We start from the raw sequence: 57,671 nt of genomic DNA, 5'->3' as shown, positions 1-57,671 counted from the left end.
TCTTCCCAGTTTGCGGGACACACTTCTCCGTGTTTTTGAACGTGCGCATACGCGTCGATCAAACGGATGAATTCTTTAACGTTACGTCCTAAAGGCATATCATTTACAGATTCATGGAATACTTTACCATCCTCATCGATCAGGTAAGTTGCACGGTAACTAACCGCTGATCCTTCTACCAAAGTACCGTATTCTGGATGCTGAACTTCTTTCATTTCTAAAATATCCAATACACTGGATAAGTTACGGTTCGTATCTGCGATGATTGGGTATTCAACTCCTTCTATACCTCCGTTATCTTTTGCAGTGTTTAACCATGCAAAGTGAACTTCTGCTGAATCACATGAAGCACCTACAATGATTGTATTTCTTTTTTCCAATTCTTGGGCAGCTTCTTGGAATGCGTGTAATTCTGTAGGACATACAAAAGTAAAGTCTTTAGGGTACCAGAATAATAAAATTTTCTTTCCCTCGGATTTTGCTTTTTCAAAAATGTTAATGGTGAAGTTGTCACCTAAATAATCAATGGCATCAACAGCGATGCTAGGGAAATTTTTACCTGTAAAACTCATAATAATATTCTTTCTTTTTTGTTATACAAAAGTACGCTTTTTTAAGACGAATAAATATTGAATTTAGTTATTAACTATTGGTTTTGTCTATAGTTAAAAAGGGATATCTATAATTGATATCTATTGGATCTGTTGTCAATGTTGATTGTTCATCGGTTCCATTTTCTTTTCGATTGAAACCTTTTGAACATGTTTTTTTATTTATGGATAGATTCAGCGCTCAAGTTCAAACTTTTTATGTTAATAATGAGATTGTATGCCGAGTTTTGAATATTTTTGTTTGCAGGACTTATCTAAAATAGTAGTTTTGCATCTCGGCCCCGTAGTTCAACGGATAGAATAGATGTTTCCTAAACATTAGATAGCAGTTCGATTCTGCTCGGGGCTACGAAAAAAGCACAGTATTCACTGTGCTTTTTTATTTTAGTTGCTATTATTTAGAATAAGAGAGTCTTTTTATTGATGTTGAGAGACCTTATTGAAACATTTCATATTTAAACTTTTCTGGAAACTTTGAAGTTAATTCATGAGCGACATTATGGTTTTGGAAATTATCATCCTTGATTAAACCTTTATCATCCACAAGGACATATCTTGGTATCCCATTGAATTTAAATAACTCACGAAGTGCTAAATATTCATCCGCAGTGACACGGTGTGAGTTTTTCATAAGATTTTTTTCGCTATATTCTTTAAAAAATTGTTCACCGGTACTTTCTATATCGGTAATAAATATAAAATCAACATGAGGGTTATCTTCAAGCTTTTTGCGCATGGCTAAACTATATTCAATTCCACTCCTGCAGGGACCGCACCATTCGGCCCAAAAATCTATAATCAAGACCTTTCCTTTATGGGGATCTATAATTTTTCTAAATACATTCGCAGCAGCAGTATTTGGAAGCTCATAACCTTTTTCTTTTATTTTCTTTTCTTGAATGAGTCTTTGAATTTCCAAGTTAAAAAAAGGATTACTAAAGGTTTGGCTAGCATAATCAATCTGATTTTGTAATTCGTCAGTTAATGGTCTCTGGAGAATTCGACCGCTTATGTCCCTCATTTTTGCAACATTAAATATTAAATTAAAAGGGTCTTCGGCAAAATTTTCTTTAGCCATTGAATCTAATGCTTCATAATAATCCATTCTATTTATAATCTTTGGATTTTTATATGGTTCCGAATATTCAAAACGATTTATAAAGGTTGAGAACTCATACAATGTCATTAATGAATAATTGTTTAAATCCATTTCCTTTAGAAAATCAAAATATGATTTTTCTAAAGGTATTTTTAATACTTCATTGGTCGAATCCATTTTAGCATATTCTTTTCTAAAGAATGTATATTCTAGCAAATAATTTATATGTTCAATATCAAGTTGATTTTTTAAGATTTTTTTGGATAGTGATGAAACGTTTTTTAAGCTCCACAAGCTGTCCATTTCTTTTTTGTTTTTATTCCAGCTCTCTATTTGAGCTAGTTTAAAATCATTGGGTTTAGTTTTGTTTCTATAATCTTCTAGTTTGTCATAATCTGTATATTTGCGAGTATATTCCATTAATTCTTCATTTATGGATTTAGTCGCACCTAAATATTGAGTTTTTTTGAAGGAGTAGGAATTGTCTCTAAAACGATCTTCTAGTAGAAAATCTTCCCAATCTAAAATCACTCCTATAGTCATACCAGGTTCGGCATAAAATGGAATATATTTATTATGGATAAGCATATAATTATTTACTGGATTGTTGACCTCTATGCTTACTTCGAATTTTCCATCATTATTAATTTTAATTGTTGATGGGAATTCTTCCCTAGTTAGTTCATTTGCATTATATATTATTCCCGAGCTAAAGCCAGCTCTTTTATCATAGCCTTTTATATATCCTACTATTTTAATACTGTCTTTATGAAAGAAATTGTCTTTATTAAAAGTGGGTGTTAATTCCTTTTTTTTGGATTTCGCAATTTCTTGATTTATCCATGCTAATACAGGTTTTGGTATCTCTTTAGATTTATTTTGTTCCTTTTTTTTCTTAAGGTTTACACCATATAAAAGTGTTTTATCTCCTTCAATATAATTTATAACGTTAACAGATTTATCTAATTTTTGAAAAACCAATACAATGGTGGTATCTCCAGAATTTGGAGTGAAGATTTTTTCATCCATTTTTTTCCCATGAATCGACTCTAACTTGTATTTCTTGCCTGAATTAACATCCTCAAGGGATAAATAACTTCCAAAAGCAGTCCATCTACCTGGTAGATATGTAATATCCAATTTTACTAAGGTGGACGTGTCATTGCTGCTAATGGAGCGTATTTTATATAATCCAGTATTCGTAAATTCCACATCTGGATAATTTGTTTCTTGAGCATTTACCAGAAATGCCACAAGGGAGAGCATAAGGCTAATTAGTGCTATTTTCATAATTTAATTATTGGTAATTAAATTTAACAAAAAAATTGCTTTGGTTTTATGTTATTTAAACAATATTGGTTTGAATATTAAAAATGAAAGTAAATTATTTGGTTATTTATCAATAGAATTTATCGTTGTTGATTTCCGAATAAATTTTTATAGATTAACATTCGTTTAATTGTTTAAAAGGTTATTATCGTGATTTTAAAATATTTTATTATTAATAGTCGCCAGCATTGAAATCAAGTTCACCAACAAGAAAGGGCCTATTTTAAAATATACGTTTGGCAAATGTGTTCATGTATGCCGAACGTATACGACAAAACTATTTTTAGAGGTGAGATTCAGGGAATCTTAGTATTGATTTATTTTTTCCATCGTTTATGTGTCCACAGCCAACCGTATGGTTCTTGGTTTATATTCTCCGTTAATAATTCAATGTATTTTTGGGTTATTTCTCCTTCAGGTATAGATTCTGCTTTGGAACATACCGGTAAGCAGACGATTTTGTAAGTTCCTTTTGATAGCTGTGTAATATGGAGGTAGATTACCGCTGTTCGACCTATCCGAGCCAACTTCTCCATACCTGAAAAAACATATGTTTTCTGATTCAATAAGGTGAATTTGTATTTCTCGTCTTGTTTACCTGGACATTGGTCTGCTAGAAAGAGATAAACTGCTGGTTGCGAATCTTTAGATAAAATATGCCGTATAACTGCCCGATCAGGAATTAACTTCATGCCAAAACGAGAGCGTATTTTAATCATAAATTTATCCATCACAAGTGAACTTAGGGGTTTGTAAACGGCGTACGTCTCATGGTGTATTTTATAGGGCATAATATTCAGCATCTCCCAATTTCCGCAATGTCCTAAACAGGCAATAACGCTTCGCCCGGAATTCACATGGTGATCTATTAAGGCTAAATTCTCAAAGATTATTTTCTTATCTAGAACTTCCGCTCTCGCGGAGACAGTTTTTATAATTTCAGCAAAATAGGCAGCAAAGCAAGCGTAGAACTTTTTTACTATAGCATGGATTTCTCCATATCGTTTATCAGGAAAAGAACGTGCAATATTCTGAATTACTACAGCTTTCCTGTACCCGATAATGTAATAGGCAAAGAAAAAAATGACAGAAGCTATCGCATAAAGAAATGCCATAGGTAACAGGCTCATCGCATAAATCATACAATAAACACTTTGATAGGCCACAGTCTGTAAGGCTTGCTTCATTTTTTTTGATTAAAATTTCATTTTTAAACCAACTGATGTGTGAGGGGCGACAGAAAAATAATAATCATTATCACCTGCAAATACTCCTTTCAATGTTCTATTGCTATAGGATGCAGGACGATATAGGTTTAAGCCAACCATGGCCGTCATCGATAATCCTTTATCGCTAAGCTTTACTTCGGGACGAAAGCCTGTGACAATATATTGATGAGAAAAGATGACATCTTTGTCGTCCTTTTTCAACAATGCAACCTGTCCATTCATTTCGAGGGCATATGATAGCTTTATCTTGTCATTGAAATCATAACCTGCAGAAACTTCTAAACCATCGATCAATTCAATATTTACGTCAAATTTACCGCTGGTTTTCCACTTTAGATATACCGCTGGAAATACCATCGGATAACCTAGAGAGCTGTTTATGGCCACGCCACCTCCAATATCCAGATTAGGATTCAAATGGCGGATAAAAACAATACCTCCGCTGGCGAGCAGGTTTCTGACACTGATTTTGGAAAAGTCAGTAGAGGGCGTGAATATCCCTATTGCTGCATTGGCCCGCATAGACCATTTATCGTTTAAGGGACGCAGATGATAAGCGCCCATTTGTAAATTCATGATTTCTGAAACCATCTCTTGATTGAAGTCTTTATTTTTCAGCGAAACGTATGCCCCGCCAAGACCTATACCCCAAACCGTTGGTCGATTGTTCTCATTCATTTTTCTGAATAACGGAATATTGACCGCTCCTTGGTATACCATCGCGGAGCCGCTACCGTCACCGATTTTTTCTTTAGGTTTCTCCCCTGGGGGTAGATAATAGTATCCAGAATTACCAAGGTACTCGGTCTTTAAAGTGATTTGTTGCGCCTTAGCTTGCAGAGATAGCAACACCAAGGTGACTGGGAATAATGATATTAACTTCATATGAATTGAATTCGTGTTTATGCGTTATATTTTGAGCAAAATAATGACGATTGAAGCAAAGAAAAAGCAATAGACTATAGACTTCAGAATCGGCAGGATGGGGTTTAGAATAAGCGGAATGAAATAGTTGATTAGCTTTTAGCGTATGCAATAAGCGGATAAAACAGGACAAAGCAATTGTGTACAGAAGTTTGGGCACCTAGCTCATAGAATGCGCATAAACCTCTGTTCACAATCTGTAAAAATGACTTGGAATGTTAGAATTTATAAGCTATTCCGATAGATACACCCTGACTTTTTAGCGAATTTCCCTTGGCTTTATCTAGGTCTGAAAGCCCAAATTGATAACCAGCATGTATTTGCCAGTTTTTAGTAAAGTCGTATCCAATGATGCCTCCAATACCATAATCAAAACGATTCATGGCATACTTGCCTGCCTGGATGTTCTTGTTATACATATTTAGGCCATCAGATTTTGTGCTGATTCCATAGCCAATATATGGCCCTGCACCTATAAAGGCTTTTGCATCATCAAACTCTATTTGAACAATTCCATAAACAGGGATTTCTAGGCCAAAAGATTTGTAATTATTGGTTGATTTTCCTGCTTCTGATTCCAATCTCGAGGTCTTATAATACAGATCAAGACCAGCTTGTAGAGCAAAATTGGTGGTTAGGTTATAGGTGACAAAACCGCCAATCGAAGCGCCGAGGCCCATTTTACTTTTGAAATCTTTCCTTTCACCGCCTAATCTATAATTGGATAGATTCGTCCCGGCCTTGAAACCAAATGATACACTTTGATCTTGTGCGGATGACTCGGTGGCGAAAATTAATGCGGTTACTGCAAAAACAAATGTTAATACGTTCTTTTTCATTTTTTAAAATTTTAATGTTGTTTTTAAATGATGAACAAAAGAACGATGAACGCAACACTTTGAAAACCGATAAACGATAGGTTTTAGAATTCATGGAATGAAATGCAGCATCCAAACAATGAAATTTTAGGTGTTGCGTCATTCTACAATTCCATCCATCCATTTCAGGAAGTCTGGAACACGTACTCGGCTAACCAGAACTTCATGTGGGCATTCAGGTAAAAAGGAAAGTTTCAGGCGACTGTTAAAGTATTTGGCAACATTTTCAATGGCTTTTACATTCCCAATGCAATTACGAGATACGCGGAAGAAAAGACGGTTATCGAGCTGATGTTCTAACTGGTCTAAGGTATAATTGATAATATAACGTCTATCGCTAAAGGTATGGAGAAAAACGACTCCATCTTCGCTATAAAAATGAGCAATATCCGTGGTGTCTATATAGTGAAAGTTTTCTCCTCTTGATATTAGAAAACGGTTCTTGGTTTTGAGTGATAATATATGTTCAAAATTCTTTGGGTGGGTTTGATGGGGATGATGATGAAATATGTTTTCAAACTTTATTATTGCCATCTCTAACTCGTTTTCATCAAAAGGCTTTAATAAGTAGTCTATACTGTTTAGCTTAAATGCCTTGATCGCGTGTTCATCGTAAGCGGTGGTAAATATAACAGGCGTACTAACTTCTATCTGATTAAAAATCTCGAAACAGTTGCCATCTGCAAGACGAATATCCATGAGAATTAAATCAACCGAAAATTCTTTTAGAAATCCGATGGTGTCAATAACTGTTTTGGTTTGCCTTTCCAATTGATAATCGGGACGCAATTTTCTCATCATGCGTTTAAGTTCTTCGTAGGCGAAACGTTCATCTTCTACTATTAGGTACTTCATGCCTGGATATAGGGGATTTTTACGAGAAAGATCTGCTGGGTGTGTTCAACGATCACTTCTTTTGCATATAATTTATACTGCTTGATAATATACTTTAGTCCGATTCCCCCTTTTTGCGCATCTTTTGAAGGTTGAATATTGTTCTCAACCGTAACATATTCGCTGTCAATTGTAATTTTTATTTCCAATTTTGCTGTTTCTGTTGCAATATTGTGTTTAAACGCATTCTCTATGAGCAATTGAAGGGTAAGCGGGATAATTTCATTACGATCATAATTCGCTATTTTGTTTACTGTGAACGTAAAAGAATCTTCAAACCTCATTTTCATTAGAAAAAGATACGAATCAAGCGCGGTCAATTCTTCTGCCAGACTCACCCGAGGCTGCCGGGTTAAGGAAAGCACATAGCGATACGTCTTTGAGAGGGCTTTTGTAAACCTATTGGCATTCTCCGGATTGATATATATCAGCGAGGATAGGACGTTCAGTGAATTAAAAAGGAAGTGTGGATTTATCTGTGACCTTAACGTTTCGTGCTGGAATAACAGAACTTTCCGCTTCGCTTTTTCGGAATCAGCGATGGCCTTTTGTTCAGACTGGAAATAATGGATTAACTCGAATACCAACAGAATCGGAATATTTGTCGACATCGCAAAAGCAAACTTGACAAGAAATGAAGGCAAACCGTGCTCGGAAATCTGGAACACCTCATAGATCAAAAAATTAAATGTCCATACCAACGCTACGCAAATCAGTGTGATACCGACAATATCTGCCACGATACGTAAAAATATATTCTTGGAATACGGTAAGTATTTGTTTAAAAGTAGTAATAAGCGATAATCCGCTATGCACATGGCAAGGATAACAACATAATGTGCTGATAACTGGATATGAAAATTAGTCCATAAATCTTCTTTCATTAATATAATACTGAAAAGCATTTGACATAAAGCATATATCAATGTTGAGAAGAAAAAGATGGCCAATCTCTTTATATTTATTTTTTTTAGTTGAACCATTAATCAAAAGTAAAATTTCCGCGTAATATTTATTCGAATTCTAAGGTTTATCTGATGAACTTCATTTTTTAAGGGATGAATTTAACAAATCGTCGCTGTTTTAATCATAAGCTCTTATGTGATCATGTTAGTGATGCTATTTATTTGCTTGCACAAGAAAGAAGAGTGAAACTACGCTATGCGTATGGGACCTTATATTTAGTTAGACTTCGCCATCAAAAACCTTGCACCGGAAAACAAGTTGACTGTATTATCTGAACGCATTTTACTTCGCAGATTTTAAGTATCTTCCTCAATTATTTTAACTTACCGTCTCCTTTATTATTTTACCGAATATGGTCAAAGACAATTACCCCCTTTTCAAAATTGTAACGCCGCCTTTAAAGGGCCTAGGACAGATTATGCTGCAAGATAATGCCTTGACAGGTCTATTTTTTCTGACCGGGATATTTTGCGGCTCTTATACAATGGGGATCGCAGCCATACTGGCTACGCTAACAGGAACCTATACGGCCAGTTTGTTGAAGTATAGGCAAGAGGAAATCAACAGCGGGCTTTATGGCTTTAGCGCGGCACTAGTCGGGGTGGCTATGATTTGTTTTTTTCATCCATCTATTGTTGTCTGGATAAGTATTATTGTTGGTTCAGCTCTGGCGACTATTTTGCAACATTTATTTATAACAAAAAAGATCCCTGCCTTTACATTTCCCTTCATTCTAGTTATCTGGCTTTTTTTAGCCATAGTGTATTATTTCCCTGCATTAATCCACCCTCAACAGGCAGTCGCTAATACGTCTGTAAATGACTATATTGCTTTATTTGCTCACGGCTTTGGGCAAGTAATTTTTCAAAATAATATCTTGGCAGGAATACTTTTTATCCTTGGCGTACTCATTCATCGCCCTATTGCTGCGATTTATGCGATGGTGAGCATTGCTTTAAGTGCTGCGGTAGCTTATTGGTTAGAAGAGCCTGTAAGCGATATTTTCATGGGTTTGTTGAGCTATAACGCGGTGCTTTGTGCCATTACTTTTGCAGGAAGAGACTTAGAGGATTTCATCTTGGGATCGGTATCTGTTGTCTGCTCGGTGCTGATCATGATCGCTATGAAGTATTTGGGCCTGCCTGCTTTGACGTTTCCTTTTGTTCTAGCTAGCTGGATTGTCCTATTGGGAAAAAATATAAGCGAGCGTGCTCTTTTGAAGCGTTAAGTGATTCGGTTATAAAACAAGTGATTTTGTCTTGTATATTTTAGTCTGAATTGATCGTATTTACTTTTTATGCATAAAGTGATCAAGGGCGTTCATCTAAAGGCCAACACTAAGGTCTAATTTTTAATTAATTTCTTATTTTTGGGAGCTAACCATCAAGTATATGAATTTACGTCTAGTCGAGGATATTGAAAAAGGCTCAAAGATGGCTTTGGTCAAAAAAAATATTATTAGTCATTACATACATAATGCGAACTCAACGATTCCTGAACTTTCTAAAGTGTTGGACTTGAGTGTGCCTACAGTGACTAAGCTGATTGCCGAAATGTGCGAGGAGGGCTTTTTGTTTGATTATGGTAAATTAGAGACCTCCGGAGGCCGTTATCCAAATTTGTATGGCCTGAACCCTGATGCTGGATATTTCTTAGGGGTTGACATTCGGCAAGATAATGTTGGTATTGGGATCATTAATGCGCGTGGCGAGACAATTAAATTGGAAATGAATATTCCCTTCCAAAAGGATAATTCCCCGGAATCCTTGGACTGGCTTTGTCAGATCATCACCGATTTTATTAAGAATCAACCTGTGGATCGATCTAAGATCCTAAATGCGAATGTAAATATCTCGGGCCGGGTGAATCCTGAATCAGGCTATAGTTATAGTTTGTTTTATTTTAGTGAGAAACCGTTATCAGAGCTAATTGCCGAAAAAATTGGTTGTCCAGTAACCTTAGACAACGATACAAGGGCGATGGCTTACGGTGAATATTTGGCGGGCAATGTGAATGGTGAAAAAAACATCCTGTTCATCAACATCAGTTGGGGTTTAGCGATCGGAATTATTATTGATGGAAAGCTTTATTTTGGAAAATCTGGGTTCTCAGGAGAGTTTGGACATGTGAGGGCTTTTGATAATGAAATTATCTGTCATTGTGGAAAAAAAGGTTGTTTGGAAACAGAGGCATCAGGTTCGGCCTTAAGTCGTCGTTTAAGTGAAGAATTGAACAAAGGCAGCAATAGTTTGCTCGCAGGAGCATATCATGAAAAAAGGGAGATTAGTCTTGACGATATACTTGATGCCCTGCAGAAAGAAGATGTGCTTTGCATCGAATTAATTGAAGAGATTGGCGCAAAACTAGGGGAAAATATAGCGGGTCTAATCAATATTTTCAATCCTGAACTTGTTGTTATTGGCGGGAGCGTTGCTATTGCGGGAGATTATTTATTGGCTCCTTTAAAATCAGCTGTCCGCAAATATTCACTGAACTTGGTGAGCAAAGATAGTCAAATCGTACTCTCGAAGCTTGGCGAAAAAGCGGGTGCAATTGGTGCATGCATGCTTGCAAGAACACGATTGTTAGACATGTAAATGATTCTGGTTTAAGAGGAAGGCATCCCAGAGAGCTGTTAAAAAGCAAGTCTCGTGGGATGCTCTAAATTTTTTAATAAAACAGCGGGATAGGTATCCTTGGTTGCTGTACCCTTACCCTCCATAAAAGCGCCATAAGTAATACTATCGCCAAAACATACAATGCACATTTTTCTTTTAATCAGATTCATTTTTTTCAGCTGCTTATAAAAGAAATCCCCAATTACTTGGTAACCTTCTTTGGTGGGATGTACTCCATCATTTACACCGTGGTTTTTGCTGTTAATCAGCAAAGAAGTTTTTGCCCGAAAATCAGTTCCATATTTTTTAAATTCCTCTCCTAATGGAATAAAGGGAAGGTATTCTCTTGCTGCGTATTCGGCGATCAAAAGATTCAAATTGTCTATTTTTTGATTCGGCTGCATGGGAAAATTCTCCGGGTTGTGTCGCTTAAATACATACTCCTGTTCAACGGGGAGAATGCTCGCAATCAAAATTTTAGTTTTCGCATTGGCTTTTCTAATGGTGTGAACAATTTCGTTGATATTCCTAAAATATGATTCGTTACTAATGAATTTCTTGGAATTAATCATGTCATTCGTTCCCACCATCAATAGTACCATGTCTGGGTTTACCGATAGCACATCACGATCCAAACGATGAAGTAAATCGGCGGAGTTGTTCCCTGGAACCCCTTTGTTGAGGACCTTGTAACTCGTGCCACAGTTGCTGAACAAAAGTGGAATAAATAGAATTAAATATTTGATCGTTTTCATCAATGTGCTTTGAGAAATTATCCCTCGGCTGGCCAATCGGTTTCTAATCCTTGGGTAACAATATGGGCTTGAAATTCTTTGAGCAGCTTCTTATCCTCACGGACCACCCTTGGTAACACTTTCTTTCTGCTAGCAAACTCGACCAACATACCTACGGCTTCTCCTATGCACCATTCTACGGGATGCAAACGGTAACATCCATTGGATAAGTGGGTCGTTCCGATGTTTTTACATGCTGGCAATAGATTGTCCATCCGGACTGGCAATAGCGAGCCCAAGGGAATCTGAAAGCGCAAAGATTGGAAATCAACGTAATTTACTCCTGCACAGCTTGGGTGTAGATCAATGTGGTACCAACCGGTTCCCACACTGTCGTAAAAATAGGCTGCCTTTTCTTTATCTTCTCCAGGTTTTGCAACGAGTGAACGATTCTCTCTTCCTACATGCTGTTCTGTTACGGTGAAAACGGCCTTAATCCGTCTTGACTCTCGTACATAAGGATATTTGGCTAAACCATCTTCGGTGCCCATGATGTCTTTTCTCAAGCGCAAGCCTTTCCAACCTTTTCCTCCATCGGGAGTTGGCGCTTGAGTTTGCAGCCAATATAAGAGCGAAAGACTAAGTTGTTTGGATTGATCTACATGTTTTGCAAAGTCCGATTCATTTGCTCCTACGAGATTTCCTAACATGTAATCGTTTTGCGGCCAGTTCACGATCGTAATATCTCCTTTGTAAAATCCTTCTGGGAAAATTTCCTTGTTTAGGATTTTCCGGTAGTTCCAAAGGTTCAGCATACCTTCTGTTGGTGTTCCGTTTGGATTAAACCCCAAGTTCTTTGGTTTTAAGGTTCTTGGGTCAGAATAATGGAGACCCAAGATTTTACCAGACCATGCGGGCTCTAAATCAGGGGTATGATTTACCCAAAAGTCATAGTCTCTTGGTTTGGGAATCGTATGATCTTCATGAGGCACATAATCAACAGCAAAACACATGGTAAAAGCTTGATTATTGATTGGGTTGCCTTGCTCTGGTGCGTGAAGCTCTCCGTGAACAGCTTTTGCCTCAGTACCGGTTATAAATTCTGTCCCGGTTAAAGGCAACAGATCGCCCAGTTCTGTTGCGTCTACAAAATAGTCCGCAAGGATATTGGAATGATTGCTATTCAAGGTGTTTTTTACCGATACACTTTTCACCTGGGTCCCTTGAACCGCAGCCTGTACAGGTTTATGATTTAACTTGACCAACAACTTCCCGTTAGACACATAAGGAGCAATCATGGCCTCCATGACCGAGACAGCGACCCTAGGCTCGTGACATAGCTTGGAAACTGAGCCACCTCCCGGATTTAAAAGCGGATCGTTCTTGGCTTGTTCATTCAATGGATAATTACGCTTATAGTAATCCCGTATTCCATTTCTGAAGTCGCGATACAACTGCGTGGCTCCGTATTTTTCGATCCACTGATGCTCATCTGGAGGAACCCCTTGGGAGGTCAATTGCCCGCCCAGCCAATCCGTTTCCTCTGTAAGGATTACCGTCAGGCCATTTCTTAAGGCAGCCATTGCTGCCGCAAAACCTCCTAGACCACCTCCTATGATGGCAACATCCGCACTTAGCTTTTCAAGTTTCTCATTCTTATCAACCTCAACTTTTGTTCTACTTGAGGCTACGCTCGTCAATGGAGTGCTCAACATCGCACCGCCTGTAATTGTCAATAATTCTATAAAATTTCTGCGTTTCATCATTTTAGTTTAAGAGATTTGAATGGTTGAAGAATTTGGCTTATATCCACGAAGACCATAGTAAAAAATATAGATATAGCATAATAAAGGCAATATGAAAGCAATCGTCCAACTGAAGTGATCGATAAGTACCCCCTGAAAGTAGGATATAATTGCCCCACCGACAATTGCACTCGAGAGCAATCCGGAGGCTTTTGTGGTGTGCTCTCCTAGTCCATGTACAGCTAGGGAAAAGATCACAGCAAACATAATGGAATTGCAAAATCCGACGGCGACCATGGTATAAGCCGCAAGAATTCCTGTACTGTTCAGCGACACAAGAATGAGCACTATAGCGAGAACCGTCACGGCAATTAATACGATATTGGCTTGTATATATTTTAATATGAGCGACCCAAATAAACGACCGACAAACATACTTCCCCAATAAATGGAGACGTATTTATTAGCATCTACTTCTTCAATTTTCAATAAGTCCGCGATGTAATTTGTTAAAAAAGTTCCTATAGCGACCTCCGCTCCCACATAGCAAAACAAGGCGATTACCCCGAATTTAAGATTGGGGAAGTTAAAGATTTTGGTCTTCAATCCGGTTTGTTGTAGGGCCGCTGTTTTAATCACCGGTAATTTTAATCTGGAGACAACAAAGGAGATCAATAATAAGGTCAGGCCAATTCCTATATAAGGACCGACCACAGCCGTGCTGGAGACTGATTGGTTTAAACTCGAAAGAATAAAAATGGAACCAAACAAGGGGGCAACTGTTGTTCCAATAGAACCTACCCCTTGAATCAGGCTTAATCGGGAAGAAGCGGTTTTGGCCGGACCAAGTATGGTTATGTATGGGTTTGCGGCCACCTGCAATAGGACAATGCCAATAGCCACAATGAATAAGGCAGCTAAGAATACGGCGTATTCATGCATCAATGAGGCTGGGTAGAATAGAAAGGCCCCAATGGCGGCAATAGCAAATCCATACACAATGCCGTTTTTGTATCCTACTTTGCTCACTATTCTGCCGGCCGGAATGGACATTAATCCATACGTAAGGAAAAAGTAAAATTGAACTAAGGAAGATTGTGAATAACTCAAATCGAACCCTTTCTTAAAAAAGGGAACCAAGGTATCGTTTAAACAGGTTATAAAACCCATCATAAAATACAACACTGCCATTGTGGACAGGGCCGGCGTATAATTTGTTTTTTTAGCCGATTCTTGCGTTTCTATTAGGGTCTGTTGAACTGAAAAATTTGCCATTGCTTATTTAGTTAACTTATTTTCGATCTGCTGAAGAGTTTTCCAACATTGATACAATCCTCTTGGAACATGGAAACATCCTTTCCATTTCCCGCCCTTTAATGTCAATAAAGGCTCTCCCTGTCGATTCAGATAGCCAAACCATTCTCCATATTCTTTATCGGAGAAATGGTTCCAGGAATATTCATGCACCTTTTCAAACCACTGCCAACAGCGCTGATCAGCGGTATGCAGATACCCTTTAAGTAAACAGATTAAGGTTTCCATATGGACCCACCATAATTTTTGATCCCATTCTAATTGCTGTGGAGGATTTCCTTTCACGTCCATGAAGTAAAAAATACCCCCATGTTTGGTATCCCATCCATATTCTAGTATGGAGAGCGCAATGTCTTTTGCTTTGCGAATCAATTCAGAATCCTTATTCCTTTGGCCAATATCCATTAAGAACCACATGGCCTCTAATCCATGTCCTGGATTGATTAATCTTCCTTCAAAACTGTCAACAAACTCTCCTTTAGATCCAACATTTTCTAAAATTAAACCAATGTCTTGTTTGTAAAAGGTGTGTAAAATGGTGTCTACCGCTGTATTAATTGTTTCTTCCACGACCTTTTTTTGCAACAAATGTTCCATCTCCAAGACCAAGTTTGATAGAATCATGGGCAATGAAAATCCTTGTAATGATCTGTTCTGAGCGATAACTTTGTTGTAGATTCCTTTGCTGTTATCTTTTCTGGATAGAATGTTACCAAAGGATTTAAGGGCAATATCGGCGTAATCTTGTTGGTTAGTTGCCTTGAATAATTGGCTAAAGGCCATTGCAGCAAAGCAATCTGAAAAAATGTTGTAGGGTTGGACCAGAGGCTTTCCTTCTCGGTTTAGTGAAAAATACCAATTGCCATCTTCGTCCATCCCATTTTTGCGCAAAAATTCTGCACCCTGGATTGAACAGTCAAGCCATTGTTGTTTTTTTTCAACCTGATTGTAAAGCATTGCAAAGCTCCATACCTGGCGGCACTGCAGCCATATAAATTTATCGGTGTCAAACACATCTCCTTTGCGGTCTAGACAGCTAAAATATCCTCCATATTCTTTATCCTGTGAATTAGTCAGCCAGAACGGAATCACCTCATCCAATAGGCTGGTTTTGTATAGATTCAAATAATCTTTTAACTTTTGTTGCTCCATATTCTTGCTAAAAAACTATTTGTTAAACATTATCTTAAGTGTTCCTGGCACATACTCATTGGCATTGCTGTCCTTGGTTAAATCCCAAAAACTCATATTCATTCCAGTGAGTGCTTGAGTGGCAACGATCCAGCTTTGCGTCCAACCTGATAGGGTTCCCCATGCACCCCAACCTGCATCGGCATTGGAGGCCCAGTATTCCCATTTATCGAATTCAAAACCTCTAAACCATGCGCCATCCAAATCCTTATACTTGTCGCTTCTGACTTGAATTCTGATCAAGAAATCGGACATTTTATCCAAAGCTACTTTGTATTTTTCATTCTTTGTTGCATGATAAGCCTCGTTCAACCCAAAGTATGCAAAGTTGGTTGTGTACAGCATATCTGCTATAGGATCTCCGTTGGTGAAAATAAGAGGGGCCTCATGTAAACCATATGCAGCATTGGATTTCGTTTTGCCGTAGCGTCCTTTATTGCCATCACCCAGCCACTCCATAATTGCGCCGCTCTCATCCTGATTGGCCAACACGCTTTGCACCATGCCATCTAACCAACCCCGATGTTCTTCTGTGTTTTCCAGGCGAACCAGCCAAGCTAAAACCAATAGCATTCTTGCTCTTTCTTGTTGGAGCCCATTCGTCCATTTCCATTTTTGGGGGTATCCTTCCATCATCATGCGGATGCCGTTTTTAGTCTTCTCCAAAAGCGGTTTATGAGCGGATTTATCATACAACCACAAATACATGGCCCAGGTCCAGGATTCAAAATGTGGTGCCTGATTTTCAATTTCACGATTCCAGTAATGTTCCCATCCTTTGCTTTGTAGATCCTCATCACCAAGACGGTCCCCTCGGAATCCTAGCTTCCCTGTCGTTCTAAAGTTGGATAGAATTCCTTCCACAATCTTTTTATCCCACTCATCAGTCTTCAATAAAGAAGCTGATCCAATCATGCCTAATAACGCTCGGGCATTGTCGTCTCCGTAATATACGTGTGGATGTGTTACCGACCATCCGATAAGTCCATAGGACGGGCTTTTAGGGTCATTGCGTTCTTCTGAACGTAAATTTGAGCCCTGAAAAACAAAATCAATGACATTCTTTGCCTTTTGATTGTATTGCTTTGTCTCCAGGTATTTTCCAGCCGCCGCCAAGGCAAAACTGGCTTCTCCTTGCACGTCTGCACGTAACCAATAACGGTATTGTTGGCTACCGTCATGGTATATTTTAGAAGCGTGCCCCTCAAGTAAGCCTAGGGTTCCATCCCCATTGGGAAGGTCCTGAGCCACCGGAGGACCAAAAGGAGTTTCTCCATTCCCTTGATAACTTTTAAACATATCATACCAGCTCGGATGTACATATAATCGGGCATGCTCGAACCAATCCACACCTAAACGGACAGCATCTTTTTTTGCCTCTGTCGGTAAAACCTCTGTTTTACTGTAGGAAGGATGAACATAGGACAACCAACCATCGAGGGAAAAATCCTTGCGACCAGACAACTCTTGAATGATATAAGTCCAAACTGTCTTCCAAGCATCATTTGGACCGTATCGTCCTGTGGCAAAATTGCTCAGCTTTGTGGTGGCGATCAGATTTTGGTCCTTTTTAAATAAGAGCGGATATTGTGTTACATCGTTAATACCATACTCCGCCTTATTCAAACCCGCAACTTTTCCTAATATGATTAACGGTTCTTTTGTTTGGGTTTGGACTAGGTAGGTGTCGTTTAATCCTAAAATGCTTAAGAGGGGAAGTGCAGGTCCAAATTGCGGACTGCTAACCACCCCACGTTCCAGTTGTCCATGGAAAACAGAATCTTCAAGGGTCATACCCTGTACATAGGAAGGGTATTCTATAAATGCTTTAATTTGTTTTTTCTTCAAGTTTTGGTAAAATTGATCACTCAATTGCAACTTGTTTGTTGGATACCCATCGGCTACACAGAGCAGTATTCCTCCTTTTTTTGTTTTAGATAATGCTTCTTTCTCACCAGATACCTGAATGAGCTTGAGATCTTTTTGTGTTTTTAGTAATTGATATAAATCATTCTGCTGAGAGCCGTAAAAAACTACTGAAATAGATTTTTTCTGACTCATAGCAGGAAGTAAACCCACGAAACACAAAATCAGTAATACGGATATATTCTTTAAATTCTTTTTCATTATGATATTTTTTACCATCCAGGATTTTGCGTTAAGGCATTATTAATGTCAATTTCTCCCTGAGGAACAGGCAGTAAGTTTAATTTATCAGACCAATGTCTGGTTTCTCTAAGATATCGTTTTGAGAGCTGGTCAGTATAGGTTGGAATACTATTCAGATCATGTTCGGCTGAGGCTTTGAAATTAGGAACCCCCGGCATGTCTGTATTCGACTTAGCAATTCCAACAACAACTCCAGGCATCGTAAGTGCTCCAATGTTCCAGCGTCGGATATCGAACCATCTAAAACCTTCTACAGCCAATTCTACTGTGCGTTCTCGACGAATAAGCTTCTTGAGTTCCAGAGTGCTTGATTTTACCTCCTGCCGAACCTCTGGTAATTTAGCACGTCTGCGTAATTTGTTGATGGACTCGATCGTCAATTCGTCAACCGTATTTGATTCGATACTTGCTTCCGCATAGGTCAATAAAATTTCCGCATAACGCATAAAAATGAAACTTACTCTAGAGGTAAATGCATTCTCATCGGTCATGGTATACTTTGACCATAGGTATCCTACCCCACTTTTTACGGGACCGAAAGCATTGCTATAATCTAAATTGGTCCGTTCCACCCATTGGTTATCAGTAAACGCTTTTGTTACTGGACTATAAATATCATAAATAAACTCTAATAAGTTCATTTTTACCGTATCTCCTGGTAAGGCAACGGTATATTTTAGTCGTAAATCCCGATTTAAACTTGGTTTTTTAGGGTCGTAGACGGCCGATTCATCAATCCTCCTGCCATCAGAGGCTTCAAAGAAATCAACTAGTTTTTGGATTGGGAAACGTCCCGATTGTCCCCCTGCTGTCCGAGAGCAATTTCCAAGCGGTAGGTTGGTACGCGATGAGGCTTCTTGGTCTGTGTAGAGGACCTCATACATAATTTCACCGCCGGCATTCGGTTTTTGTCCACTACGCGTAAATAGGTCTCCAAAGTTAGGGTTTAAGGATAAACCGGCATTGTCAATAATTTCTTTAGAGACACTTTTTGCTAAGGCATATTCTTTATTATATAGTGCTGTACGAGCTTTTAGGCCTAGGGCAACTGAGCGGCTTACGCGTCCTCTTTCTGTGGGAGTCCAATCTAATGATTGGCTTGCCTGGTCTAATTCATTGTAAATAAAGGCAATAATGTCCTCCTTTGGCGCTCGCACTTGTGTTTTAAACTCTTCTGGGGAGAGATTTTTAATGATTAAAGGAGCATCACCGAACAGGAAAGCCAAGTAGTGGTATGACCAAGCGCGTAGAACTCTGGTCTGGGCGCGGAGATTTTCATAGGCCTGTTGATCGAAATTTTCTTTATAGATTTCAGTCTCTTCCAGAATAGTATTAGCACGTTGGATTGAGGTATAGATACTTTTCCATAAAGCGGCTGGATGCGCATTATACGTGTCGTAGGTTCCTTCTCCTAATTCATTTGCTCTTAAAATGGCAATATCTGTCCAACCGTCTGTGCCGGATTGATAAGGGATCAAACCGAAGTCCCAAGTCATAGACCTATATAAGCCATTTAAAGCGGTATTGGCTAAGGATTCATTTTTAAGAAAGGTTCCTTGGGCCGGTACGTCCAGTGGTTCTGTGGTTAAGAATTTTTCACAGCTCGATAAGCAAAGGCTTAAGCAGAGTATACCCAAGGTATATATATTAGTGAATTTCATGGTTAAAAATTTAAATTTAGTCCTACAGTGAATGTTCTCATGATTGGGTAGAATTCGCCACCTGTATCTCTCTGCTCGGGATCAAACCCAGGAAAATAACGGCTAGCCGTAAATAGGTTCTGCCCACTTAGATAAAGTCTTGCGCGCGTGTTTTTTAACGCCTTAATTGTTCCTTGATCGAAGGTATAGGCAAGCTGAACATTCTTCAGACGCAAAAAAGAAGCATCTTTCATCCAAAATGATGATGTCACGTAGTTATTGGTAATGCTGTTTGCTGTTAATCGAGGGTAGGACGCCTGGGTATTTTCAGTGGTCCAATAGTCCTTTTGGTGCTCATAGATGCTTCCTTGAAAACTTGATGAATAAAAGGGTTGAGATCCTGTTCCGGATAAATAGTTATCCATTTTACCAATGCCCTGAAACAGCATATTTAGATCGAAACCTTTATAGGATGCCGTTAGGTTTAAGCTGTATTCATATCGGGGGAAATAATTGCCTAGGATCTCTCTGTCATTCGCATCGATTAAATGATCTCCATTGATGTCTTTGTATTTGATGTCTCCTGGAGCAGTATTGGCAAAATGAAATGGACTGTTGGCGATTTCTTCTGTGCTTTGGAAATAACCTTCTGCGATATATCCATAGTATGAATTGTAAGCAGAACCTTCCTTGGTAATTCTAGACCCGGAGATATATTCGCGACCTTGCAAATCAATAATTTCATTTTTTACGTCCGATAGATTTGCGGTCAACCCGTAATCAAATTCACCAATCTTATCTTTCCATCCAAGACTAAATTCCCATCCTGTGTTTCTCATCTTACCGATATTTACATACGGAGCATTTAAACCAACGTAATTTGGAATGAGATCGAGTTGTAACATATCGTGGATATCTTTTTGGAAATAATCAACAATCAAATTTAATTTAGAGGAGAAGAATGACGCATCCAATCCAATGTCCAGCATCGTTGATTTTTCCCATTGAATCAATGGGTTAGATGCCTGAGTTAGCGCATAACCTGTATTAATGAGGTTATTAAAATAATAGTTATACCCAGATCCGCCAACAAAGGAAGCATATGTTGGGTAATATGAACCAACGTTTTGATTTCCTAGTGTACCATAGGAAGCACGTATTTTCACCTCATTAGCGACTCCTCTAATGTTATCCCAGAAGGATTCTTTGGATATCCTCCAACCTAACGAAAACGAAGGAAATAGGGCCCACCAATTTTCTTTGGCAAACCTGGAACTTGCATCCATACGACCATTCACTTCCAAAAGATATTTCTCTTGAAAGTCGTAATTTAAACGGCCAAAAACAGAGGCCATCGTATATTCTTGTTCACCTCCCGAGGTCGTCTGGCCAATGACATCCCCTGCATTTAAATATGGAAAGTCCTCAGAGATTAAATTTTGCCTATACCCCATCACACCGCTACTTTTGAAACTCTCGGCACTGAAACCTAAAGTCGCCTTTAAATGATGATCGTTCAGGTTTTTTTTGTAATTGGCTTGGGTTCTAAAAAGGTTGATCTTGGATTGGGTGATGTTGTCGGAGACGAAGTTATTGTTCGGCCAGGAACGTGCAAAGACTATCGTATTGTTAACCTCATCCGCTTCATAGATGTCGTACTGATTTTGAAAAGTTTTAGCTTTTGTGATCCAGCTATTTGTGCTGTAATCAGCCGTGAATTCCAAATCATCGCTTAGGGCATATTTCAGTCCTCCATTTAAGACATAGGATTCGACCAACTGTTGCGCAAATCCTCCATCTTGTGCTTGAGCAGCTGGGTTGGTGTTTGACCAGCCCTCTCCCCACTGACCTGTATCAAATCTTCCGGGAGCGATTGCTGGAAGACCTAACATATATCGGATAATCGCTTGTGGATTGGAGTTGCCTGGCCAATTTCTGTTCGAACGATTATACACCAAATCAAAGGTTGCTGTAAGCTTTTTACTGAGCGTCACGTCGGAGTTAAAACGAAAATCTTGACGTTTAAGATTTGTATTTGCCGTTAAACCATTTTGATTCAAGAAAGAGCCTGAGGCGTATACTTTTATCCAATCTGCTCCTGCTGAAACATTTAAATTATGATTGTGCATTACCCCGTCGTTTTTCATTACTAAATCTACCCAATCTGTATCGAAACGGCTAAAGTTGTCTGCCCCTAATTGCTCATATTGTTCAATCTGTTGCGTAAAGGCGGCTGGTAACCCTGAATTGAGTTGCGCTACATCCCAGAGCCGCATATGATCCAGGGCATTTACTTTCTTTGGAAGGTCCACTGGTTTTTGTTGCGAAATGTAGGAATTGAGGTTAATTTTAACCCCGTTTCCTCCTCGTTTAGTTGTAACTAGAATAACACCATTTGCCGCCCTAGAGCCATATATTGCGGCAGCAGATGCATCCTTTAATACGGATATGGATGCTATGTTGTTTGCATCGATTGCATCTAGACTCATCTCTACATTATCCACCAGTACCAAGGGGTTGGCACCTGCGTTGATGGATCCCACACCGCGGATGCTCAATCCTCCACCGTCGCCTCCGGGAACTCCGGATTGCTGCCTTACCGATAAGCCCGGTACTTCTCCTTGCAAGGCTAAAGACGCAGAAGCGACAGCTCTCTTTTTCATCTGTTCTCCACTCACAACGGAAACGGAACCTGTTAAGTTTCCTTTTCGCTGTGTACCATACCCTACAACAACGACTTGTTCAAGCAGTTGCTGGTCTATTTCCAGATCAAAGGTTGGATTGGACGTGCTCACCTGTTTTTCTAAGGCTTTATAACCAACTACGCTTATCTTGAATAAGGCAGGTAACTTAGAAACTGTAATTTCAAATTCTCCAGTTGAGCTGCTCACAACGGACTTTGAGTCGGCTGAAACGGTGGCTCCCGCAACAGGCTTTCCCTGGGACATTACCGTTCCACGAATTTGATTGGTTTGCGAGATTGCTAGATGACAGGACATCATCAGGCTGACTGCAAAAAGCACTAAACGGTGTTTAGTTCTTTTATTTGATTTTGGTATCATAAGGTTAGTTTATTAGTTCATATAATAAAAGATAACCATTCAAATTATTCCAATGCCAGAGGGTATTTAATAGTCAAAATGATAAATAATTCTTCCTATCTATTTGGCAAGCAATTAATAAAATAATTTTTTAATTAGGCTATATTTTTATATAAAAATTAGTTAATGAACCTAAATTACAAAAATATTTTATATTAAGAAGGGAATTAATTGTTTTTTTTAGATTTCAAGGATAACATCAAATATAATGCTTTTAATGTATTTGTAACGTAAACGGAAAAATGAATTTTGTTTTTAACGGAGGAGGTTTGAATCGTTATTTTTTCTTATACCATTCTAGCGCATTGGTGTACAAGATCATTTCTAATTCGTCTGGGCGGAAGTTATTTATTATTAATTGGAGGTGGCGCTGTGAGAAAGGTTTTCTGGCGCGAGTGGAGGGTAAATCAGTTCCAAATAACAAGGCATTTGGATTGATTTGATAAATTGTTTTCATTACGGGTATAGGGGCAAAATCAAGTCTACCGAAACCTGTAGCTTTGACTTTTGCCCCCTGTTCCACCCAAAGATATAGATCCTTAAGACCAGCTTTTGAAAGTCCTAAGTGATCAATCGAGAATTGGGGAATATTTTGCAAAATGGATTTTAGGCTATTTAAATCTGTACTTTCAATATAGAGTTCGGTATGCCAACCGTATTTTTCAAAAAGAAAGTTGGAGAGTTTTTCAATATGATCTAATTGTTTTGAATCGCCTCTTTTTACATTGAATCGAACGGCGAGTACACCAGCCTTGTCTAACCTTTCTAATTCTTCATCGGTGATATCGACCGGAATGTTCGCAACACCAAAGAAATTGTTTCCCATTTGTTCTAACGCCGCTATCAAATATTCTTGATCAAAGGCTTGAAAAGAACCTGAAACGATTGCGCCTGCTGCGATATCATTTTTTTTTGTTGCGTTGATATAATCTTCTACCGCAAATTCACCGGGTAGATAACCTTCATTCTCTACAAGAGGGAATTTAGGGTTTATAATGTGAAAATGGGCATCAAACAATTTCATTTACGTGGTTTAATCAATATCTTTTTCGTGTTTTAGCTAATAACTTAACGATAATCCGGCACCAAAACCCATATCGCTATCATAATGAGTTCTTACAGCGATGTTTTTGGTCAGTATATAGCGCAGTTCACCCATAAATTCTTTGTCCGTATTAAACATCAATCCTCCTCTTATTCTTTTGGAAATTGGGATATCTTCACGCATAAGCGAAAGCCTCACAATACCATCGTGATAAACTTCTGCCTGAAAGTTAATGAGCATCGGTAGGGTATACATAAAACCAACACTTACTGCAGTTCTATTGTCTTTCTTATTTACCTGTCCAAATAGATTTTTTTCTTGTTCGTGCAGTCCCATTTTGCGGTAACGCCAATCGAATCCGACAAAAGGAAGAAACCACTGCATCTTTCCAATATATCTCCCCAAATGAGTCTCTACTTCATATCCATGCATATCGTTATACCCTAAACTCCATTCGGTACCTAAGCTCCAGCGTGCATTATGGACCATGGCCTGACCATCTATTCCATTGGTTGCAAAATCACTTTCAGCCATTATATGAGGCATATTGCTTTCTTTTTGCAACATTTTATAGGCTTTGTTCTTATCGGGCAATAGTGGATTCTTATAGTCGTCTACCTGGAAAACTCTATTCATTCCAGCCATCATGTGATATAGAATATGACAGTGAAAGAACCAATCTCCTTGCTGATCAGCTAAAAATTCTATTGTATTGGTTTCCATGGGCATGATGTCCATTACATTTTTCAATGGAGCATGTTCTCCTTGTCCGTTCAATAATCTGAAGTCAAAGCCATGCAGGTGCATTGGATGACGCATCATTGAATTGTTGTGAATTTTTATGCGTAATATTTCCCCTTTTTTCACTGCTATTTTATCACTTTCAGAGAGCACTTTGTTATCCATGCTCCAGACATAGCGGTTCATATTCCCGGTAAGGGTAAAGGTCAATTCTTTCACAGGAGCACCTATAGGAAGACTGGTATTATAAGGAGATTTTAACATGGCATAGTTCAAAGTAACGATCGTGTTTGCTCCCATAGATGGATGGTCTGTGGTGTCGTCTTGCATTTCCATGTTGTGGTGACCTTGATGATCTTGTTTGTCTTCTTGTTCGTGGCCAGCTGAAATTTCTGGGTACATGACTGCATTCATGTCCATTTGCTGGAGGCTCATTTTCATTCCCATGTCATCCAAATCTCCATTTAGTTTCATCATCTGGTTCATCATCTTCATTCCTTGGAAATAGTCCAGTCGCGGTAAGTCTTCCAAATGAACTTTGGAACCATTGCCGATGAAATAACTTGTGGATTGGGTCCGGTCCTCTGTGGTCGCCATAAATTCATATGCTTTTCCATCTTCTGGAAGCGTTAGAATAACATCATAGGTTTCTGAGACAGCGATCATTAATCGGTCTACTTGCACAGGTTCCACATCGTTTCCATCGTTAGCCACCACGGTCATCTTACCCGCGGCATAGCGAAGCCAAAAATAGGATGATGCTCCTGCATTTGCTATTCGAAGGCGTACTTTATCTCCTGCCTTCAGTGGTTCTCCGTTAATGGACTGGAGTTGGGAATTGTGTTCCCCATTCAAGAGTACCCGATCATAATAAACATCGCTGACATCCATAGCCAACATGCGCTTGAATTCATTGGTAAGCTTGATCTTGAGGTGCCCTTGTGATAGAGCTTCTGCATAGCTCTGGACTGCATTTTTTTTAATGGCGGCCCAATCATTTGCATTATGCAACATGCGCTGGATATTTTCTGGTTTCAGGTTTGTCCATTCACTTAGCATTACAGGAATAGCCGGCACATCATCAATTCCTTCGCGGAACGTACTATCATCTGCTTTTTTTAAGAAAACTAAATTCCCATATAAACCAATTTGTTCCTGGAAGCCAGAGTGCGAATGATACCAATGAGTTCCGTTTTGAATGACAGGGAAACGATAGGTATATGTTGTTCCAGGTTGTATGGGCATCTGTGTAAGATACGGTACGCCATCCTGCATATTCGGGAGAAACACGCCATGCCAGTGCAAGGATGTGCTTTCTTTTAATTGGTTATGCACAACAATTTCAGCAGTATCCCCTTGGGTAAAGGTCAGCGTTGGCATTGGGATTTGTCCATTAACTGCAATGGCTCTTTTTTGTTTACCGGAATAATTAACGATTGTATCTTTTACGTATAGATCATAATGAACCACTTTTTGAGAAAAGGATGCATGAGCTAGTAAAAGCGTAAACATCATCAGAATGACTTTTTTCTGGAAAAAATCTTGAGAAATTACCTGCCTTAACATTAGATTTTTGTATTAAGGCATCTCAATTGGAGATGCCTTTGAGTTTAAGATTTTGTTTCAACCACCTCACCACAACTAAGCATCGAGGAGCCGTAATATGGATTTTTGATCTCTTTTTCCAGGCTCAACCAATACGCTTTTTTCATTGGACAATATTGATAATAAACCATCTGAGATAATCCTTTTGTTCCTTTAACGAGGTCCCAGAGGTTCTCGGAGAGATCATTAAACGCAGCTCTTTGTTTTTCCAGCCCTTTTGCCGTGCTTAATTTCTGACTAGATTTAAGCAATTCGGCTTTTTGGGCAAAGTCTTTTTCGGCCTTTATCGCCTGGTGGAAACTTAGGATCGCTTTTGATGCAATTTTGCTGTCACTTTTTACCAATGCATTTTTTACATCATTATACTTTTGAAGTAGATTCTGTGTATTTTGTGCAAATAGTGAGAATCCTGATAGCAGGAATGCCATCGCAAAAATTATTTTTTTCATCTTGAGCTGATTTAAATTAGTTTTAGAATTTACCCGTTCAGAGACTCTGCCTTAAAGTCTTTGCTTTTGATGATCTCAATTACCTTATCTTCTGAGATACCTTTAGCCTTTACGGTGAGAATTTTATCTGCATTATCAATGTCTACATTCCATTCCTGTATACCTTCTGCTTGATCTAGGTCTGATTTTACTTTAGAGACACATCCACCGCAATTAAGGGTTGTTTTGAATCGAAGTTCTTTATTTTCCATTTTGTTTTTTTTAAATTGTTTTCTACTATTTCAAATTTCCAGATAATCTTTCTGGTTTTGTTGTACAATTTCTTGTTTGATTTATGAGATTTACTGATTCGTTTTTTTCCATTTCAAGCGCAAACTGTTGCTGACCACACTCACACTACTCAAAGCCATGGCTGCTCCGGCAATCATCGGATTTAATAAGAATCCATTAATGGGATACAGTATACCTGCGGCAATTGGTATGCCAATAAGGTTATAGATAAATGCCCAAAACAGATTTTGCTTAATGGTTGCTACAGTTTGTTTTGATAAGGTTATGGCCTGGGCTATTTTTGAAAGATCTGAGGAAATAATGGTCATTTTAGCCACCTCGATTGCAATATCACTTCCCTTACCCATTGCAATGCTTACGTTAGCTCTGGCCAGGGCTGTACTATCGTTGATCCCATCGCCTACCATGGCCACCATTTTACCTTTTTCTTGAAGTTCTCGGATAAAATCAGCCTTATGCTCGGGCAAGACTTCTGCTTTATACTGCTTAATTCCAGTTTGTTCTGCTATCGCTTTAGCCGTTGTCTTGTTATCCCCGGTCAGCATATACAGTTCTATTCCCATATTTTGCAACTGTTTAATGGCTGCAACGGAGGTTTCTTTTATTGGATCTGATATGGCCAGTACCGCTAAGGTCTGTTTGCTATCAGCAAACCAAATAACGGTTTTAGCTTGCTCGGCCCAGTTCTGTTCTTTCAACTCCAATTCCTTAACAATAGAAATATTGTTTTCTTGCAACAGTTTTTTGTTCCCTACAAAATAGGTCTCGTTCGCATGATCAGCCTTAGCTCCTTGACCAGTTATACTTTGGAAATTTGATAAGTTTAGTTTAGGGTGTTGTCCCAAATGGTTAACTACAGCCTCTGCTAAAGGGTGCTCAGATAGTTTTTCAATACTCCAGAGGATGTTTTTAGTCGAATCATCAGAGTTTAACCATACGCTGCCAGTTACCTGAGGTTTTCCTTGGGTTATCGTGCCTGTTTTGTCCAATACAATTGTATCTACTTTTTTTGCCAGTTCTAAGCTTTCAGCATCCTTTATCAAGATACCGTTTTCGGCTCCTTTACCAACACCAACCATAATTGCTGTTGGAGTCGCTAGCCCCAGGGCACATGGACATGCGATCACCAGAACCGTTACTGCCGCTAGTAATCCCTGTACAATTCCGTTATCACCACCCAAAAATAGCCATAAAAGGAAGGTCAGGATGGCAATGCCCAATACAACAGGGACAAAAACACTAGCAATCTTATCCACCAGCTTTTGGACGGGAGCTTTGCTCCCCTGTGCTTCTTGTACCATTTTTATGATCTGGGCGAGCATGGTTTCTTTGCCCACTTTTTCAGCCTTAAATTGAAAGCTTCCCTTTTGGTTTATGGTTCCAGCAAATACCTTCTCGTTTTCTTTTTTCAGAACCGCCGCCGGTTCACCGCTTAACATACTCTCGTCCACATAGGAGTTTCCTGATACGACCAGTCCGTCTACAGCTATTTTTTCACCTGGTTTCACCAAAATTAAATCACCAACATGCACGTTTTCAATCGCAGTTTCTTGTTCGTTACCATCCTGATTTATGATAACAACCGTTTTTGGTTGCAATCCTATTAGTTTTTTTATGGCGGAGGAAGTATTTCCTTTCGCCTTTTCTTCCAATAGTTTACCCAATAGGATAAAGGCAATGATGACGGCTGCTGCCTCAAAATAAACATGCGCATGTAATCCCCTTTGATGCCAGAATTCTGAAAATAACATATTGAACACACTAAATAAATAGGCGATACCAGTACTCAGGGCAACTAAGGTATCCATATTAGCAGAACGGTGTTTTGCCTGTTTGAAAGCATTAATGAAAAAATCCTTTCCTAACCAAAGAACAACTGGCGTTGAGAAAAACCACATGATCTCATTGGCGTAAGGCATGTCCATAAAGAACATCCCGATCACGACCACCGGGAGTGATAACAGAACAGCCCAGATAGTTTTATTCTTTAATGTGCGGAATTTCTTTTCGTGTATTTCTTGGAGTGTTTGTTGCTGCGTTTCTTCTTTTTCAACCAGCAAATCATACCCAACGGATTGTGCGGCTTTTTGTAATTTTGCCACATCGGTCATGCCGGGTAAATACTCAACACTCAGGTTTGTTGTCGCAAAATTTACACTCGCATGAACCACGCCAGGTTGAGCTTGGATTATGCTTTGAGCGCTGCTAGCGCATGAGGCACAGGTCATTCCCAGTACGGGAAAGGTTTGCTTTATGGTGCTTACACCATAGCCCAGATCTTTGATTGCTTTAATTGCTTGCTCAACGGTTTCATTTTTATCGACCGTGATCGCTGCCCTATTGTTGTTTAATTCTACCTTGTGGCTTTGAATGCCCTCTACCTTTGAAAGACCGCTTTCCACAATGAGTGCGCAATGTTCGCTTTCTACATTTTCAAGGGGTAGGTATATAATTTCTTTATTATTGCTTACCATAATTCACAATGTTTTATTGATAGAACAAAGTTGGCAATAATATTCCTTTAGGTTATTGTGGAATTTTGGAATTGATTTGTAAGATTTACACCTGGTCCAGCGGTTTTCTTTTATCTTCTTTGATACTTTTGAAATGGCTTGGGGTTAGCCCGGTCACTTTTTTGAACTGGTTACTCAGATATGCTACACTGGAATAGTTCAATGAAAATGCGATTTCGCTTAATGTTAATTCATCATAGACCAATAGCTCTTTTACGCGTTCGATCTTTTGTGCAATAAAATATTTTTCGATTGTTGTGCCCTCTATTTCAGAAAAGATGTTGGATAGATAATTGTAATCATGATGAAGTTCATCGCTTAAGACATCCGAGAGATTGCTTTTTATCTCGCTGTTCTGATGATGAACCAGTTCGATGATTTTATTCTTTATCTTTTCAATAATCTGGCCTTTTTTGTCGTCAATGAGCTCAAAGCCAAGTAGATTGAGGGCATTTTCCATCTGCTTTTTTTGTTCCAAAGTCGGTTCCTTATCCAGGATAAGTTCACCTAACTTAATCTTATTCACTCCAATAGAAAGTTTATCCATTTCAGTTTGGACTGCACTAATGCAGCGGTTGCAAACCATATTCTTAATAAAAATCTTATTCATTATTGACTTTGTTTTTGCCTTAGACCGTATCGTCAAATTTACCATTTAAAGTTTTATTTTTCGTTGGATCTCGATTTAATGACATAATTCTTGTTTTTTGGATCTTTTTATAAAATAGAGCGTAAAACCCAGAGGTCTTTAGCCTGTGGGATGTAAGCGACTACCCCTGATTGAGTATGTACTCACGAATGGTCTCAGGAGATGCTTCACCAATAGAACAAACAAAGTATCCATCTGAGCAGAAAGTATGTTCTTTCCAAAAATGTTTAGATAAGAAAGACTTATGAGTTGAATGCCAAATATGGTAAGTAGATTCGTGCTTTAACTTACGAACAATAGAAGTAATAGACAGACGTGGAACATAACGAATTAGAAAGTGTATGTGGTCTAAATCTGATTCGAACACTTCAATTTCAAAATCTGCGAAACCCGAAGCCCATTTGTCTTTAGCAAACGGGTACACTTCAATTTAATGTCCAAATTAGGTTTCTTTCATTTTCTACCTGTTAAAAATCGGAAAAATGAGTATTTATATATAACTTTGGCCGTCCTTGCTCCAGAGAGCTGTTTTCTTACAACCTTTCTATCAAGGTTAAAAAAACTCAACTCACCATGAATAGGAGAGCAATAATATACCCTCATTACTTCAAACTTTTTTTAGCAGCTACTTTAATTGGATTAACTTGTGCTTTGTTGGCTTATTCCTTAAAGTTTGCAACGGAATATGCGGAGATTAACATTTTTAACTCCATCACCGGCTACAATCGGCTTTTGCTTATTCTAGCACCCACCATTGGCATTACCAGTATCTATTTTTTACGGAAATATTTGTTTAAAGGCCGTAAGAATAAAGGGATAACGGAAATTTATAAAACATTGGATCATCGTAAAGATCACTTGCCTTTTTTTAAAGTACCTTCCCATTATCTAAATGGATTTCTAACAGTCATTTTTGGGGGATCAACAGGAATTGAGGTGTCAACGGTAGTCGCCTCGGCCACAGTTGGGAATGCTTTTTACTCCAAAAGCTTTTCGGCTAAAATGTTTAAACGGGAACTCATTTGTGCGGGCGTTGCCGCAGGTGTATCGGTCTTGTTCTGCAGTCCTTTAGGCGGTTGTCTGTTTGCCTTGGAAGTGATTAGCCGCAAAATCAATAAGACCATTTTGCTGTGCACTTTAAGCGCAACATTGGCTTCCTGTTTAGTCGTTTATTTGTTTAAAAATGAGCCAATTATTCATAGTCCTGCTGTAGATTGGAGCTGGAAAGCTCTTCCACTTTTTATTTTACTGAGTGCGCTTAGCTCTGTTCTATCGGTTTATTTTACCTTTCTTGTAACCCGGATGAAGTTAATCTTTGGTAACATAAATAATAATTTTTTAAGGGTAAATCTGGGAGCGCTGTCTGTGGGGACAATGATTTATTTTTTTCCCATTTTGTACGGGGATAGCTATCACGGGTTAAATGAAGTTTTACATTCCAATGCGCCATTCATTGGTTTGTTATTGACCATTGCGATTTTAAAACCACTGGCATCAGCTCTGACGCTGGGGGCGGGAGGAGATGGTGGTGTATTTGCCCCTAGTATTGTTGCGGGTGCTTTATTGGGCTTATCGGTTGCCTGGCTCGGAAATTCTTATTTCGGTTTGTCTTTGGTTCCATTAAATATGGCGCTAATTGGTGCAGCCGCTACACTCTCGGCCTCGATTTATGCGCCCTTAACATCTACGTTTTTAATTTGCAGTATAGCACCTGGAGGCTACTTGTTGCTGTTGCCCTTATTGATCTGTAGTTATTTTTCGCAATATCTTGCGAAAAAGATGCTTCCATATAACGTGTATACTTTTGAGTTTTACAAAGCGAGAATGACTACCTAATAAGCGGTAGATAATTACCGCCCAATACAAATTGAGCGGTAATCCAATTCATATGTATTAATTTAAACTTAAAGAGGCGGGACCAAATTCTTCAAAATGAATGTTCTCTACGCTCACTCCAGAATCTTTTAAATAGTCATAATGCTTTTTAATAAAACCCGCTGGACCGCAAATATAATAGGAAGCCTGATCTAGTAAAATGCTCTCGCGCACGCTCTCCAATTCTACCATTCCTTTTAAGATCTGTTGGTCATTGCTCGGTGGTGTTTCATAGAATATATGTTGATCTAACCGGTCGGTCACTTGATTTAATTCTTGAATATGCTCTTTGAAGGCATGTACATGTTCGTTCCTGCAACCATGAACCCATACGATTTTTTTATTGCCTTTCTCTCTATAGACCAATTCCTCCAACATCGAGAGTAACGGTGTTTGTCCTACCCCACCACTAATTAAAACCGATGGTCCTTTGGTTTGCTTTTGCAAAACAAATTTTCCTGAAGGAGAGGTCAGTTCAATGAGGTCCCCGATTTTGATATGTTCGTGCAAGCGATTGCTTATCAATCCATTTGGGTGCTTAGAACCAGCCTCTTTTTTAACCGAAATTCTGTAATATTCTCCGTTGGGAGAGCAGGAGATGCTGTATTGTCTGGGTTGTAATAAATTTAACTCTGGTAAAAATAAACGAACGCTTACAAATTGTCCTGGCAGGTGTTGCGCAATAGGACCCCCATCGCTTGGATAGAGTAAAAATGAGGTGATTTCATCTGATTCTTTAATTTTATTTTTGATTACAAATGGGCGCCAGCCACTCCAGCCTCCTTTTTGTGAGACCTTCTCTTGGTAGATTTTTTGTTCATGTCCACTCATCAAATTAGCTAGATCCCCATAAGCCTTGTTCCAAGCTTCCAAAAGTTCCTCGGAGGCACCATCTCCCAATACCTCTTTGATCGAAGATATTAAGTGATGTCCGACAATTTGATAATGTTCAGGACGAATATCAAGACTGGTGTGTTTTTGCCCGATATGTGAAATAGCTCCCATCAAAACACTGGGATTATCAATGTTTTCGGCGTAAGCCAACACGGCTAAAGCAAGTGCAGACTGCTGTTTTCCTGATTGTTGGTTCCCCATATTAAAAACATGTTTCAATTCGGGGTTATCTCTAAACATCCGTTGGTAGAAATAACTTGTTAAGGCCACTCCGTTCTCTCTTAAAACGGGAATGGTCATTTTGATCAATTGTTTTTGTGCTTCTGTCATGTCCAATTATTATTCTATTATTAACTTTGATTATAGTTGATTTTTTTCTCTCCTTTCCTACTGCGTGACCCTATTTACCATAAAATATCATCAATCCTGAGCTTAGGGATTTTTGGGCATTGAGACATGATATGAGTATGTTGATTTGGAGAAAGGTGCAGATGTATTTTCTGCTCAAAACGAATATGCGTTTCCAAATATTCTTCTAGCCTATTCAAGGTTTTTAGATCAACATGATTTCCTCTAACTAACCTGCCGAGTCTCCTATGTTGAGAGAACGCTATTTCAAGCTCCTTTGGATTCTTGACTAAAGGGAATATCCATTGCTGTTCGAAATCTAAAAGTGGTGTTACTTGGATATTCCAGATATGCTGAACACGTTTATTTATCCGAGTTGGAACTACAGCTGATTCTTGTCCCATGCGTATTAGCTGACACAAGTAAGAGAGTATATGATGGCTTGTATGAAATGGTGAGCTTTCAAAATCCTGGATTTCAAGAATGCGTTTTTTTTCTAAGTGCTCCATGGTTGACTACAGTGTTTAGCGAATTCTTTTTAAAGGTTGTTCCCATTCAGTAATCGCTGAATTCAAGACAAAGTTAGGGCAATTATTATAAATAAAAGATATTTTTGTCTTTTATTTTATCTCATTTTTCCGCTTAAATACCCCAAGAGGTTTACCCTCACCTACTTTTACTGTTATTTTATGAATAGCATCTTATAATTTCCTAATTTTGCGTCATGGGAATTTTTTCGAAAACAACAGAATACGCTTTGAGAGCAGTTTTTTACATTGCCAGTGTATCTAATGAAGGAAAGAAAGTTGGAATTACCGAGATCGCAAAACATACCGGTTCTCCTGAGGCTTTTCTTGGAAAAATTTTGCAGGAGTTAGCTAGAAATGGGTTAATTCTATCGACTAGAGGTCCTTCTGGAGGATTTTATGTCACTCAGAAAGAAATGGAGTATACCTTAGCACATGTCGTAAATGCCTTAGATGGTTCTCAGCTGTTTGTTGGTTGTGCTCTTGGCTTAATGGAATGTACGGAAGTTCATCCCTGTCCATTGCATGAAGATTTTAAAAAAATCAGAGAAGAATTGTCTGCTGTATTGCATAAAACGAAGATTGCCCAATTCAATCAATCTCTATTGGAAGGAAAGTTAAAACTATTTCGTTAGGGTTTCAGGTCTAGTTTAGAAACACCCTCAGATTAATTTTTAAACGGATTAACACGCTTTCTTTCGATCTTTTAGGGATATTTTTTGGTCCCTCTGTCTGCCTAAATTAATTTCAGAGATTTTCGCAAAATGATTCCCTCAACGGAATGCATTTACCTGTTTCCCGGTGAAGTGGAATGAGAATTGAAAACTTAAACGTTATTTGTGAAAGGAAAAGTTTTATTTATATTTGATTATATGTAGTACATATATACTAATTATTGTCATTAATTTAATCCCTATAAAAGAGGGAAATATTTTTTGCTACCTGGGTTCAAATTGTAGTTAGCATAAAATTAAGGGCAAAAATTAACTGTTATTAGCCTATAAGACCGTTACTTTATTTTTTTAATAAACCCAGATTTATAAACAATTAGGATACCATTTAAAAAACTATCCAATGAAAAAAACCAGATTATTCTTATTGTTCTTTGTTTTTTGTTTCAATTGGCAAGATGCTACGGCGAGTAAACTTGAAATCAACTATTTCGAACTACCCTTGCTCAGCGGAAAATCCGCAAACCCCGTGATGCGAATTAAACTCGAATTGGATCACCATGATCTAGGTAAAATATTTAATGGTCTCAAACTTTCTCTTAATGGAAGTACCGACTTAAAGGATATTACAGGGATTCAGTTATTCACTAGCGGATCTGATTCCAGTCTAAAATCGAAACTGCAGAGTCTTATACCATTAAGCAAACATAATGGTTCTGCGTTCAATGTAAATTTACGGGTTAATCACAAAATTGAACATACAGGCCCTATCTATTTTTGGATCTGTTTAGGACTAAAAGAAAATGCCGATTTGTTGCACAAGGTTTCAGTACGGTTGGAGGCTGCATATCTTTCTGATCAATTAATCTCGGCAAATTATCTGAACCATCACGTATATAGGTTGGGCTATGCTTTGCGTAATCATGGGCAGGACAGGGTACACACCTCCAGGATTCCAGGGTTAGCGACCACCAATAAAGGAACACTGCTTGCCATTTATGATGCCCGGTATGAAAGTGCAAGAGATTTGCAAGGACATATGGACATTGCTGTTCAACGGAGTACAGATCAAGGTGAAACCTGGCAACCGATTAAAATTGCATTGGATATGGGGGCGTGGGGAGGTCTTCCTGAAAAGTTTAACGGAGTCTCGGATGCCGCTATTTTAGTAGATAAAAAGTCGGGTACTATTTATATTGCTGGTTTATGGTCGTATGGCGTCATTGATGAACAAGGGAAGTGGGTTCAGGGGCTCTCGGACACGAGTACAAACTGGAACCATCAATGGAGAACCAAAGGTTCCCAACCTGGATTTGATGTGAAGCAAACCTCCCAATTCCTGATTACCAAAAGCACTGATGATGGATTGAGCTGGTCTGAACCGGTCAATATAACTAAACAAGGAAAAAAACAAGAATGGTGGTTGTGGGCCCCAGCCCCAGGACAAGGTATTACCATGGAGGATGGAACACTTGTGTTCCCAACTCAGGGTAGAGATGAACATGGACTTCCATTTTCTAACATTACCTATAGTAGAGATCAAGGAAAGACCTGGTACAGTTCAAAACAGGCCATTCACCTTGAGAAGGGGACCACAGAATGTGCTGTTGTTGAATTACAAAAGGGTGTGTTAATGTTAAATATGCGTGCAAATAGAAATCGAGGATTAGCGGAACCAAATAACGGAAGAGCGGTTGCGGTGACGAAAGATTTGGGCGAGAGCTGGCAAGAACATTCTACCTCATTAAATACCTTGATTGAACCAACCTGTATGGCGAGTTTGCATAAGCATGCATATAGTAAAGACACGAATACCAAGGAGATACTGTTCTTTAGTAATCCACATTCCGTTTATAACAGGGATCATATGACCGTGCAAGCAAGTTTTAATTTTGGTCAGGATTGGCCAAAATCTAGTCATATTTTGTTAGATGAATGGAGCAGCAGGGGCTATTCTTGTATCACTTCCGTGGATCAAAAAACTATTGGCATTCTTTATGAAAGTAGTCAAGCAGATATGGTTTTTCAAAAAATACCTATCTCGGAGTTTATTGGAAAATAATATAAATAACAATTTTGCATTAAGGAATTTAAATGGGAACAAAGGATAGTTTTGGGTTCAAACAAATACAGATAACCTCATTAACTGACCTGGTTGAGGTTAAGCTCCGTGAATATCTAATTAAAAAGAAATTAACTTCAGGAGATAGCTTGCCAACAGAGATGGAAATTGCAGAAGCACTGGGTGTTAGTCGCAATATTTTACGCGAAGCGCTTAGTCGCTTGCGCATGCTAGGCCTGATTACCTCCAAAAAGAAACGGGGGATGATTCTTGCAAATCCAGATGTGCTCGGGAGTTTCGAGAAAGTGCTGCAACCTCAATTGCTGGATAAAACAACACTCCATGATATCTTTGAGTTGCGCTTGGTCCTAGAGTTAGGCATAGCCGACTTACTTTTTATGCGCGTTGAAAGTAAGCATTTGGATGAGTTGGATCGCATCGTGAAGAACGAACAAGCAGATGATACGTCTTTTAGAATTAAAAATGAGATTGCATTTCATGGCAAACTGTATGAAATTACAGGAAATGAAACTCTTAAAAGATTTCAATCCATGTTGATGCCTTTGTTTGATTATGTGATTAAAACGGAAAAGCGGCTCATCACGCCAAATGTGAGTCATGCTGATTTAGTCGAATTAATAAGAACAGGGGACAAAGATGCCTTCAAAAAAGGAATGGAAGACCACCTTCGTCCACACCTTGATACCCTGTCGAAACTAAATAAAGATATTTTATGAGATTTTCTGCTGCCTTTAAAATAAATGGCCTGGTAGCTGCAGCCTTTACAGCTTATCATTCAAATGGATCAGTTGATCTGGCCTACATTCCAAAAATAACGAAACACTTAATCACACAAGGTCTCAAAGGGATATTTGTCTGTGGAACAAATGGGGAGGGATTAAGTTTAACCATGAACGAAAGGAAAGAAATAGCGCAGCAATTTGTAAAATCTGCAGGCACTAAGGTGAAAATTATTGTCCATGTCGGACATAGTTCTATTGAACAAGCTAAAGAATTGGCGCGACATGCCCAAGAAATCGGTGCGGACGCAATTTCCTCCGTTTGTGCCTTTTATTTTAAGCCTGCAAATGAAGATATATTACTTTCCAGCTTAGCTGAAATTGCGAATTCAGCCCCTAGATTGCCCTTTTACTATTATCATATTCCCCATATAACGGGGGTCCAGGTGAATCTGGACACCTTTATCCCTAAATTAGGTGAACTCTTACCGAACTTTGCAGGGATAAAGTTCACCTCTAGCTCCATTCATGAATACCAGGATGGCCTACAGCTATGCGCGGATAAATATGATATGCTTTTTGGATTTGATGAGTTACTGTTGCCAGCCTTGGCTGTAGGTGCCAATGGAGCAATTGGGAGTACCTATAATTATGCGGCACCTCTTTATTTAAAAGTAATCCAGCTTTTCTCGCAAGGAAGACACCAAGAGGCGCAACAGGTGCACTACCAGGCCATTAAAATGATTAAACTCATTGTAAAATATGGGCCGATTCCTGCCCAAAGAGCTATTATGGAAATGATTGGATTTCATATGGGTCATTCCAGGCTTCCTCTGCAAACACTTTCGCATAATCAGAAGAATGCTTTAAAAAATGAACTTGATGGAGTTGGTTTTTTTGAAACATTGAAATTTTGTACGGAATCCTTAACAATGGAATCCTCGGGAGATAAAAGCGGCTTTCAAGATGAGCGTTGAAATTAACACCAACTAAATCTGTGTTTTTTAATGGATTGTTTTTGCTTTTCGCCAAGAAACGGCACCCACCTTTTTTCTTAATAGATAAATGTTTTTTGGTTCCCTGTAGTCACTTTGTAGTCAATTGAGCACGCTTTTAACTTACTTTGAGGCATTTTCAGCTTCCAGCTTGATGCGATTGTATTTAAATTTGGATATCCACTTTTGGGGAACCTATTCAGTATATCCTTATGAGAAAAAACTTGTTCTTCTTAACCTTCATTTTTGGGCTCATATTATTTCCAAGTTGCCAACAGATCAAGCAAAGTATCCTCGATACATTTAAATCAGATAAACCAAGGAAAGAAATTAATGATCAGACCGAACCCCAGCAGAATAAAAAAGAGTTCACAGCACCACAGGAATCTTTGGAACCCCTGGAACCTGAAGAGGAAAATTTTCTTTTAGACAGCGTTTATTTAGCGGATGCGCAGGTGAAATTACAGCGTTTACCTAATCTAAAAGACAGGACTATTTATTATATTTCTTCGATTCATTTCTACGCAGACGGCCGGATAAATCTAACAATACAAGATCCACTTCAAAAGGAAAATTTGGATGCTTACAGCTATAAAAAGGGTGAATGGTTAGCGCCAACTCCCGTTCGTAGTCCTGCAGAACAACAATTCTCGTCTCAGCTTTTCCCTTTAAATGACCTTAAATTTTCCAATGTATACAAACTTCTCATGGAAATAGAACACAAGCGAAAAGACATTGAAGGAGCTCCTATCCCTACACATGTTTACCTAATAGCTTCCGATGAACCCGAGTGGCGGGCCTCACTTTCTGGAGATCGGAAAGAGTATAGCATTCGTGCACAAATTGATTTGAAAAATATTGAATACCAAAGAAATTAATTAAATATGTCAAGTAGATTTTGGATTGGATATATCCTTTTTTTTGTCTTCATTTTTCCGATGTTTTTTGAATATATCCCATGGACTTCATCAGGTTTTAATACAAGGTCTTCACCTTGGCTGGCGATGTTCTATTTATTGCTGGGAATAATTCTCTGGAGTTGCTTTATTACCGCTTATTATCGTGGTCTAATAAGACCTTTGCGAAAAGAATATGCAAATATTAGCGCAATTTTAAATCAGGGAATACCTATAGTTGCTCGCATTGAGCGTAAAATTATTGATAATGAAAAGACCGGATTACAAGTTTTGGATTTAGAAATAAGTTTAAAAAATTTAAGCGGGACAATGATTCGTATTCCCTATGAAATAAGAGACACTATGCCTGAGAAAAATCGGTTCCAGGAAGGAGAATTTTTGAAGATGAGAATTGATCCACAACTTCGAGCACCAATTATTTTGCCTGAAGAGATTATGCTTGAGCGAGGAAAACAACCCATACCCGGTTCTTATTGGGGATTTATAGGTTTGATAACTTTCTGCATACTTTATTTAGTACTTACCTATTGGCTTCAATCGAACGGTTCCGGATGGCGGTTTTTACATTTTTTTCATCCCTGGCTTACTATTCCTTTTTTTGGCATTTCCTTAGGTTGGGTGATTTTATTGCTACCCTATGAGAAACCTTATGGGGGATTAGGTTCTGCGCAAAAACAAGATGCCATATTGTTATTTAAAGGGTTATTAGCAAAGGCTCAGGTACTCAAGGCAGAACCAACGGGAACTTCCATTAATGACCAACCTGAAATAAAGTTTATAGTGGAGTATCTAGATAAAAAGGGTAATATACAGAGATGTAAATTCAAAAAAATTGTTAGCTTAATAAACCTGCACAAAATAGGACAGCATGAAATTAGAATTCTTTATGATCCGAACAATCCTTCAAATGTCATCTTAGCAGAAGAATACGTACAATAACTGAATGGGGTTAGGTTCAGTAGAATTTATAAAATAGAGCGTAAAACCCAGAGGTCTTTAGCCTGTGGGATGTAAGCGACTACCCCTGATTGAGTATGTACTCACGAATGGTCTCAGGAGATGCTTCACCAATAGAACAAACAAAGTATCCATCTGACCAGAAAGTATGTTCTTTCCAAAAATGTTTAGATAAGAAAGACTTATGAGTTGAATGCCAAATATGGTAAGTAGATTCGTGCTTTAACTTACGAACAATAGAAGTAATAGATAGACGTGGAACATAACGAATTAGAAAGTGTATGTGGTCTAAATCTGATTCAAACACTTCATCAAGTAAAACGTGTTATGAATGTGGTTGGATACATCAACGCTTAACTCTTTCGATAAGAGAATGGACTTGCCAGAATGGACACCTTTTAGACCGTGATTTAAACGCTGCAAAAAATATTCTCAAAGAAGGATTAAAAATAATATCGTCAGGAACTGGCGATCACACAGGTGGAGACTGAAATAAGACTTTGGTAACAAAGCATAAGTCTGCGAAACCCGAAGCCCATTTGTCTTTAGCAAACGGGTAGTCACTAGCCTCAGAATAGTTAACAAATTAGCCAATCCGGAGGGCAATTTCGGGAAACTGGATGTATTGTAAAAAAAAGGTATATTTACTTTGGAGATGAAAATGATATATAAGACATGTCGTTTTATTTTGCTCATAAGAAAGAAACAAGAAACACTATTAAAGGAGTTTTTAGGTTTTTGTTGCCTTGAATTTGATTTTTTGTTCAGCATTAGAGTAAGATTATATACCTATAGAGAAAACCGGTATACCCAAAATACTCTCCAAGAAGAATTAAAGTTAATCAGAACGGAGCTTCCTATTCACTCAAATAGCGATTCAAGTATAATTTCGCTAAAAAGAGCCAAACCTGTGAAATCGGAGACCCAGTTATATCTAGAGAGAGGGTAGCTCATTTTATGAACAGTATAAAAATATATCTAAGTTTAACCCTGGTACTATTTTCCATATTGATCTTTGCTCAAGAAAAGGGGATCTCCCAATTTCTAGATCAAGCATTTCAAGCTCGTTTAAAATACGATTATTCCAATAACATCAAAAATCTTAAACAAGCCGAGGGACTGCTGAATGAATCAGATTCTCCTGAGGAGCAATCCAAACTCTTTATGGAGCTTAGCAAACATTATTTGGTAATGAACAATTTTGATTCTGCGAAATTTTATGTAGAGAAATTATCTGTTTATTCAGCAAATAATAACCTGCCAATCAGTAAGGCTTATTCTCTATTAAATAAAGCGACTTATTTCAATTATTTAGATGCGGGGGAACTTGCTATTGAAAATGCGCAAAAGGGAATCGAGGTTCTCAAAGGTGAGCAGCAGCCGGCTCTTTTGGCTAGGGCTTATTATATTTTATATGGCGTGTATTCTGGCTGGGATAATTTGCCCTTATGTCAGAAATATGCTGAACTAGCTATTCAAAAATCGTTGCAAGCTGAAGATTATGAATTATTAGCCAATAGTTACAGTGCAAAGGCCTATGTTTCGGAACTTAAATTTGGCCAGAACAAGAATCGTTTATATTTGGATAGTATTCATTATTATTTACAACAATCAATTGACACGTATACGCGTTTTCCACAGGAAGTATCAATAAGAACGTATGCGATCGCCAATATAAACATGGCAAATTTCTTTTTCCAATTCCAGGACCCCCAAAAAAAGAGTACAGAGGCTCAGATTGTACGCTATGCCCAACGGGCAAAGAATGTCTATGAAAAATTCGATAATTCATATCAAATAATGGCGAATGTAAATGGTTTATTAGCAGAACTTGCCTTACAAAAAGGAGATTCAGATCTTGCTAAAAGCAAATTATTAGACTCGTATGAGCATCTCATGAGGGCTGAAATTCCGGCCTATTATACGCTTTCGAATGTTGCCCAAGGTCTTAGTGAATTGTTTGTGAAAGTGGGAGACTTTCGCAATGCGCTTTTTTATCAAAAAAGGAAGGAAGAATTTGTTGAAAAGATTTTTGATTAGGCTGAGATGATTCAAGGAACTAAATTAGAGGCCCTGTACGAAAACAAACGTTTACTCTCAGATATCGAAGAATCCAAGCAGAAGGCCTACAACCGACGTATCCAATTGTTATTGCTTGGTGGGGTCTGTGTTTTTTTACTAATTATATTGTTTCTTCTTCGTTATTCTTTCAAGAACAAACATAAGCTGCAATTGGAACGGAACTTACGATTGAAACAACAAAAATTGGACATGGAAATGCAAACTGAGTTGCAATTAATGATCCAAAAAGAAAAAGAAACTAGTTTATTATTTGAGCAGAAACTATTGACTATTCAAATGGATCAAATGCAAAAGGAATCTATGGCCGATGCACTTCAGATTGAACGGAAGAATAGATTTTTACTGCAACTCAAAGAAAAGTTACAGGACCTTGAAACGAAGGAGAATGTTGGATTTATAGATCGGATGATTAGACAAGAAATGCGCTTGGAAGAGAAAGTTAGTCAGTCTGTGAAAGAGTTTAAAAACATACATCCGGAGTTTTTCCAAAAATTAAAAAGGCAATCCAATGACAAGTTAAGTCCATTGGAATTGAAACATTGTGCCTATATCCATTTGAAATTATCCACGAAAGAAATAGCCTCAGCTTTTCACATTGAACCCAAAAGTGTGCGAGTTAGTAAATATCGGATTAAACAAAAATTAGGCTTAGACAAAGAGACTGATCTTGATCGTTTTCTACAGGAGCTTGTCGGTTTTTAATGTTTTTACTGGTAAAGTGAGTTTCGTTTCACCTCTTTTTTATATTGTAAACTGCTGATAAATAGAATTTTAGATTTATTGTAGTCGGTTTGTAGTCACCTGTTTTATATGGATGGCGGCCTTGATTGTGTATTTTTATATGGTACAGAATAACCAATAAATTTATAAACAAATGAGTTCAGCTAATTCGAAATTGCCTTTTTTAGAAATCCTTGAATGGGTGGAGCATAGTCCTCTTGTCATGATGTGGAAGGTACCGGATGGAGATAAGGAGATTAAAAATGGTGCCACGCTAATTGTGCGAGAGAGCCAACAAGTAATGTTTATGAATTCTGGTAATATTGCTGATGTCTTTAAGGCGGGCATGTATAAGCTTACAACCAATAATATTCCAGTCTTAAGTCGCTTGATGGGTTGGAAATATGGATTCGAAAGCCCCTTTAAGGCCGATGTTTACTTTTTTTCGGTAAAACAGTTTGTCAATTTAAAATGGGGAACACCTTCTGCTATCATCTTAAAAGATCTTCAATTTGGACAAGTCCGTATTCGAGCTTTTGGGAGTTATACTATTCGGATTGTAGACGTAGCGAGGTTTTTTAAAGAATATGCAGGAACTTTTCCGGAATTAACGATTACCGAGCTGCAGAATCAGCTGCGGGATTTCATTGCCCCAAAATTTGGGGAAGCATTGGCTCTTTCAGGCATTCCGCTCCTAGAAGTTGCAGGAAATTTGTCTGCATTAAACCAACAAATTGAACCGTTGATCGCTCCATATTTTGAAGAGCTTGGAATCATGGTGACTCAATTTACCGTGACCTCAATTAATCTCCCACAGGAGGTAACTAGTTATTACGATAAGGTCACAGGCATGAATATGATTGGTAATGATTTGGATAGATTTCAACAGTTTAATACCGCTATTGCAATCAGTAAAGAAGGGAGCCCAATTCAACAAGGGGCCCAGCAAGGGATTGCTATGGGACTTTTGGTGAAGGAAATGAATCAAACCCAACATCAAGCTCACCAATCGGCTAACAATCCTGTAGAGATCACTTTGGATGAGAAGCAGGAACTTCGGGATAAATTAAAGCAGATAAAAACGTTGTTTGATGAGGGCTTGATCGATGAACAGGAGTTTAAATTGAAGAAAACGGAAATATTATCAAGGTTATAGCGATTAATTATGGATTCAAAAAACACCTCCTCTAACTTGGTTAAACGTCTTAGAGAAATTGCCTTGAATCAAAAAAGGAATCCGGTTTCTTTAGAACCTGCCACGCTTGTTGCAAAGCATTGTCAAGATTGCGGAGCTCCCAGGGCTAAGCATGATGGGTTAACCAAGTGTGCTTATTGTGGTCATGTATTCCTAGAAGTAGAACTTACAGATGGTCTGACAATTTCTAAGGACGATAATTCAAAATAGTTGTTGATTTTAATACATATTGTATGGTTTGGAAAGCTTTTAATTTTACAGGATCAGATTCTGAGGCGAGCAATCAGAAGGACTCTGAAGTTCTGGAACGTGCCAAAATCTACTTTCACAAAATGGAAATGCGTTGTGAGGAATTAATGAATCAAGTTCAAGAATCCGCTCAGCTTTTGGCAGACGCAGATCAAGATCCATATAAACGTAGCTATTTGCAGTTTAAGTCTGCTATCCTCGCGCAATTTACTGGAATAATTCAAAAGGGTAGCCAGGTCTATCAATCTCAGATCATGCCCAATGCTAAGGATTTTGATTTTATTGCTTTGAGTCAGCTTTTTAATGCTTGGCAGAGTAAGGTGGTTAGATTGATGGAAGATTCGTTTAAAGACGTTATGGAGCGTAATCTGGAAAAAGAATATCTGGATATTATGCAAGAGTATAATCAAATTCGAAACAGTTTTCGATGTAAGGATTGTGGCGCTCCTGTGGAAATCGATCGGTTTTACTACACGGCAAATTACTTTACCTGCAAATTCTGTCAAAGTCAAAACATGTTTGACCCTGGGGGTAGAGCCCGATTGGTCGAACACATGGCTATTCCTTTGGCACGTGCCCGATGTAAGGATCAATATGAACATTATAGAGAGAAAAAGACAACTCAAGGACAACAAGCTGCGCGTTCAGAATATGAAACATACGCCAAATCTTTGGTTGTACAGATGGATGAAATATTGCCTGGCAACCAAGATCAAAATCAAAACTACTATCACAGACTCATGAATGATTATGACAGGTTCATGGTTTCATGGTAATCTATTTTTTCACTTATAAAATCAATATTATGTTTAAGAAATTGTTTAAAAATCTCACAGATAGCCTTCCTGATATAGCCAAAGATATGCTGGATGGCAAAATGGATGACTCGGTCCACCGGGATCAACAAAAAGCGTATTTGGACGGGGATATGCAGAAAGCTTTTGAAGTTGGTGCCGCCTCTGCCGGAATGAAGACCTCCAGTACAGCGGTGGAAGATCCCAATGATCCAAATATGCAGGCCGTTCATGGTATCGGAATCTATGATTATGCAGCAGGTTCCGCAAAGATCGGAGAAGGATGTTCTTACGAACAAATCTGTCAGGCTTTGGGTGTAGAGCGTCCAATGTGGGATGAAGCGTATACGATTTGGAATAATCGAATGAGAGATGATAGCAGTTTCAACGTAATAAATATCTACACAAACTATTTCTCAAAAGCGAAAGAGCATAAAAAATTAGGCGACTTAAAGCCTGATCAAACATCCGCTGATTCAGGTTCTGTCCCACAGGGTAAGGCAGCCGAAAACTTGGCTCGTTTGGAGGCCGATAAATATTATTTCTTTGAGATCCAGGGAGCTCTAGAGGCTGCTTATGCAAATGGTATGGACGGAGCACAGTGGTTGGTGGATAATTTAGGGCTAACTGTTTCCCAGGTTAATTCTACCGGAACTAAATACATGAATGACTTTAATGTGATCGCGCAGATGATGGATTTCCAAAATGAAAAGAAAAAGGAGTACAGTGAAAGATTTGCCAAGCAAAATGGAATATCAGGTGTTGCTGATGATATTGAATTCTAACTCCAAAGACCTACTCAAAACTGGAATTTGTCACCTCTATAGGGTTAGTTAGGCTAATTCCAGTTTTTATCTTATTTAATAAGAATTGTGAAGCGTGAATATGAGCCTTAAGAAGTTGGTATTGCTCTAGGAGTGGGTTTGAGGATGACGATTTTCAGAAGCATTCTTTGTTAAAACGTAAGAAGTGTTTTGACATAGATGACAAGTGAATCGTTTTAAGGGTAAGAAAAACAAAAAAGTTTTTACCCACCATGGTCTTCTTACCCTAGCATATAAGTTTGCCTGTTTGCAATGCGGACATAAGGGATGTTTTTGTTCAGTTTCTGAGTTCTTTGCTCGAATTATTTTCATGGTTTGAATTCTAATTTGCTGAAGGATATTTTCAGCGGTGTTGGTTTGATCTTTCGATATGTATTAACGTGATTATTGTATGTTTATTTTATTTAATTTAAATTCTGCTGAATAACAACCGGGGTTGATGGCCTTTTTAGGGATTTGCTGCAAGTTAGGCTTCAATTGTGAATTGCTTGTTAAAATTAGTTGAACTTTAGGTTCTTGTAGTCAGTATTTGTTCAGATTTGTGTCTAAAGTTTTATGATTCTCAGGAGGTTTATTTAACTTGCAATATTGAGTTATATCAAACAACCCAGATGAAAAAACTATTTTTACTTGTACTGATTAGTTTTGCCCTTTGTCAAATGAACTACGCTCAGCGTTCCTCTACTGATTATGATGGATGGATTTTTGGTCCTTCTTTGGGGTACCAGCATCAAAGTGGCCATTTTTTAAAAACAGCTGCATGGGGACTTTTCGCTTTAAACCAATCCCAATATTTGAAATTTCAAGCTGGAGCAAATTTTACCTGGATGATGGACAAAACGACAATTATTCCGGAATTTGGAGTTTCCTACTATTTGAATAATGTTGCGGTTTGGCCATTTTTGAAAGCTGAAATTACTCCCTATACAGCAACCGGAAAACTGGGAGTTAGTTTGTTTTCGCTCGTTGAGGTAGCAGCTGGTTATGGGTTTAATCTTAAAACAAAAAAGGATTTCAAGTCTATTGATGGATTTACCATAGGTGTAGAATTAAATCTTCCATTAAAACTTCATCTTTAACGAATGCTATAGGTTTTCCATTGCGAGCCAACTCACCTATTTTTTTACCTTTGTGGAAGACTTCAGAACCATGACCTCGTTTAGAAATATACATCAACCAACCTCTAGGATAATAGAAGTAGACAATAAACCGTTCCTTTTTTTTGGTGGAACAGCTTATTTAAGTCTGCTGAATAACCAGTCCTATATCAATCTTTTTAAACAAGGAATTGATCTTTATGGTTTAAATAATGGTACTTCTAGGTACAATAACGTTCAGTTGGGGATTTACCGAGACGCCGAAGAGGACTTAGCTCGTCGATTCAATTTTGAATCTGCCGCAATTTTATCGAGTGGCTATCTCGCGGCTCAGGTCGCTGTTAAATCTTTGTGTACTGGAAAACAGGTTTTCTATGCGCCTGATTCTCACCCAGCCTTATGGATAGGTGAGAATCCAAATGTAGTGGGACCTTTTGAAATTTGGGCGGATAAGGTATTGACTAAAATAAATCAATCGCAACAGAATGATTTCGTCATCATCTCAAACAGTTTGGATAACCTTACCCCTTTGCTTTATGATTTTTCTGTTTTTAAAGCAATCGATAAAAATAAACGGCTACTTCTAATTTTGGATGACTCTCATGGGATTGGCGTGGTGAAGAAACATGCAGTCTCTGTAGATGCGCAGAATCTGAGAAATGAGCAGATTAAAGTTGTTGTTTTAGCGTCTTTGGCAAAGGGCTTGGGAACAGATGCAGGTGTGGTTATGGGAGATTCTGATGCAATAACATTGGTTAAGAAACATCAAATATTTATTGGAGCATCTCCGGCGAGTCCAGCGGGTTTGTATGCCTTGATTCACGGAAGAGCTATTTATGAAAACGCCTTTGATAGGCTCCAACAAAATATTCTCTTGTTATCGGATAAATTGAATGGATTAAAATTAAGTCATGTCCCAAATTTTCCAGTTTTTACCTCGAATTCTTCAGTAGTCTATAGAGGGTTGGTCGAAAAAGGGATAGTTATTTCGAGTTTTCCATATCCTACTTCTAACAGTCCTTTGTTAAATAGAGTCGTGGTATCCTCGGCTCATCTTCCGGAAGATATTTCTCAAATTGCAGTTGTTTTGACAACTGAATTGTATTAATAGTTTGATTGTCAAATAAATAATTGTAGCTTTGCAAGCCTTTTGAGGTGTAAATGTGTGGGGTGATAAACTAATTCATTAGCATTCAATGAATTGGTAATAATAAAAACAATAAAATATTTTTATTATTCGTTTAAAAGAGATACTTTTGCGTCCCCAAACGGGCTGATAGGCTAAGGGTTTAGATAAATTAGAGTAAAAATAGATATGACTAAAGCAGAAATTATTGCAGAGATCTCTAACAAGACTGGTTTAGAGAAGGTTGATGTACAGGAGACCGTAGAAGCATTCTTCAAAGTTGTTAAAAACGCTATGATCGGCGGTGAAAATGTTTATGTGAGAGGATTTGGTAGTTTTGTTGTGAAGAAAAGAGCAGAAAAAACAGCTCGTAACATTTCGAAAAACACAGCGATTATAATTCCAGAGCACTATGTGCCAAGTTTTAAACCTGCAAAAGTTTTTGTAGAAAAAGTTAAAAACGGAAATAAGAAATAATCCTTTAACATGAAGAACACCAAGAAAATTCAAATCGTCGTGGTAGCAGCAGTAGTCCTAGTAATGGGTTTCTTATTGTATAAACCTGTGACGGGCTTGGTGACAAAAGAAGAAAATTCTGCAGAAACTTCCTCAGTGGAGGCTTCTGCAGTACAATTTAATTTGAGCAGCGTTTCCGAAGTTGCTAAACGCGGTTTGAACCCCTCAATCGCTCAGGAAATCACTGCATTAGAGGCACAGATTGATAAAGCTGAAGGAAAAGAGAAGGTGGATCTTTATCAACAACTTGCCAATAAATGGAATGATGTAGAAAAATTTGCTCCTCAAGGTTATATCTATGAGGAAATGGCAAAAATAAGTCCTAACTTCGAATACTGGTTGAATGCGGGTGATGCATTCCGTAAGGGGTATACCAATTTACAAGATAGTTCATTGGCAACTGCATTAAATCAGAAAGCACTTGAAGTTTATCAAAAAGCTGTAGATTTGGATGGATCCAATTTGAATGCGAAAACTGGATTAGGTGCAGCTATGGTTACTGGGACAAATAACCCAATGAGCGGTATCGCCATACTCAGGGAAGTGGTCAAAATTGAACCAAAGAATCTTGAGGCAAATAAAACTTTAGGATTAATGTCACTACAAAGTCGTCAATTTGATCTTGCGATAGATCGCTTTAAGACTGTAGTTGAACAGAAGCCTGATGCTGAATCTTATTTTTATTTGGCAACAGGTTATGAAAACATAGGGATGAAGAATGAAGCTATTGCTGCTTTTCAGAAAAGTAAACAAATGGCGGCTGACCCAAGTCTCTCTCAGTTTATCGATCGTAAGATTGAGGAACTAAGTAAGTAATTAACATATTATTTTATAATCATTTAAAAACATTAAAGCTATGCCAAGCGGAAAAAAAAGAAAGAGACACAAAATGGCTACTCACAAACGTAAAAAACGTTTAAGAAAAAATAGACACAAGAAAAAATAAATTTGTAGAGCGGAAGCTTTATAATATATGTGGATACAATCTATGATCGATTATTCATCATAGATTGTTTTTTTTCATTAAACGGTTTTTTGTTTAACCGGACAAATAGAGTTGTGGAGCGAGTCCACAACAGTCCTTAATTTAGTAGCTGTTGGTAAAGGAATTAATTATTAATTCAATCCCCGATAAGGGGGTGACTATTGCTTTACTACAGGACAAGCAACTGGTTGAATTAAATCGGGAGCAAGCAGGCAATAATTACTCGGTAGGTGATATTTACTTAGGGAGAGTAAAGAAAATCATGCCCGGACTAAATGCTGCTTTCGTTGACGTAGGTTACGAAAAAGATGCGTTCCTACATTATCTCGACCTAGGACCTCAAGTACAATCCTTGAATAAGTTAACAAGGGTAGTAAAGAACGGCAGTTATCAAGAGAAGCTGCTCAATAGTTTGAAGCTTGAAAAGGACATTGACAAGGCTGGAAAAATTTCAGATATTTTAAGCCGAAACATGCTGCTTCCAGTGCAGATAGCGAAAGAACCGATCTCGACCAAAGGTCCAAGATTAAGTTCTGATTTATCTATTGCTGGTCGATTTGTTGTTTTGGTGCCTTTCTCAAGCTCGGTATCTATCTCAAAAAAGATCAAAGGCGGTACGGAAAGAAATAGACTCAAAAAAATTGTCGAAAGTATTAAACCCGCCAATTTTGGAGTTATTATTCGTACTGTTTCAGAAGGTAAAGGAGTTGATGAACTCCAAAAAGATTTACTGGACCTGATTTCTAAATGGGAACTATTTACCAAACGTCTTAAAACAGCTGAACCTCCACAGAAAGTGCTTGGAGAATTGGATAGAGCATCAACAATTTTGCGTGATATCCTAACCGATGAATTTACACACATTTATGTAAATGATTCGGAGATCTATGAAGAGGTTAAATCATATATTCAAGAAATATCTCCTGATTTAGAGAAAATTGTTAAGCTTTATAAGCATAAAGAACCAATTTTTGATCACTATGGAGTAGAGAAGCAGATTAAGGCGTCTTTTGGCAAGACGGTCAATTTGCAAGGTGGTGCTTATTTAGTCATTGAACATACAGAAGCATTGCATGTAATTGATGTCAATAGCGGTAATCGCATTGCCAACAAAGAAAATCAAGAAGATAACGCGCTTCTGGTTAATAAGGAAGCGGCAAAAGAAATTGCTCGACAGCTCAGGTTGCGAGATATGGGAGGTATCGTTGTAATCGATTTTATCGATATGCACAAGGCCACAAACCGGAAAGAACTTTATGGCTTCTTGAAGGAGTGTATGGCCGGAGACCGTGCCCGTCACACAATTCTCCCTCCTAGTAAATTTGGTTTAGTACAAATTACTAGGCAACGTGTCAGACCAGAAATGAACATCGTGACAAATGAAAAATGTCCTGCTTGTGATGGTACTGGCGAAATTAGATCTAGCATCGTTTTGCTAGACGATATTGAAAACAATTTAAGCTTTATATTGCAGGAACAAAACGAAAAAGGAATTACACTTTGGGTTCATCCTTATATAGCTGCTTACATTAAAGCAGGTTTTGCATCCAGACGATTGAAGTGGTTTTTTAAATATGGAAAATGGATTAAAGTAAAAGATTCCACTTCATATTATTTAAATGAGTTTCATTTCTTTAATTCCAAAGACGAAGAAATTAAATTGTAAAATTAAAAGGGCAACAGATCTATTGTTGCCCTTTTAATTTATCTTTAATCTATCCAGTGTATATATAATCCATCCTTTTCCATTTTTCTAAAATAGGTCATTTGTCTTTTTGCAAATCGATGAATCTCTGTTTTCAACTTCTCTTTGAACTCCACCTCATTGTACTCTTCCAGCAAATACAACGACGCATACTTGTATTCTAAGCCCAACCACTGTAATTTTTGATGACTCAGGCCTTTCGCGAGTAAATTTTTTACCTCTTTGATTAGACCATCGGAAAGCCGTTGAGCTAATCGCTTGTCTATGCGAGCCCTTCTGGTTTCCAAGGAGGGGTTTAATCCGATAATTAAATAATCCTGGACAGGAGCTGGCTGATTCAATGGCATTGGATTTTTTTCTAAGTACATCAAAATCTCTAAAGCACGAATTAATCGTTTATGACTATTCCAGTCAATTCGATAATCTATTGGAATTTTTAACTGTTTAATTAATGTGATTAGTTCTTCTTTATTGAACCCCTTATATTGCTGATGGAAATATTCGTCCGTGGGAATGTTCGCATAAGGTTTACTTTGCAATAATGTTTGAATATAAGAACCACTTCCGCCACACAAAATTGCTTGTTTTCTCCGCTCCTTAATATTTTGGTAAACGATGGAAAAATCTTTTTCAAATTCTTTTACATTATACAGTTCATCAGGGTCAATAATATCTATTAAATGATAAGGGATATCTTTATAATCTTCTAAATCTTTTCCCGTTCCGATATCTAGATATTTATAAATCTGTCTTGAATCTGCCGAAATAATTTCTCCCTGAAGTTCTCTAGCTAATTCAACCGCTATTTTTGTTTTTCCAGATGCCGTTGGACCAAGAATAACCAAAAGAAAATCAGGCGAAAGATTTTCTTTCGCCTGATCGTAAATTTGAATAATTTTTTGGACTGTTTCTATAAAATGTATTTGGTCCATTTTTGTTCACTTTGGTTGCTTTTCACAGCTGTTTCAATAAAGGCCATTCCACGTACACCATCGTATACATTTGGAAAATCCAATGCTTCTGGGCTTGCTGTTCTACCTTCTTTCTTTGCGGATACAGTTAGGGCAAAGTTACGATAGATATTTGCAAATGATTCCAATAAACCTTCTGGGTGACCTGCCGGTACACGTGTATTGTGGGTGGCAAACGAGCTTAAGGTAAAAGGGGCAGCGTAAGCGTTTCCTGTTCGGTAATATTGTCGAGGTTGATCAAGCATTTTGATAATCAAATTGTTTGGATCTTCATTGGCCCATTCTAGACCACCTTTTTCGCCATAAATACGAATTCGAACAGCATTTTCCTCTCCTGCCGATATTTGAGATGCCATTAAGACTCCTTTAGCACCTTGTTCAAATTTTAATAATAAGTTTCCATCATCATCTAAAACGCGTCCTTCGACAAAGGTCGTCAAATCCGCGCATACCTCAGTGATTTTCAATCCCGATACATACTCAGCCAAGTGTGCGGCATGGGTTCCAATATCCCCCATCACTAGTGATTTTCCTGAACGTTTTGGATCAGCGCGCCATGCAGCGCCTGCATTTCCTTCTCTTTCAGTGAGTCTGCTTAACCATCCTTGTGGGTATTCAACTACAATTTTGCGTACTTTCCCAAAGTGGCCTTCTCTGACCATTGCTTTTGCTTGTTTGACCATTGGATAGCCCGAATATGTATGGGTCAAACAAAGAGTTCCGCCTGTACGTTCGACCGTTTCCTGAAGGTCCTGAGCTTCTTCCAAGGAAACAGTCATGGGTTTTTCGATTACAACATCAAAGCCATTTTCTAGGGCTAGTTTCGCTGGTCCATAGTGAAGAAAATTTGGGGTAACAATGGTTACAAAGTCCATGCGTTCTCCTTCTGGGAGTTTCGCTTCCTTCTCAATCATTTCTTCGAAAGTATTGTATACACGTTCTTCAGGAACAAACAAGTCACGGCCCGACTCTAAGGAGATCTCTCTATTAATACTAAAGGTTCCACAAACTAATTCTATTTTGCCATCCATAAAAGCTGCAATACGATGAACGGCACCAATAAATGCATCGTTTCCACCGCCGACCATGCCCATGCGAAGTTTTCGTTTCATAAGGAGTAAATTTCGATTGATTAAAGCCTAAATATAGTAAAAAAAACAAGAGGGTCTTAAATATAAAGAACTAATTTTATGCTACCCTGGTTCTGAATCAAGTATCCGCAAGGATATTCTCTCTTGAATTTTTCTAAATCCTTTTCATCGGTTATTGTAAATTGCTTGTTTTGATCAATCCAAAGTTTTTGTGGAGAAACTTGACCTTCTTGGATAAAGCCAATCTTCTTTAAGGAAGAATCCTGTGACCAATCTAAATCAACGTAAGTCATGATATCATTTGGTTTGAAGTCTGTAATAAAACCTTGGAGAAGTTTAGATAATCCTCCTACCACTAGATAGGATGATTTATGACAGAACCTCAATAGTTCAAAAGAACGATGGTTTTCACCTTTGTTTTTCATGATCCTGGCTCCGCTAAATACGGCTATCGATATCAACTCACCCTGATGAAATAATCCATAACGATATTTCCCAGGTAAAGGAATTTGCAAATGATGATCTGATTGAAATTCTAAGGTTACTTTTTTGTCTATTCTAGCTAAAATGGTTTCACGAGCGTAGATTCTGTTAGCCTTTCCAGCCATTACCTTTAAACGGTTTAATATCTTATTCTTTTGATGGATGAACTGATCATGGTTGATGTGTATAATTTTCTTTGCCGAATCTTGAAGGAAAGGGCTTTTCTCCAGATAATAAACGATATCAAACGGTAAATCTTGACACATGATGTTTGAATAGCCGTCTCCTTGAAATACTTGAGTTTGCGTTTCTAACACTTGCTTTAGAAACAAGACCAAGGGTTCGATCATCTGATTATTCATTTTGTAAAATTAATGCTTTTAAAACTCAATATGGTGGCTGTGCCAAATTATTAATACCTTTGTGTCGAAAATTGATGACAAATGAAGTTACCTATAGTAGCCTATGGAGATTCGGTTCTAAGACAAAAAACTGAAGAAATAGAGGAAGATTACCCAGATTTAAAATTGTTAATTGCAAACATGTTTGACACCATGTATGCTGCCAATGGAGTCGGCCTTGCTGCACCGCAAATTGGTTTGCCCATCAGGTTGTTTATCATTGATGCTTCTCCTTTTGGAGAAGATGATGAAGATGGCCCTGGCGACCAGACAGTTGTCGACTTTAAGAGGGTTTTTATTAACCCCATCTTAGTTGAGGAAACGGGAGAGAAATGGGCTTTTACAGAAGGCTGCTTAAGTATTCCTAATATTAACGAAGAGGTGATGCGCAGAAAAAACGTCGTGATTAATTACCTGGATGAAAACTTTGAAGAAAAGGAAGAGGTATTAACTGGACTAGCCGCCCGGGTGGTTCAACACGAATATGACCACATTGAAGGGAAGTTGTTTATTGATAAATTGAGTCCCATTAGAAAAACAATGTTGAAATCCAGGCTTGATGCAATTTCAAAAGGTCAAGTTAAGGTCAGTTATAAAATGACTTTTCCACAATTGAAAAAGAAACGATAACGATTGCCGGTTCAACTGAACTGGCTTTTTACTTTTCTAGCGTTGTGGATACACTTGGAAGTGAAAGGTTAAAACGGACCGATAAGTAGCGAATTAAGAAAATCATAATAACCCCAATTAATGCATTAATACCCTCTGGCAGGGAAGTAAAGGTTAATAGGACATAGAGTATTGCTCCTGCTAAACAAGCAGATGCATAGATCTCTTTCCTTAGAATTAAAGGTGTTACATTCATTAACACATCTCTGATTACTCCTCCCATACACGCTGAGAACATACCCAACATGACCGCGGCAATTTCACTACTTTCATGGGTTAAGGACTTCTGGACCCCTACAACTGTGAAGAAACCGATACCCATTGCGTCAAAGAGGAATAATGTTCTTGCAAAACTATCGAGCTTTTTGTTCATTAAAATAGCAAGAGACACGCCTATAAAAATGGCGATAAGGTAGTTCCCATCCTCAACCCAAGCAGGTCTGATGTTCAGAAAAAGATCTCTTAAAGATCCACCACCTATGGCGGTAACAAAGCCCATGAAGGTTGCTCCAAAAATATCAATGTTCATTCTATTAGCAGCCATTGCACCCGATATGGCAAATACCATGGTTCCTAACAAGTCGATGTAATAAATATGTTCCATTTAAATCCAAGAAGATGTAATGCAATATTACTTAAAATATTGAATGACATTTAGGTTTTTCTGTGCAAAAAAATTAAATCCAAAAAGGGGGTCCATTAGGAGCCCCCGAACTAAACAACGAAACAACTGTCCTTATAAAGGATGAATTTGTCTATTAATTAGACCATCCCTTTTTTTGCTTTAAAGCGTTAATTTCTTTTTGATATCGGTTATGAATTTCTTGCATTTCCGGCGAATTATTCAGAGCTTCAATTTCTTTGATTTTCTTTTTCCATTCATCACTTTCAAAGTATTTTTGAGTTTCTCTGGCAGATTTCTCTATTTTTTGTAACTCATTTTTCCATTCTGGGGACTTAAAGTATTGATCGATTTTGGCTGACTCTAATTCTACCTTAGCAGTTGCTTTTTCTATTCTCTTAAGTTGATCTTTCCACTCTGGACTTTGAAAATACTTTTCGATTTCTGCACCACTTTCTTCAATTTTTTTAATTTGTTTCTTCCATTCTGGAGAATCAAATTGTTTTTGAACCTCTTTTGCTAAATTTTCTACTGATGAAATCTGTTCCTTCCATTCTGGTGAATTAAAATAAATTTCGATTTTTTCAGTGCCTTTTTTCAGTTGCTCGAGATTGATTTCAACCGGTTTTGGAAGCTTAATTGTGTCTGGTTGTCTTTTTTCTACAGCTTTTGCTGGCGTCATTGGAATAGGTTGAATTGCCAATTCAGGCTTTTTGGGTTCAGACCTTTGTATCTCCTGAGGGTAGAAACGCTCGTTTTCAAAATGAACCGTATCTATAGTGAGTTGGCTTGTATACTTATTCGAGCTTGTTTTGGTGCTTTGATTTTCTAGAGCCTGACTAGGTTGAATTTGTGTTAGCAGCGCAAGGATCATAATAGATAATCCACTAAGCAAGACGGCAAATAGTTGATGTTTTACGTTTTTATACCTAGTTTCTATATTTGTGATCCGTTTGATTCGATTGAAAAGTTGATTTTTCTGGCCAGTCGCCGCCATAGTCAATGCTGGAGTTAAGCTCATTCTAAGTTCTTCTAATTCAACCAAAGCATTAGCATAAATCATTGGTGTTCCTGTTTGTTCAACCACCATGTCATCACAAGCATGTTCACGCTCTTTTTCAATGATTTTTGAAATGGCCCAGACAAAGGGGTTAAAAAATAAAAGGGTTTCAACAGCAACCTTTATTAAATTATACAAATAATCCTGTCTTTTTACATGGGCAAGTTCGTGCAATAAAATCGCTTCCACTTGTTCTGTATTCATGCGGTTGACATAGGCTACCGGGAATAACACAAATGGTTTGAAATAACCTAAGGTTAGTGGTACTGAAATGTTATTTGATAGATACAGATTTACACCATGACTTATTTTTAGTTTCTCTTTTGCATTTTTAAATAGCAGGTCCCAATTTTGGGGAACAGAAGCAAGTCCTTTGAATTTTAAGTTCCTTAGATTAATTAAGTTCTTTGTTAGTAAAAGTATTTGAATACTAAAACCTATGGCATAACCAGCGGCCAGATATGGGAAAATATTTTCTAGCGAGAACGAAGACTTTTGACTTTCTGTAAATAGTTGCATTAAACTTTCCTTGTTCAGAGTTGCTAAATTCAGACTCGGCAATGCATGCTGATAATAATAAATCAATGTTCCTACAAAATTCAAAAAGATCAACATTTGTGTTCCTACAGCTAAATTGTATTTAGTTTTAGCATTGATGGCAGGGATAAGCAGGTTGCACACGCATAAAACGATGTATAAAATAGCTGCTTGCCAAAGAGAATGAAGTATGCTCCATCCCAAGGTATAACTTAAGGTATATATGAGATTTTCCATGATTATTGGTTTTCTATGGATTTTAAAAATGCTTTTATTTCCTCTAATTCTTTTTGACTAGCTCGATGATTTCCTAATGCTTGCATAACTAATCTGCTAGTCGATCCATTATATACTGAATCAATCATTCTATCTAGAAATTTTTCTTGTGTATCTTCCTTATTGAGCTTTGCTTTATATAGGTGTGTCCTGGAACTAGTATCCCGTTCAACCATCCCTTTTTCAAGCATAATTTGCATAAGTTTTAAAATGGTGGTGTATCCAACATCTTTTTTTTCTAAGGCTTCATATACTTCTCTTACGCTGCTTTGGCCTTTTTTCCAAAGAACTTGCAAGATTTCTAATTCACTATCTGTTGGTTTCATAAGTTCAATTTTACATCTACGAATTGTTTCGTATTCAAATGTACGAATGATTTCGTAATATGCAAATTAAATTTTATTTTTTTTAATCATCATTTCGTTAGTGCTGTTGAAGGTCTCTGTTTGAAGGTCTCTATGGATTCATGCTATAGTCTTTCTAATTCCTGTTAGCATTTTTACCCACGATGCATTTTACATTATATATAAGGATGCTGATTTCAGGC

53 protein-coding genes and 1 tRNA gene (1 of these 54 running past the window's edge) are annotated in these 57,671 nt (G+C 38.0%); 23 read left to right on the top strand and 31 right to left on the bottom strand.

Annotated features, from left to right (window positions below; all coding sequences use genetic code 11):
* On the bottom strand, positions 1-572 hold the 5' portion of the coding sequence (locus tag AC6CHH_RS13275; RefSeq protein WP_498283643.1) for a peroxiredoxin. The gene continues 61 nt to the left of window position 1, outside the view; 572 of the gene's 633 nt are visible here — the first part of the coding sequence; its start codon is at positions 570-572; its stop codon lies beyond the left edge, outside the window.
* 316 nt (positions 573-888) lie between these two features.
* On the opposite strand from AC6CHH_RS13275, the gene AC6CHH_RS13270 reads away from it, so the two are divergent.
* Positions 889-960 (top strand) — tRNA-Arg (locus AC6CHH_RS13270).
* A gap of 87 nt (positions 961-1,047) precedes the next feature.
* On the opposite strand, the gene AC6CHH_RS13265 is transcribed toward AC6CHH_RS13270, so the two are convergent.
* The 6 genes from AC6CHH_RS13265 to AC6CHH_RS13240 all read right to left on the bottom strand — a co-directional run bounded on the left by AC6CHH_RS13265 (position 1,048) and on the right by AC6CHH_RS13240 (position 7,848).
* Positions 1,048-2,850, bottom strand: coding sequence for a TlpA family protein disulfide reductase (locus tag AC6CHH_RS13265; protein WP_498283641.1), 1,803 nt, complete (start codon positions 2,848-2,850; stop codon positions 1,048-1,050).
* A gap of 506 nt (positions 2,851-3,356) precedes the next feature.
* Positions 3,357-4,226 (bottom strand): lysophospholipid acyltransferase family protein, encoded by an 870-nt coding sequence (locus tag AC6CHH_RS13260; protein WP_498283639.1) that lies wholly within the window; start codon positions 4,224-4,226, stop codon positions 3,357-3,359.
* A gap of 9 nt (positions 4,227-4,235) precedes the next feature.
* Entirely contained in the window at positions 4,236-5,153 is a 918-nt protein-coding gene (locus tag AC6CHH_RS13255) for a DUF6268 family outer membrane beta-barrel protein (RefSeq protein WP_498283637.1), read from the bottom strand.
* Between the two features lie 257 nt (positions 5,154-5,410).
* Positions 5,411-6,031: a porin family protein gene (locus tag AC6CHH_RS13250; protein WP_498283635.1), complete on the bottom strand. Its 621-nt coding sequence runs from the start codon at positions 6,029-6,031 to the stop codon at positions 5,411-5,413.
* A gap of 138 nt (positions 6,032-6,169) precedes the next feature.
* Positions 6,170-6,925: a LytR/AlgR family response regulator transcription factor gene (locus AC6CHH_RS13245; protein WP_498283633.1), complete on the bottom strand. Its 756-nt coding sequence runs from the start codon at positions 6,923-6,925 to the stop codon at positions 6,170-6,172.
* Positions 6,922-7,848 carry a sensor histidine kinase gene (locus tag AC6CHH_RS13240; RefSeq protein WP_498283631.1) on the bottom strand — a complete coding sequence of 309 codons (927 nt, stop codon included), beginning with the start codon at positions 7,846-7,848 and terminating at the stop codon, positions 6,922-6,924. The genes AC6CHH_RS13245 and AC6CHH_RS13240 overlap by 4 nt, the downstream gene beginning before the upstream one ends.
* Positions 7,849-8,282: 434 nt before the next feature.
* Here AC6CHH_RS13240 and AC6CHH_RS13235 point away from each other — a divergent pair, with 434 nt between their 5' ends.
* Positions 8,283-9,158 (top strand): urea transporter, encoded by an 876-nt coding sequence (locus AC6CHH_RS13235; RefSeq protein WP_498283629.1) that lies wholly within the window; start codon positions 8,283-8,285, stop codon positions 9,156-9,158.
* A gap of 163 nt (positions 9,159-9,321) precedes the next feature.
* Positions 9,322-10,527, top strand: a complete 1,206-nt coding sequence (locus tag AC6CHH_RS13230; protein ID WP_498283627.1) for an ROK family transcriptional regulator — start codon at positions 9,322-9,324, stop codon at positions 10,525-10,527.
* A 38-nt stretch (positions 10,528-10,565) separates the two neighbouring features.
* Here AC6CHH_RS13230 and AC6CHH_RS13225 read toward each other — a convergent pair whose 3' ends face one another.
* The 14 genes from AC6CHH_RS13225 to tnpA (AC6CHH_RS13160) all read right to left on the bottom strand — a co-directional run bounded on the left by AC6CHH_RS13225 (position 10,566) and on the right by tnpA (AC6CHH_RS13160) (position 30,159).
* Positions 10,566-11,303 (bottom strand): SGNH/GDSL hydrolase family protein, encoded by a 738-nt coding sequence (locus AC6CHH_RS13225; RefSeq protein WP_498283625.1) that lies wholly within the window; start codon positions 11,301-11,303, stop codon positions 10,566-10,568.
* A 17-nt stretch (positions 11,304-11,320) separates the two neighbouring features.
* Positions 11,321-13,048 carry an FAD-dependent oxidoreductase gene (locus AC6CHH_RS13220; protein ID WP_498283623.1) on the bottom strand — a complete coding sequence of 576 codons (1,728 nt, stop codon included), beginning with the start codon at positions 13,046-13,048 and terminating at the stop codon, positions 11,321-11,323.
* Positions 13,049-13,054: 6 nt separating this feature from the next.
* Positions 13,055-14,302, bottom strand: coding sequence for a sugar MFS transporter (locus AC6CHH_RS13215; RefSeq protein WP_498283621.1), 1,248 nt, complete (start codon positions 14,300-14,302; stop codon positions 13,055-13,057).
* A gap of 3 nt (positions 14,303-14,305) precedes the next feature.
* Positions 14,306-15,493, bottom strand: a complete 1,188-nt coding sequence (locus AC6CHH_RS13210) for a n-acyl-d-glucosamine 2-epimerase (protein WP_498283619.1) — start codon at positions 15,491-15,493, stop codon at positions 14,306-14,308.
* Positions 15,494-15,508: 15 nt separating this feature from the next.
* Entirely contained in the window at positions 15,509-17,659 is a 2,151-nt protein-coding gene (locus AC6CHH_RS13205; RefSeq protein ID WP_498283617.1) for a hypothetical protein, read from the bottom strand.
* A gap of 11 nt (positions 17,660-17,670) precedes the next feature.
* The gene (locus tag AC6CHH_RS13200; protein ID WP_498283615.1) at positions 17,671-19,362 is read right to left on the bottom strand and encodes a RagB/SusD family nutrient uptake outer membrane protein; all 1,692 of its coding nucleotides are present in this window, start codon (positions 19,360-19,362) and stop codon (positions 17,671-17,673) included.
* Between the two features lie 2 nt (positions 19,363-19,364).
* On the bottom strand, positions 19,365-22,403 hold the full coding sequence (locus AC6CHH_RS13195; RefSeq protein ID WP_498283613.1) for a SusC/RagA family TonB-linked outer membrane protein: 3,039 nt from the start codon (positions 22,401-22,403) through the stop codon (positions 19,365-19,367).
* Positions 22,404-22,719: 316 nt separating this feature from the next.
* Positions 22,720-23,466 carry an amidohydrolase family protein gene (locus AC6CHH_RS13190; RefSeq protein ID WP_498283611.1) on the bottom strand — a complete coding sequence of 249 codons (747 nt, stop codon included), beginning with the start codon at positions 23,464-23,466 and terminating at the stop codon, positions 22,720-22,722.
* Between the two features lie 36 nt (positions 23,467-23,502).
* Entirely contained in the window at positions 23,503-25,743 is a 2,241-nt protein-coding gene (locus tag AC6CHH_RS13185) for a multicopper oxidase domain-containing protein (RefSeq protein ID WP_498283609.1), read from the bottom strand.
* A 95-nt stretch (positions 25,744-25,838) separates the two neighbouring features.
* Positions 25,839-26,282 (bottom strand): DUF3347 domain-containing protein, encoded by a 444-nt coding sequence (locus AC6CHH_RS13180; RefSeq protein WP_498283607.1) that lies wholly within the window; start codon positions 26,280-26,282, stop codon positions 25,839-25,841.
* Between the two features lie 29 nt (positions 26,283-26,311).
* Positions 26,312-26,533 (bottom strand): heavy-metal-associated domain-containing protein, encoded by a 222-nt coding sequence (locus AC6CHH_RS13175; protein ID WP_498283605.1) that lies wholly within the window; start codon positions 26,531-26,533, stop codon positions 26,312-26,314.
* Between the two features lie 90 nt (positions 26,534-26,623).
* A complete protein-coding gene (locus AC6CHH_RS13170) occupies positions 26,624-29,047 on the bottom strand; it encodes a heavy metal translocating P-type ATPase (RefSeq protein ID WP_498283603.1) in 2,424 nt (807 codons plus the stop codon).
* 85 nt (positions 29,048-29,132) lie between these two features.
* Positions 29,133-29,696 (bottom strand): helix-turn-helix domain-containing protein, encoded by a 564-nt coding sequence (locus tag AC6CHH_RS13165; protein WP_498283601.1) that lies wholly within the window; start codon positions 29,694-29,696, stop codon positions 29,133-29,135.
* Positions 29,697-29,856: 160 nt separating this feature from the next.
* Positions 29,857-30,159: an IS200/IS605 family transposase gene (gene tnpA, locus AC6CHH_RS13160; protein WP_498283599.1), complete on the bottom strand. Its 303-nt coding sequence runs from the start codon at positions 30,157-30,159 to the stop codon at positions 29,857-29,859.
* Positions 30,160-30,308: 149 nt separating this feature from the next.
* Here tnpA (AC6CHH_RS13160) and AC6CHH_RS13155 point away from each other — a divergent pair, with 149 nt between their 5' ends.
* Positions 30,309-31,571 carry a chloride channel protein gene (locus AC6CHH_RS13155; protein ID WP_498283597.1) on the top strand — a complete coding sequence of 421 codons (1,263 nt, stop codon included), beginning with the start codon at positions 30,309-30,311 and terminating at the stop codon, positions 31,569-31,571.
* A 57-nt stretch (positions 31,572-31,628) separates the two neighbouring features.
* Here AC6CHH_RS13155 and hmpA read toward each other — a convergent pair whose 3' ends face one another.
* Both hmpA and AC6CHH_RS13145 read right to left on the bottom strand, forming a co-directional pair.
* Positions 31,629-32,834 (bottom strand): NO-inducible flavohemoprotein, encoded by a 1,206-nt coding sequence (gene hmpA / locus AC6CHH_RS13150; RefSeq protein ID WP_498283595.1) that lies wholly within the window; start codon positions 32,832-32,834, stop codon positions 31,629-31,631.
* Between the two features lie 74 nt (positions 32,835-32,908).
* Positions 32,909-33,361 (bottom strand): hypothetical protein, encoded by a 453-nt coding sequence (locus AC6CHH_RS13145; protein ID WP_498283593.1) that lies wholly within the window; start codon positions 33,359-33,361, stop codon positions 32,909-32,911.
* 215 nt (positions 33,362-33,576) lie between these two features.
* Here AC6CHH_RS13145 and AC6CHH_RS13140 point away from each other — a divergent pair, with 215 nt between their 5' ends.
* The 6 genes from AC6CHH_RS13140 to AC6CHH_RS13115 all read left to right on the top strand — a co-directional run bounded on the left by AC6CHH_RS13140 (position 33,577) and on the right by AC6CHH_RS13115 (position 39,703).
* Positions 33,577-34,014: an RrF2 family transcriptional regulator gene (locus AC6CHH_RS13140; RefSeq protein ID WP_498283591.1), complete on the top strand. Its 438-nt coding sequence runs from the start codon at positions 33,577-33,579 to the stop codon at positions 34,012-34,014.
* 439 nt (positions 34,015-34,453) lie between these two features.
* Positions 34,454-36,112, top strand: a complete 1,659-nt coding sequence (locus AC6CHH_RS13135) for an exo-alpha-sialidase (protein ID WP_498283589.1) — start codon at positions 34,454-34,456, stop codon at positions 36,110-36,112.
* 32 nt (positions 36,113-36,144) lie between these two features.
* On the top strand, positions 36,145-36,849 hold the full coding sequence (locus AC6CHH_RS13130) for a FadR/GntR family transcriptional regulator (protein ID WP_498283587.1): 705 nt from the start codon (positions 36,145-36,147) through the stop codon (positions 36,847-36,849).
* Positions 36,846-37,829 carry a dihydrodipicolinate synthase family protein gene (locus AC6CHH_RS13125; protein ID WP_498283585.1) on the top strand — a complete coding sequence of 328 codons (984 nt, stop codon included), beginning with the start codon at positions 36,846-36,848 and terminating at the stop codon, positions 37,827-37,829. Before AC6CHH_RS13130 ends, AC6CHH_RS13125 begins: the two co-directional genes overlap by 4 nt.
* Positions 37,830-38,059: 230 nt before the next feature.
* Positions 38,060-38,725, top strand: coding sequence for a hypothetical protein (locus AC6CHH_RS13120; RefSeq protein ID WP_498283583.1), 666 nt, complete (start codon positions 38,060-38,062; stop codon positions 38,723-38,725).
* A 6-nt stretch (positions 38,726-38,731) separates the two neighbouring features.
* Positions 38,732-39,703: a hypothetical protein gene (locus AC6CHH_RS13115; protein WP_498283581.1), complete on the top strand. Its 972-nt coding sequence runs from the start codon at positions 38,732-38,734 to the stop codon at positions 39,701-39,703.
* A 79-nt stretch (positions 39,704-39,782) separates the two neighbouring features.
* Here AC6CHH_RS13115 and tnpA (AC6CHH_RS13110) read toward each other — a convergent pair whose 3' ends face one another.
* Entirely contained in the window at positions 39,783-40,028 is a 246-nt protein-coding gene (tnpA, locus tag AC6CHH_RS13110; RefSeq protein WP_498283579.1) for an IS200/IS605 family transposase, read from the bottom strand.
* Between tnpA (AC6CHH_RS13110) and AC6CHH_RS13105 the strand changes: the two genes are divergently transcribed.
* The 7 genes from AC6CHH_RS13105 (at position 40,003) to AC6CHH_RS13075 (ending at position 45,546) form a co-directional block, all read left to right on the top strand.
* Positions 40,003-40,212, top strand: coding sequence for a zinc ribbon domain-containing protein (locus AC6CHH_RS13105; protein WP_498283577.1), 210 nt, complete (start codon positions 40,003-40,005; stop codon positions 40,210-40,212). The genes tnpA (AC6CHH_RS13110) and AC6CHH_RS13105 overlap by 26 nt on opposite strands.
* A gap of 466 nt (positions 40,213-40,678) precedes the next feature.
* Complete coding sequence (locus AC6CHH_RS13100; RefSeq protein ID WP_498283575.1) at positions 40,679-41,761, top strand: hypothetical protein; 1,083 nt, start codon at positions 40,679-40,681, stop codon at positions 41,759-41,761.
* A gap of 6 nt (positions 41,762-41,767) precedes the next feature.
* Positions 41,768-42,505 (top strand): helix-turn-helix transcriptional regulator, encoded by a 738-nt coding sequence (locus AC6CHH_RS13095; RefSeq protein ID WP_498283573.1) that lies wholly within the window; start codon positions 41,768-41,770, stop codon positions 42,503-42,505.
* A 172-nt stretch (positions 42,506-42,677) separates the two neighbouring features.
* Positions 42,678-43,679 carry an SPFH domain-containing protein gene (locus AC6CHH_RS13090; protein ID WP_498283571.1) on the top strand — a complete coding sequence of 334 codons (1,002 nt, stop codon included), beginning with the start codon at positions 42,678-42,680 and terminating at the stop codon, positions 43,677-43,679.
* A gap of 9 nt (positions 43,680-43,688) precedes the next feature.
* Positions 43,689-43,928: a hypothetical protein gene (locus AC6CHH_RS13085; protein WP_498283569.1), complete on the top strand. Its 240-nt coding sequence runs from the start codon at positions 43,689-43,691 to the stop codon at positions 43,926-43,928.
* A gap of 23 nt (positions 43,929-43,951) precedes the next feature.
* Positions 43,952-44,743 carry a hypothetical protein gene (locus AC6CHH_RS13080; RefSeq protein ID WP_498283567.1) on the top strand — a complete coding sequence of 264 codons (792 nt, stop codon included), beginning with the start codon at positions 43,952-43,954 and terminating at the stop codon, positions 44,741-44,743.
* Positions 44,744-44,772: 29 nt separating this feature from the next.
* On the top strand, positions 44,773-45,546 hold the full coding sequence (locus AC6CHH_RS13075) for a DUF6620 family protein (protein WP_498283565.1): 774 nt from the start codon (positions 44,773-44,775) through the stop codon (positions 45,544-45,546).
* 126 nt (positions 45,547-45,672) lie between these two features.
* Here the strand turns inward: AC6CHH_RS13075 and AC6CHH_RS13070 are convergent, their stop codons facing one another.
* Positions 45,673-45,897, bottom strand: a complete 225-nt coding sequence (locus tag AC6CHH_RS13070) for a hypothetical protein (RefSeq protein WP_498283563.1) — start codon at positions 45,895-45,897, stop codon at positions 45,673-45,675.
* 299 nt (positions 45,898-46,196) lie between these two features.
* Between AC6CHH_RS13070 and AC6CHH_RS13065 the strand changes: the two genes are divergently transcribed.
* From AC6CHH_RS13065 to AC6CHH_RS13045, 5 genes are all read left to right on the top strand, one after another.
* Complete coding sequence (locus AC6CHH_RS13065) at positions 46,197-46,664, top strand: hypothetical protein (protein WP_498283561.1); 468 nt, start codon at positions 46,197-46,199, stop codon at positions 46,662-46,664.
* Positions 46,665-46,734: 70 nt separating this feature from the next.
* Positions 46,735-47,790: a PLP-dependent aminotransferase family protein gene (locus tag AC6CHH_RS13060; RefSeq protein WP_498283559.1), complete on the top strand. Its 1,056-nt coding sequence runs from the start codon at positions 46,735-46,737 to the stop codon at positions 47,788-47,790.
* A 207-nt stretch (positions 47,791-47,997) separates the two neighbouring features.
* Positions 47,998-48,285: an HU family DNA-binding protein gene (locus AC6CHH_RS13055; protein ID WP_498283557.1), complete on the top strand. Its 288-nt coding sequence runs from the start codon at positions 47,998-48,000 to the stop codon at positions 48,283-48,285.
* A 9-nt stretch (positions 48,286-48,294) separates the two neighbouring features.
* Complete coding sequence (locus AC6CHH_RS13050; protein ID WP_498283555.1) at positions 48,295-49,140, top strand: tetratricopeptide repeat protein; 846 nt, start codon at positions 48,295-48,297, stop codon at positions 49,138-49,140.
* 281 nt (positions 49,141-49,421) lie between these two features.
* Positions 49,422-50,975 carry an Rne/Rng family ribonuclease gene (locus AC6CHH_RS13045; RefSeq protein ID WP_498283553.1) on the top strand — a complete coding sequence of 518 codons (1,554 nt, stop codon included), beginning with the start codon at positions 49,422-49,424 and terminating at the stop codon, positions 50,973-50,975.
* 44 nt (positions 50,976-51,019) lie between these two features.
* On the opposite strand, the gene miaA is transcribed toward AC6CHH_RS13045, so the two are convergent.
* The 3 genes from miaA to AC6CHH_RS13030 are packed head-to-tail and all read right to left on the bottom strand — an operon-like array spanning position 51,020 to position 53,921.
* The gene (gene miaA / locus AC6CHH_RS13040; RefSeq protein WP_498283551.1) at positions 51,020-51,946 is read right to left on the bottom strand and encodes a tRNA (adenosine(37)-N6)-dimethylallyltransferase MiaA; all 927 of its coding nucleotides are present in this window, start codon (positions 51,944-51,946) and stop codon (positions 51,020-51,022) included.
* Positions 51,925-53,097: a Gfo/Idh/MocA family protein gene (locus tag AC6CHH_RS13035; RefSeq protein WP_498283549.1), complete on the bottom strand. Its 1,173-nt coding sequence runs from the start codon at positions 53,095-53,097 to the stop codon at positions 51,925-51,927. The genes miaA and AC6CHH_RS13035 overlap by 22 nt, the downstream gene beginning before the upstream one ends.
* Before the next feature lie 56 nt (positions 53,098-53,153).
* The gene (locus tag AC6CHH_RS13030) at positions 53,154-53,921 is read right to left on the bottom strand and encodes a hypothetical protein (RefSeq protein ID WP_498283547.1); all 768 of its coding nucleotides are present in this window, start codon (positions 53,919-53,921) and stop codon (positions 53,154-53,156) included.
* Positions 53,922-54,002: 81 nt separating this feature from the next.
* On the opposite strand from AC6CHH_RS13030, the gene def reads away from it, so the two are divergent.
* Positions 54,003-54,590 carry a peptide deformylase gene (def, locus tag AC6CHH_RS13025; RefSeq protein WP_498283545.1) on the top strand — a complete coding sequence of 196 codons (588 nt, stop codon included), beginning with the start codon at positions 54,003-54,005 and terminating at the stop codon, positions 54,588-54,590.
* Between the two features lie 28 nt (positions 54,591-54,618).
* Here the strand turns inward: def and AC6CHH_RS13020 are convergent, their stop codons facing one another.
* From AC6CHH_RS13020 to AC6CHH_RS13010, 3 genes are all read right to left on the bottom strand, one after another.
* Positions 54,619-55,233: a trimeric intracellular cation channel family protein gene (locus AC6CHH_RS13020; RefSeq protein WP_498283543.1), complete on the bottom strand. Its 615-nt coding sequence runs from the start codon at positions 55,231-55,233 to the stop codon at positions 54,619-54,621.
* A gap of 154 nt (positions 55,234-55,387) precedes the next feature.
* Positions 55,388-57,085, bottom strand: coding sequence for a M56 family metallopeptidase (locus tag AC6CHH_RS13015; RefSeq protein ID WP_498283541.1), 1,698 nt, complete (start codon positions 57,083-57,085; stop codon positions 55,388-55,390).
* A gap of 2 nt (positions 57,086-57,087) precedes the next feature.
* Positions 57,088-57,450, bottom strand: a complete 363-nt coding sequence (locus AC6CHH_RS13010; RefSeq protein WP_498283539.1) for a BlaI/MecI/CopY family transcriptional regulator — start codon at positions 57,448-57,450, stop codon at positions 57,088-57,090.
* Positions 57,451-57,671 lie beyond the last annotated feature (221 nt).

This window comes from Sphingobacterium sp. GQ94, from assembly GCF_059758715.1.
This window is presented reverse-complemented; position numbering and strand designations above follow the sequence as displayed.

Bases quoted from the DNA above. Each gene is read 5' to 3' on its own strand.
- AC6CHH_RS13075 (WP_498283565.1), top strand. From the start codon at position 44,773: ATGTTTAAGAAATTGTTTAAAAATCTCACAGATAGCCTTCCTGATATA.
- AC6CHH_RS13240 (WP_498283631.1), bottom strand. From the start codon at position 7,848: ATGAAAGAAGATTTATGGACTAATTTTCATATCCAGTTATCAGCACAT.
- AC6CHH_RS13065 (WP_498283561.1), top strand. From the start codon at position 46,197: ATGAAAAAACTATTTTTACTTGTACTGATTAGTTTTGCCCTTTGTCAA.
- AC6CHH_RS13170 (WP_498283603.1), bottom strand. From the start codon at position 29,047: ATGGTAAGCAATAATAAAGAAATTATATACCTACCCCTTGAAAATGTA.
- AC6CHH_RS13255 (WP_498283637.1), bottom strand. From the start codon at position 5,153: ATGAAGTTAATATCATTATTCCCAGTCACCTTGGTGTTGCTATCTCTG.
- AC6CHH_RS13030 (WP_498283547.1), bottom strand. From the start codon at position 53,921: ATGAATAATCAGATGATCGAACCCTTGGTCTTGTTTCTAAAGCAAGTG.
- AC6CHH_RS13200 (WP_498283615.1), bottom strand. From the start codon at position 19,362: ATGAAATTCACTAATATATATACCTTGGGTATACTCTGCTTAAGCCTT.
- AC6CHH_RS13155 (WP_498283597.1), top strand. From the start codon at position 30,309: ATGAATAGGAGAGCAATAATATACCCTCATTACTTCAAACTTTTTTTA.
- AC6CHH_RS13140 (WP_498283591.1), top strand. From the start codon at position 33,577: ATGGGAATTTTTTCGAAAACAACAGAATACGCTTTGAGAGCAGTTTTT.
- AC6CHH_RS13220 (WP_498283623.1), bottom strand. From the start codon at position 13,048: ATGATGAAACGCAGAAATTTTATAGAATTATTGACAATTACAGGCGGT.
- AC6CHH_RS13070 (WP_498283563.1), bottom strand. From the start codon at position 45,897: ATGAAAATAATTCGAGCAAAGAACTCAGAAACTGAACAAAAACATCCC.
- AC6CHH_RS13180 (WP_498283607.1), bottom strand. From the start codon at position 26,282: ATGAAAAAAATAATTTTTGCGATGGCATTCCTGCTATCAGGATTCTCA.
- AC6CHH_RS13090 (WP_498283571.1), top strand. From the start codon at position 42,678: ATGAGTTCAGCTAATTCGAAATTGCCTTTTTTAGAAATCCTTGAATGG.
- AC6CHH_RS13215 (WP_498283621.1), bottom strand. From the start codon at position 14,302: ATGGCAAATTTTTCAGTTCAACAGACCCTAATAGAAACGCAAGAATCG.
- AC6CHH_RS13105 (WP_498283577.1), top strand. From the start codon at position 40,003: ATGTGGTCTAAATCTGATTCAAACACTTCATCAAGTAAAACGTGTTAT.
- AC6CHH_RS13060 (WP_498283559.1), top strand. From the start codon at position 46,735: ATGACCTCGTTTAGAAATATACATCAACCAACCTCTAGGATAATAGAA.
- AC6CHH_RS13120 (WP_498283583.1), top strand. From the start codon at position 38,060: ATGAGAAAAAACTTGTTCTTCTTAACCTTCATTTTTGGGCTCATATTA.
- AC6CHH_RS13085 (WP_498283569.1), top strand. From the start codon at position 43,689: ATGGATTCAAAAAACACCTCCTCTAACTTGGTTAAACGTCTTAGAGAA.
- AC6CHH_RS13015 (WP_498283541.1), bottom strand. From the start codon at position 57,085: ATGGAAAATCTCATATATACCTTAAGTTATACCTTGGGATGGAGCATA.
- AC6CHH_RS13165 (WP_498283601.1), bottom strand. From the start codon at position 29,696: ATGAATAAGATTTTTATTAAGAATATGGTTTGCAACCGCTGCATTAGT.
- AC6CHH_RS13020 (WP_498283543.1), bottom strand. From the start codon at position 55,233: ATGGAACATATTTATTACATCGACTTGTTAGGAACCATGGTATTTGCC.
- AC6CHH_RS13175 (WP_498283605.1), bottom strand. From the start codon at position 26,533: ATGGAAAATAAAGAACTTCGATTCAAAACAACCCTTAATTGCGGTGGA.
- AC6CHH_RS13130 (WP_498283587.1), top strand. From the start codon at position 36,145: ATGGGAACAAAGGATAGTTTTGGGTTCAAACAAATACAGATAACCTCA.
- AC6CHH_RS13190 (WP_498283611.1), bottom strand. From the start codon at position 23,466: ATGAAATTGTTTGATGCCCATTTTCACATTATAAACCCTAAATTCCCT.
- AC6CHH_RS13205 (WP_498283617.1), bottom strand. From the start codon at position 17,659: ATGAAAAAGAATTTAAAGAATATATCCGTATTACTGATTTTGTGTTTC.
- AC6CHH_RS13010 (WP_498283539.1), bottom strand. From the start codon at position 57,450: ATGAAACCAACAGATAGTGAATTAGAAATCTTGCAAGTTCTTTGGAAA.
- AC6CHH_RS13115 (WP_498283581.1), top strand. From the start codon at position 38,732: ATGTCAAGTAGATTTTGGATTGGATATATCCTTTTTTTTGTCTTCATT.
- AC6CHH_RS13095 (WP_498283573.1), top strand. From the start codon at position 41,768: ATGATTCAAGGAACTAAATTAGAGGCCCTGTACGAAAACAAACGTTTA.
- AC6CHH_RS13260 (WP_498283639.1), bottom strand. From the start codon at position 4,226: ATGAAGCAAGCCTTACAGACTGTGGCCTATCAAAGTGTTTATTGTATG.
- AC6CHH_RS13225 (WP_498283625.1), bottom strand. From the start codon at position 11,303: ATGAAAACGATCAAATATTTAATTCTATTTATTCCACTTTTGTTCAGC.
- AC6CHH_RS13125 (WP_498283585.1), top strand. From the start codon at position 36,846: ATGAGATTTTCTGCTGCCTTTAAAATAAATGGCCTGGTAGCTGCAGCC.
- AC6CHH_RS13100 (WP_498283575.1), top strand. From the start codon at position 40,679: ATGAACAGTATAAAAATATATCTAAGTTTAACCCTGGTACTATTTTCC.
- AC6CHH_RS13035 (WP_498283549.1), bottom strand. From the start codon at position 53,097: ATGAAACGAAAACTTCGCATGGGCATGGTCGGCGGTGGAAACGATGCA.
- AC6CHH_RS13055 (WP_498283557.1), top strand. From the start codon at position 47,998: ATGACTAAAGCAGAAATTATTGCAGAGATCTCTAACAAGACTGGTTTA.
- def (WP_498283545.1), top strand. From the start codon at position 54,003: ATGAAGTTACCTATAGTAGCCTATGGAGATTCGGTTCTAAGACAAAAA.
- AC6CHH_RS13185 (WP_498283609.1), bottom strand. From the start codon at position 25,743: ATGATGTTTACGCTTTTACTAGCTCATGCATCCTTTTCTCAAAAAGTG.
- AC6CHH_RS13230 (WP_498283627.1), top strand. From the start codon at position 9,322: ATGAATTTACGTCTAGTCGAGGATATTGAAAAAGGCTCAAAGATGGCT.
- AC6CHH_RS13145 (WP_498283593.1), bottom strand. From the start codon at position 33,361: ATGGAGCACTTAGAAAAAAAACGCATTCTTGAAATCCAGGATTTTGAA.
- hmpA (WP_498283595.1), bottom strand. From the start codon at position 32,834: ATGACAGAAGCACAAAAACAATTGATCAAAATGACCATTCCCGTTTTA.
- AC6CHH_RS13135 (WP_498283589.1), top strand. From the start codon at position 34,454: ATGAAAAAAACCAGATTATTCTTATTGTTCTTTGTTTTTTGTTTCAAT.
- AC6CHH_RS13080 (WP_498283567.1), top strand. From the start codon at position 43,952: ATGGTTTGGAAAGCTTTTAATTTTACAGGATCAGATTCTGAGGCGAGC.
- AC6CHH_RS13050 (WP_498283555.1), top strand. From the start codon at position 48,295: ATGAAGAACACCAAGAAAATTCAAATCGTCGTGGTAGCAGCAGTAGTC.
- AC6CHH_RS13210 (WP_498283619.1), bottom strand. From the start codon at position 15,493: ATGGAGCAACAAAAGTTAAAAGATTATTTGAATCTATACAAAACCAGC.
- miaA (WP_498283551.1), bottom strand. From the start codon at position 51,946: ATGGACCAAATACATTTTATAGAAACAGTCCAAAAAATTATTCAAATT.
- AC6CHH_RS13235 (WP_498283629.1), top strand. From the start codon at position 8,283: ATGGTCAAAGACAATTACCCCCTTTTCAAAATTGTAACGCCGCCTTTA.
- AC6CHH_RS13250 (WP_498283635.1), bottom strand. From the start codon at position 6,031: ATGAAAAAGAACGTATTAACATTTGTTTTTGCAGTAACCGCATTAATT.
- AC6CHH_RS13195 (WP_498283613.1), bottom strand. From the start codon at position 22,403: ATGATACCAAAATCAAATAAAAGAACTAAACACCGTTTAGTGCTTTTT.
- AC6CHH_RS13245 (WP_498283633.1), bottom strand. From the start codon at position 6,925: ATGAAGTACCTAATAGTAGAAGATGAACGTTTCGCCTACGAAGAACTT.